This is a genomic window from Acidobacteriota bacterium (genome assembly GCA_003225175.1).
GTDB lineage: Bacteria > Acidobacteriota > Terriglobia > Terriglobales > Acidobacteriaceae > Gp1-AA112.
Map to the genome: position 1 here is coordinate 115,343 of QIBA01000028.1, position 46,601 is coordinate 161,943.

Sequence of the window (46,601 nt, forward strand, 5' to 3'; positions counted from 1 at the left end):
TAAGCGGGACGATGAGCGGGGCGATTGGGTGAATTAATGTCAGCAATTAGCGATTAGCAAAACCACAAGACGACGCCATCAATGAATGAGAGTTACAGCGATGGCGCGTATCGATTTCGTGCCGCGTTTCGCGGCACGAGCTAGTTATCAGCAGCTTGGGCAACGATTACACTTCGGATTGATGATACGTGCAACCGGGGCTCCGTCGCGAGCGCCCTCCTATCTTCCCGGATAGACGTACCTATACTCGCTTACTCCATTCCCAGATTGGTATCGAGTGTTGTATTCGAGCAGATATTCGAGTGAGCGTGCGTCCACCGGATACTTCGAGCTCGGGGGATTCGGGTAAATTCCCATTTTGTGAAACGGCAATGGATCGACTGTGAAGGCGTCTGCTGCGTAGAAATCCATGTCCTTCACGAAGCCATTCGCGTAAAACAGGTAATCGCGCTTCCATCCTTCCGGCACCTTCGGCAGCTTCGACGGATCGAAATCGAGCATGACCTCCTCGCCTGAACCGAAGACGACGAACTTGTCATCCGCGGCTTTGAGCAGAGGCAGCACCTCGCCGTAGCGGGTGTAGGAGCCGATATGACGCGCATACGGACCAGTTAGACTCACGTTCTCGTATGTGTAATTCAGGTCGCCGGGAAAGCGGCTCTCGTCGGCTCTCGGATAGCCATGAAAGTGCAATCGCGCTGCTGCGAGCGGAACCTCGATGGTTCGTACGCGCTGTTGCGGAGCGCTGTTTTCGACGAGGGCCTGGTCCCAGTAGATCTGAAGGTTCGTCACGATGCGAAGCTTTCGCGTGCCAGGCTTGACCTTGCCGGTGAGATCGACTGTGATCGTTCGCGGCAGTCCTGCGGGGAAGCCCATGTCCTCGATCACCCGCTTCCAGCTTCCATCCGCCTCTTGAGCTTCGACATATGGAGCGGTGACAGCGATGTTCGCCTGATAGGCGGCGTACATCGAGTTGGCAGTGAAGTACTCGGTAAAGCCATCGAGCAGCAGGTGAAGGGGCCGCGACGCGTCCCACTTGCCAAGATCGAGCACAAGGGAATGCGGCTCGGCGAAACCCGCGAAGTGCAGCAGCTTGAATCCGGTCACGTAACGATGATCGTGCGTGAGCAAGGCTGGGAGCACGTCATGGCCTGCATCATCCCACGCGCCAGCCGGCGCATGGGGATGCTGCGCAGTGATGATCTTGAACTCGGGAAATGGCGGATTGGCAACGAAGCGTTCGTTGGGATAGATATCGGCACTCGCCGGATGATCGACGGCCACGAGCCGCGCTTGATCGAGATAGTTTACTTCTTCCATGGGCTCGGCGAACGTAAATCTCAAGCGGCCATTGTGCGTTTGCACGCGCGAGCCATCGATCTTGATGTACTCGTCCGGATCGGGAAGATCGCGTTGGTTTGGACCCACCCAGTGGCCGATCACAGCCGCGCCTATCACATCGGTGATGAATTCGTAGCGGCTGCCATTCCAGGCAAAGAGCACTGGACAGGAACTTCCGCGACGATCGATCTCGAGGATCTCGTGCCGCTCGTTTGCGGCAAGCTCGATCTCGTCCTGGTACACGCCGGTAGGCCAGAGCATACGAACTACATCGGCATGCGTCTCCTGGCCGAGCCCGGCAATGATTTCTGCGGGACCTTGCGCCAGGTATCCACTGCTACCCGCGAGCTCCCACTTCTGTTGCGACTCGCCGGCGAAGACCTGCACTTTGGTCCCGAAGGCGCTTCGGTTGTCGTTGAGCCCTTTGAGTGCAAGTCTCAGCGAATGATTCTTATTGCCGCCGTCATTGCGCAGAGCTACGAGCGACCCATCCGCCTGCGTGATAAGCAGGTCAGAATCGCCGTCGCCATCGATATCAGGGGCAACCAGCGCGCGCGGTGACTGCAGCTTGAGTTTATCGAGTCCCACTGCGGCGGTAACATCCTCAAAACCCTTTGGTCCTAAGTTACGCAACAGCCGAATCTCGAATCCGCGATCGCTCTCGCCGACAACTGCCAGATCGATCCATCCATCATTGTCGTAATCGACGGCGGCGACTCCCCAGGCGCGCTGGAGGTTCAAATTGGGAAGCTGCGCAGCTTCGAACGACTTCCCATTCACGCTGCGCCACAGCGTTAACCCGGGGGCTGTGGGATGTGTGAAGGCGAAGTCCGTCCAGCCATCTTTATTGAAATCGAGCGCTACAACCCCGAGGCTCGATGAGGGCATAGGCTGAGTCCATGGCCGCTCTGCCTTGAAAGCTCCTTCTCGCGGGTTCAAGTAAACACTCGGCGAGGCTCTTGTCGAGGTCAGCACGAGATCAATCGCACGATCGCTGTTGACGTCGCTCGCCAGCATTACTCCCGCACCATCTCCTTGAAGTTGCGTCTGGGTGGTCACGTCTGTGAAGGTGTTGTCCCCATTGTTGCGCAGCAGGAGGTTTCCGCCGTCGGAGCGAGTTACGTATAGGTCGAGATCGCCGTCGTGGTCGTAGTCCACAAACGTAGCGCTCAGGGGATGCCCGCTCACCTCAACATGAGTCGCGTTTGTATGATCGCTGAACTTTGCTCCGCCCTCATTATGAAAGAGCAAGACACGATCGCCGGTGGTGATCGCAACATCGGCTTTAGTGTCATTGTCATAGTCGCCGACAGCACAGCCGATTGCATTCCTCACGTCTTGCAGTCCAGACCCTTTCGTGGCGTTCTCAAAGCCTTTCTTTCGACGATTCAGATATAGGGCAAGTTGCCCTGCACTATTGGGAAGCAGCACGTCAAGCAGCCCATCGCCATCGAGATCGAAGACACAAATTCCCGGGCCGGGCGATTCCACATTTGTTGGTTTTCCTTCAGCAGAGGCGGTCGGCAGTCCCGATTCAGGACCAAGAACTGCAAACTTAACGGGAATTGCCGCTGGCACCGGAGGCTCGCCGGGAATTATGCGCGCCAGGGAGAGAGGCCCTTGCTCTCCATAAATCTGGCTGATTGGCGAACCGAGCTTCTCGCGTGTGAGCTTCTGGAAGCGCTCGAAGTGCGGCTTGGCTTCATCTGCTTTGCCTTGTCTGCGCAACGAACCTGCCAGTCCAAACTCGGCCGAGACGTTCACTGGATTGAGTTCCACCGCGCGGCGAAATTCCTTCTCTGCTTCCGGGTATTTCTGCTGCTGCGAGTAAACGTCGCCCAGGAAGTAGTGAGCGTAGGTGTCGTCCGGAGCGAGTTGCGCAGCCCTAGTGAAGTCTGCGATCGCCTGCTCGGCCTGGCCATTATTGCGATGCAGCAGGCCAAGATTGTATGGAACCGCGGGATTCTTCGCATCGAGCTGGGCTGCGCGCTGTAGCGCCGCTTCTGCCTGTGGAACTCGGCCCAGATTGAGCAAAGCGATGCCGAGGTTGAGCTGCCCGCTGGTGTTGTCCTTGTCGGCTGCGACGACCTCCTGGAATTCCTTTAGCGCCTGATCAAGCTTCTGCTGATTCAGATAAGCGACGCCAAGGTTGTTGGCGCGCATGAGCTGCTGCCTGGCTGAGGGCTTCTGCGGTACTTCCGCAAACCATCCGCTCGAAGCGACGGCGCACAGGGCAAGGGCAGGAAGAAAACCGCGCAAGAGGATGTCCCCGAAGTGGAGTTAATAATGCAAGGGAAGTATAGAAGAGGTGGGAATCGAGTGACCTCCACGACAGCAAGCGCAACAGCGGCGTTGCTGTGCACCTGAGTCACCGGATCACCCGATTATCCGATTTTTCACATCTCTCTCAGCGCGTCCCTCAACTTCTGCCGCAGAATCTTTCCTGAAGGATTTCTGGGAATCAACGGCACAAAACGCACTTCGCGGGGCTGCTTATAGCGCGTGAGGCGTTCGCCGACGAAGCCGCAGAGTTCGTCTGCGATCTTGTTGCTTCCGGAATTGCCGTCACGAAGAACGACAAACGCGCATGGCACTTCGCCGGCGACAAGATCCTGGCGGCCAACGATGCCGCAATCGCGCACCATGGGATGCTCCAGCAGCACGGACTCCACTTCCGCCGGAGCGATAGCGAAGCCCTTGTACTTGATCATCTCCTTCACGCGATCGACGATGCGGTAGAAGCCGTCGGTATCGACGGTGGCCATGTCACCGGACCAGTACCAGCCATCACGAAGCACCACACTGGTCGCTTCAGGAGCGTTCCAGTAACCCATCATGAACTGCGGACCGCGCATTACGAGTTCGCCATGAAACGACTCGTGACTCATGTGCAGCCGGCATTCGGTTTGCGCAACGGCGTCTCCGATTGAGTCGGGACGATAAAGATCCTGCTCGATGTAGCCGAGGTGCGTAACCGGCGAAGCTTCGGTCATCCCGTATCCCTGCCGTAGACGTATGCCCGTCTGTCGCGTGAACTTCCATGAGAGATCGGCCGCCAGCGGCGCGGCCCCTGACTTCGCGTAGCGCACACGATGGTCGTGCGGAAATGTTCCTCGGTCGGCCGCGTGGCAAAGCGTATTGATAATCGGCGGAACTAGAGGCAAAAACGTTGCGCGCTCCTCGCGTAGCAGCTGCAGGAACTTCGCCTCCTCAAAGCGAGGTATCAGCACCAGGGTGCCGCCTACTACGAGCAAAGGGTTCAGGACCACGTTTAATCCGTAGATGTGATACAGCGGCAGGCAGTTCAGCGCGATGTCGTCTTTGCTGTAGGTAGCTTCCTCTCCGGGCGCAAGCAACTGAAAAACATTTGTCACCAGATTCGAGTGCGAGAGCATTACACCCTTAGGGAAACCGGTGGTGCCGCTTGAAAATGGGAGGCCGGCGATCGTCGTGCTGGCATCGCTAGCGGGCCTTGCCGGCCTGACTGTCGTGGGCTGTAAGAGCGTTCCGAAATCCTCAGCTCCAGCCGCCTCCCCGCGGACGGTATAAATCTGCCTCACGCTTCCAATGTGGCGGAGACTGAGCTCTTTCACGTGAGCTGCGTCCGTAATCAGCGCAACGGCTCCGGAGGTTTCGAGTTGATAAGCCACCTCACGTTCGCGAAAGCTCGGATTTAGGAGTGTTGGGATACAGCCCGCCATCGTGGCAGCGTGGTAGGAGACGCAAAACTCCCAGGAGTTGAAGAGGAAGATGGCAATCACTTCTCCCGGCTTGAATCGGGCACTTAGCTGGGCGGCCAGCCGTTCCACCAAGCTTCCGTACTCCGCATAGCTAAGCGACCGCTGCGGAGTGGTCGAGTGGTCTATGATCGCAGTCTTCTCCCCGAACCTGTGGCAGGCCTCCAGGATGAGGTCGTGAACGAATAGCCCGCGGGGATCGCGATAGAGCTGTGTTCGCCGTGTAGGTTTGGGTTCAAATGCCATTCCGACCCGGCATTCTAGCCCGAAGCTCCCGGGCTTTCGCAACTAAAGCATTACGTTCGAGTACCGTGGGCAGGCATTTGGCGATAGAAGAAGTCCACCAGATGCTGGAGCAGGGTTTGACCATTGACCTGCAGGTTCAAAGGCAGGCCGTGTCCCATGCCGTCAATGAGGAAGGTTTCGTGAGGCAGGCCGATCTGGCGTGCCCTTGCATCGATTTGCTCGGCGGCGCTTACGGTGATGGTTTCGTCCTCCTTGCCATGCATGATCACCAGCGCTGGCCCGCCCTTCTTGATCCAGCCTACCCTGCCCCCCATCGTCCCCCACATATCGGCTACCGCCCGGAAGCGCGGGCTCTTTATCTCGGGATTGTAGGCAAGGAGCATCGAGGTCACAGCTCCCGCGGAGGAGCCCCCGATGAAGAGCCTTGAGGGATCGATGTCGTATCTGCCGGCGTTCGCGAGGATCCACTGCGTTGCACGATGGGCGTCTTCGACGGCGGCAAAGACGGTGCGGGCATACTGGTCTTGCGCCGAACCCGGTGGATCGTCCGGTACTAGCCGGTAATTGATTGAAAAGCAAGCATATCCGCGTGCCGCGAACTCACGGCACAGGTTAGTCATCTCGGCCTTATCCCCAAACAGGAACCCACCACCGTGAATGGCAATCATCGCCGGACGCCTCCAAGCGGCTTCGGCGGTCTCCGGCAGGTAAACATCCAAGAGCAGGGGTTTCTTGGCCGGACCCGGCTCGCGAACGTCTCCCGCCCCGAACTGGACGTTCCGCACAACTTTCACCTTGAACTGGGGGTCCTTGAAGAGCGTGGCGGCATGAGCTGGCAAAACAGTCAGTACCAGCAATCCGCAAAAGACCTTAATTTTCTTAGTTACAAACATGATTTCCACAATTATTATTCAACGCATCCTCCCTTTCGGCTACTCACAACATCTGAAGTAACGGGATTGCAATGTTCGGCTTATCTGGTATCAGTGCCTCCAGGGTGGAAGAAGCAAGCCCTTCCTTAAGATTCATTTACCTGCTTGAGATATTCACCGCCTGGGCGCTTATAGAAGCGACGATCTGGCATTACGGAAAGACTCAGTTCCGGCTCTTCTGGATTTCATTTGCGTTCATCGTTGCGAGCACGATCGCACATCGCCCCAAACTCAGCGAGATCGGCCTGAGTGTGCGCGGATTGCGTACCTCACTGTGGGTGATTCCCTCTGCAATCGCAGTATCGAGCGCGGCAATGCTGCTGGCGTGGGCGGCAGGAACTCTGCATCCCTTGTTTGGAGCGGTAGCCCAGGCGAAGCACTCGAGCGGGTACGCGATCTGGGCTGTGCTGCAACAATTCATTCTGCAATCGTATTTCTACCTGCGTTTCGAGAAGCTGGTCTCTCCGCGCAGCGCGATTCTGCTGAGTGCGGGACTTTTCTGCCTCGCGCACATTCCCAATCCGGTACTGCTCGTGACCTGCCTGATCGCCGGCTGCATCGCCTGCGAGATATTTCGTCGCAATCGCAACATCTACGCACTCGGCGTAGCCCACGCGATCCTGGGACTCACCATTGCCATCACAGTGCCGGACGACATTCAGCGGCATATGCGCGTGGGAATTGGCTATTACCACTATCATAAAAGTTGAAACAGCTTTCTCTCCCTTCCTGTGATGAAATAGCTGCGTGGATTCCTCCCGCATTATCTTCCACGTCGACATGGACGCCTTCTTTGTCTCCGTGGAGGAGCTGCTCGATCCGTCGCTCAAGGGCAAGCCCGTCATCGTGGGTGGTGCCAAGGATCAGCGCGGAGTAGTCGCTGCTGCGTCCTATGCTGCGCGGAAATTCGGCGTGCACTCTGCAATGCCATTGCGCACCGCGGCCAAACTGTGTCCTGATGGCATTTACCTCGATGGGCACATGGAGCTCTATCGCGAGTACTCAGACAAGGTTCGCAAAATCCTCTGCCGCTTTTCACCGAAAATAGAGATGGCGTCGGTCGATGAGGCCTATCTCGACATGACCGGCACTGCGCGTTTGCTCGGTCCGCCGCTTAAGGCAGCTCACGGCTTGCACAACGCGATTGGCACTGAGCTGAATCTGAATTGCTCCATCGGAATCGGCAGTGCTCGGGTTGTGGCCAAGATCGCCTCGGATCTGGCAAAGCCCAACGGCGTTCTCTTCGTTCATCCAGGTCACGAAATCCGGATGTTTGCCGGGCTTCCAGTGCGGAAGATGCCCGGCATCGGCAAAGTCACCGAAGCGCGCCTGCATGAGATGGGCATTCGCACTTTTGCGGAGCTCAACGCGCGTCAAGATCTCGAGCATGAGTTCGGGGTTGTCGGATCAGCGATGGCCGGCAAAGCTCGAGGCGAAGACGCCGGCGGCTGGTTCGACGAGGAGATCGGCGAAAACGCGCCGAAATCCATTAGCCATGAGCATACCTTCGGCGACGATACCTCGGACGTCCAGGTGCTGGAGACCACGCTAGCACGATTAACGGAGATGGTTGCACGACGTCTGCGCGAGCAGAAATTTGAAGCGAGAACCATTCAGCTGAAACTGCGCTATTCGGACTTCCACACCATCACGCGAGCGCATTCCCTGCCGGAGCCAACCAGCAGCGATCACGCGATCCTCTCGAATATCCGTGTCCTCTTTCACAACAATTGGAGAAAGGGCGCTCGCGTGCGCTTGCTTGGAGTGCATGTATCCGGATTCGACTCCCCCGGCTCAACCGCCTCATTCGACTTCGACGGCGACGAGCGCTGGCGACAGGCGCTCTCTGCAGCCGATCGCCTGCGCGACAAGTACGGAGAGTCGGCGGTGCATATTGGCACCGCGTTAAAGGCCAATATTCGCGAAAGGACCCACGAGAATCCAGCTGGGCTGAGGGGCAAACCCAGCGATAAGCAATAAGCAATTAGCGATAAGCTAAGACGATGTGCGATTTGGCTTCTGCTTATTGCCCTATCGCTTGTTGCCTTTTATGATTCAGCTCTCGGGCGCTGGAAAGCGCTTCGGCCACAAACTGCTGTTCGAAGATCTTGATTGGCTGATCACACCCAACGACCGCGTTGGCGTGGTCGGTGCTAATGGGACGGGAAAATCCACGCTGCTGAAAGTGCTTGCCGGAATCGAATCGCTCGATTACGGCAGCATCGTGCGCACGAAGGGAATTACCGCGGGTTATCTTCCGCAGGATGGTCTCTCGCTTAGCGGACGGACGGTCTTCGTCGAATGCATCTCTGTCTTCGACGAGATTCGCGCGATGGAGCAGGAACTCGAACAACTCACTGTCCGCATGTCCGAGCTGGATCACGTTAGTGCTGAATACGCGCAGGTTGCCGATCGATTCCACATCCTGGAGACGCAGTTCCATGCACACGATGGCTACGCGCTGGAAGCTCAGGTCGGCGCGGTATTAACCGGCCTGGGCTTCCGCAAAGAAGATTGGCAGCGGGCGACCGAGGAGTTCTCGGGCGGATGGCAGATGCGAATTGCGCTCGCCAAGCTCCTGCTGCAGAAACCGAATTTGTTGCTTCTCGATGAACCCACGAACCATTTGGATCTCGAGACACGCAACTGGCTTGAAGACTATCTCAGCAACTACCCATATGCCTTTGTGCTCATCTCCCATGACCGCTATTTCCTCGACGTCACGGTAAAGAAAACGGTCGAGATCTGGAACAAGCGTGTGCAGTTCTATAGCGGGAATTACGAGAAGTACCTGGCGCAACGGGAAGAGCGTAAGACGCAACTTGAGTCCGCGTATCGAAATCAGCGCGAGAAGATCGAGCAGCTCGAAGCCTTCATTAATCGCTTTCGCTATCAGGCGACCAAGGCAAAACAGGTCCAGAGCCGCATCAAGGAACTTGAACGCATGGAGCGCATCAAGATTCCGCCGGAAGAGAAAACCATCCATTTTCATTTTCCGAAACCCAAACCAAGCGGACGAATGGTCGCGGACTTCAAGGGAGTGGCCAAGAATTACGACACCAAGGAAGTCTTTCGTAATGTGAACTTCGTGATCGAGCGCGGTGATCGCATTGCTCTTGTAGGCGCAAATGGCGCGGGCAAGTCGACGCTGATCCGCATGTTGAGCGGCAGTGAACCGCTTACGGCCGGTGAGTACGTTCTTGGACACCACGCGGAGCCAGACTACTTCGCGCAAGACCAGTACAAAGTGCTCAGTCCTGAACGCCGCATGCTGGATGATCTGGAAGAGGTCGCTCCACGTTCCACGATGACCGAACTCCGCAACTTGCTCGGCTGCTTTTTGTTTTCGGACGATGACGTATTCAAAACGCTGGGCGTGCTCTCGGGAGGCGAACGCAATCGTTATGCATTAGCGCGCATGCTGCTGCATCCCTCAAATTTTCTGTTGCTGGATGAGCCTACGAATCACCTGGATCTGAGGGCCAAGGACGTGCTGCTGAACGCACTGCAGGAGTTCAGCGGAACCGTCGTCTTCGTTTCGCATGATCGTTATTTCATCGACAAGCTGGCCACGCGAGTCTTCGAAGTAGGCGGCGGCAACGTCGAGGTATTTCCGGGTAACTACGAAGATTATCTCTGGCGCAAGCAAGGTGGCGCGACTCAGCTGAGCAGCAGCGCGCCTCAGAGTCAATCTGCCATGCGTTCAATGGCTGAGACTGCAGAAGCCCACTCCGACTTACGCGCAGCGAAGAACGGTATTCCCGCGGCAAAAGACTCTGCCGAGCCGAAGCAGAGGCGAGTGAATCCCATCAAACTTCGGCAAATGAAAGAAAGGGTGCATGAGATCGAGGAAGAAATCACCAAAGTCGAGGCCGGCATCGCAGAATGCGAGCAGGCGCTTCAGAACTTTGTGACCGCACAGGAGACGGCGAGAGTGACGAGCTTATTGGAGACCCGGCGATCCGATCTGGAGTCTCTGATGAAGGAGTGGGAAGAAATCTCGGCGGTCATTGAGAGTGCGTGAAGAGTAGCACCGGCGGCGGCAGGCGCTGAGTGAGTGTCCTCAATCAGGCGATTCTCTCCTTGTGTCCACTACCCGGTAGCTATCGCCGCCAGTATTGCCTTCACTTGCCCGGCAATTTAACCCCACCATCCACTCCCCAAGTTTTTCCCGCGTTGAACACAAGGAAGATCAGGAAAAGCATTGCTAAGGGAATGTTATCGAGATGGGCGCCTAAATACCTCCAAGCTGGCGCGCCATGACCGGGCTCATACCAGCTCGAGAAGGTCATTGCCAGCATGAACACTATGCCTCCTAATGAACTCAAACGCACAAGCCATCCGAGCACCAGTGAGATGCCGATAAGCAGTTCGCTCCAGGCCACGATCCGAGCCCACAGGAATGGATGAGGGAGAACCCAGGCAGTCAGCATCGGTCGTATCCAGCTGACTGCCTGGTGTTGGTCGACATACGTGCCGATGTACTTCTGAAAACCTCCGTGGACGAACTCCGAGCCCACGATTTTGTATTCGGCGAAGAAGAGAAACATGACGCCCACGGCAACGCGCACCAGGGCAAGCACGCGGCGGGCATTTGCGTCGCTCATAAGAATCAGAAACTACAGCGACGCGGGCAGATGGCAAAGTGACAAGAGGAGTTCTGGCCTGCAATGTGCGGAAACGGCGAAGCTGCTAGATCACATGCGGACGGAAGATTTCATCTTCGCAACAACGCCCTTTACAGCGCGTAGCGAGAAACGCGCAGGCGAGGAAGACACTAACAGTCACCACCGTGCCGGCTTGCGAGATGCCTGCGAGCAGACTGCTGATCCAGGTCTCAGCTGATGGAAGCGAGGAAAGCATAACGGGTACTTGTCTGTGTTAGAAGCGGAGCCCCCCAAAAAGGCTGGCCTGCAAAAAATATATTGCATCCTGTGGAAGCTGTTGAACTGTCAAGGCTAACAGCCGGCTGCCAGCACCCTTCACCCCGCGATCCTCATTCGCAGCTCTGCCGCGAGATCGGTTCCAGAGAACGGTAAGGGGCAATGCGGCGACTGCGACAGCAGGCGCATAGCGCCTTGCCTGCGTGGTTCCGGCCGCCCCCGGCCGGTACAAGGTTGAGATATGCATCCCGTTTGCACAGCACAGGAAGTGGCTGAGTCACAAAATCAATTCAAAGACGGCATGCGTTGCTTATTCAGGCCCTTCTCGGCTCGCCAGCCACGTACCGGCCGAGATCGGCCGGGTACCACGCGGGCTAAGGCAACAGCTGCGGCTCAGAAGGCCATGAACGGCAGTTTCTTTGGCCGGCGTTCCTGCACAAAAGGCTGATTGAGGAATTCGAGCATCGGCGCCGCCGCGAGAAAGCGCTTCATGATCTCGGGCAGCATTCTTCCTGAAGTAATCACTTCGCCATCGAGAGTGTGCTCCAGGAACCACTGCTTCCTGCGAATCAGATCTTCTGCAGGATGATCTTTCGCGAATCCCTTGGGCACACGCGAGAGTTGTTCGCCTTGAAGTTCTCCCATCGCATTTCGCAGCGGCTTGCCGCGCAGGATCTCGCGAAACTCCCCATGACGTTCGGCCAGAAGACTTCGGATGGCAAGGAGTTCGTCGCGCTCCGGCATCCAGACCCCCGCGAAGACCAGCAGCTCTTTTGCGGTGAAATGAAAGTAGAAGCACGGGCCGGCAGCCTTGCAAAGGTTCTGAAGATAGAAGGTGGCCGCGACGTGAGTCTTATAAGGCCGTTTGTCCTTGGAGAAGCGAGTATCGCGATATATGCGAAAGACAGCCTTCTTCACCGGTGTCACGTATCGCGGAGCAAACTCCGCAAGCTCGCCATTAATCGCGTTGACTAACGATTCAAGTGGACTGCGAACTTGTTCCTCATAAATGTGCTTGCGTGGTTGGAACCATTCGCGTTTGTTGTTGCGCTCAAGTCCTCGAAGGAACGTGATTGCTTCGGCGGGAAAACCGGGAAAGCGGGTTTCGGCGATCGGCTGCCGGCGTACGGCGAGGGAAGTTGCTCGGCTGGACATGTGAATGGAAATTCTAGTTCATCAAGATGTGGAATTCGTTCTCACCGTTGGAGAAGTTGGATTCGCCAGTCCAAGGGTTGCAAGATCGGCCTACGCAACCAGACATAACTTCCTGGGACGACAAGAGCGCGCAGCGCGGAATTCTCGCAGCCCAGCGGCGGGAGCCCTGCGTAGACGTCTCAACGATAGGCGCTCTCAATACTTTGGCATTCTCGTATCCACCTTATCTGCCCACGCCAGGATTCCGCCTGCCAGGTTCTTCACCTTGCGGAACCCCGCCTGGCGCAGGAAGTCAACGGCTTTGCCGCTGCGCACTCCTGAGCGGCAGTGGGCGACGATCTCGCGGCTGGAATCGAGTTCGTTCATGCGCTTCGGCAGATCGCCGAGTGGAATCAGGTGCCCGTTGAGATTGCAAATCTGATACTCGTGTGGCTCGCGGACATCGAGGATGTAGATGTCCTCACCGGCATCGAGGCGTCGCTTGAGTTCTTCCGGCTGAATCTCGGGGGCCGTCGTGCTTACTGGAGCTTCTTCGCCGCGAATGCCGCAGAACTCCTGGTAATCGATCAGTTCCGTAATGGTACGGTTGGGGCCACAGACTGGGCAGTCAGGATTTTTGCGCAGCTTGAGTTCGCGGAATTTCATGCCCAGCGCATCAACGAGCAGCAGACGTCCAATGAGCGGGTCACCAGCGCCGAGGATCAGCTTGATCGTCTCTGTCGCCTGGATCAGGCCTACAAGGCCGGGGAGAATGCCGAGAACTCCGCCTTCCGCGCACGAGGGCACCAATCCCGGCGGTGGTGGCTCGGGATATAAGCAGCGGTAGCACGGGCCATCTTTGGCGCCGAAGACGCTGGCCTGGCCTTCAAAGCGGAAGATTGATCCATAGACATTCAACTTGCCGCTGAGCACGCAAGCATCGTTCACGAGATACCGCGTGGGGAAGTTGTCCGTCCCATCGACGATGATGTCGAAGTCGCGGAAGATTCGCATGGCGTTGTCGCTGCTGAGGCGAGTATCAAATCGGCGAACCTCGACGAATGGGTTCATCGCTTCGATTTTGTCGGTGGCGGAGTCAAGCTTCGAGCGTCCTACATCTGCGGTGGAGTGAATGATCTGCCGCTGCAGATTCGTGAAGTCCACCACATCGAAGTCGACAAGACCGAGCGTGCCCACGCCCGCGGCGGCGAGATACAACGCGAGCGGCGAGCCGAGCCCTCCGGTGCCTATGCAGAGCACACTGGCTGCCTTCAGCTTCTGCTGACCTTCCATGCCGACCTCGGGCATGATCAAGTGCCGCGAGTAGCGGAGGATTTCGTCTTTACTGAGTGCGTTGGATACGAGAGTGGAGGTGGCCATTGGGTCCTAGTTTCTGGAGTCCCGAGCAGCCTGGCGAATCGGGTGATCGGGCCATCGGGTGATCGGGTGAAGTAAGTCCTGTTCCACGCCCCCTGCAATCGAGGGGATGATTGAGAGGTGGTCTCCTTCCTTCACTCGAGTATTTTCTTTCTCTGATAAATAACGGACATCTTCATCGTTCAGATACAGGTTCACGAAGGCGCGCAGCTTGCCGTCCTCGGTGTAGAGATGCCGTTTCAAATCGGGATGCGTGCTAGTGAGCTTGAACAGCGCATCGTTTATCGTGGACGCGTAAACCTCCACAGCGTCCTGCTTGCCTGCGTATTGCCGTAATGGAGTTGGGATGAAAATTTTCATGGTTTCAGCCGATGTTGTTCAATTTGAGACTTCACAAAAATCCCGAGAAATAGATGGATGATTTGGTCTATCCAGTCGATTCATTTGCAATCGCAGCAACTTCGGCCATTACGCCTACTGCTTCGTCTGCGAAGTGCTTGTTTTCTTCCGTCTCCCCCGCCAGCTCGAACGAATTTGTGATCTTCGCCTGACCGTGCTCGACGCTGGTAATCACGTACGAGCAGCCGATCCAATGCGCTTCTGCCAAGTCAGTTTGGGACCAGCGCGCGGGATGATCAGGATGTGAGTGGTAAAAGCCCACGATCTCGAAGCCTGCCTCGCGTCCCTGACGCTGAATGCGTACCAGCTCCTGCGGCGCGATGTGATAGCGGTTGTGCGGCGAGTCAGAACGCGTGTTTCCACAACGCACTGTTTTGGTTACGCTGCGTGTCTCGCCATCTGAACTCCCGAGCAGCACCCCGCAGCATTCGTGCGGGTACGTTTCTTCGCCGTGCCGGCGGATCGAGCTATATTCGATTTGGGAAATCCTAAGCATTGCCGACTTCACCCGATGACGCCATCACCTGGTTCCTTCATTCCTCCCATAGTCGCTCACTCACATATCTGTCAGCCGAATCGCACAGGATCGTCACAATCACCGCCTCGCCGTTCTCCGCAATCCATCCTGAATTTTCCAGCCGCTGGGCAAGCTCCAAAGCCCCGACCACTGCCGTGCCCGACGAAATCCCAACCAGCAGTCCCTCTTCTCGCGCAAGCCGCTTCAGCATCGCGTATGAAGCTTCAGTGGAAATGCCATGATCTTCATCCGCCAGCGACGGATCGTAGATCTTCGGCACAATGGCCGTCGCCATGTGCTTCAAACCTTCGAGTCCGTGGAAGGGCGAGTCCGGCTGGAGCGAGATGCACTTGATCTTCGGATTCAGTTCACGCAAGCGTCGCGTGCATCCGACGAACGTGCCGCTGGTTCCCATGGTCGCCACGAAGTGCGTGACGCGTCCTTCAGTCTGGCTCCAGATTTCGTTGGCTGTCGTGTGATAGTGGGCACGCCAATTGGCATCGTTCGAATACTGGTCGGCGTAAAAGTACTTGTCCGGCTCGCTGGCCGCCAGCTCGCGGGCTTGACGAATCGCTCCGTCGGAGCCGTCATTGGGATCCGTCCAGACGATCTCCGCGCCATACGCTTTCAGGATGCGTTTGCGCTCGAGCGACACATTGGACGGCATGCAAAGCTTGACCGGGAATCCACGTGCCGCGCCGATCATGGCATAGGCGATGCCGGTATTCCCGCTGGTGGCATCGAGCAGGGTACGGCCAGTGCCAAGCTGTCCATTGCGCTCGGCTTCACGAACGATATTCAGGGCTGGACGGTCCTTTACCGAGCCGCCGGGATTCGCCCATTCCCCCTTGCCCAGAATCTGGACTCTGGGCAGGCTCCCGGTGATCCTCGTCAGGCGCACCAAGGGCGTACTGCCAACGCGCTCAAGTTGTGTCTTTCCAAGCACTTGGCGTATCGCTTTCGGCGCTAATTGGGACGTAATCGCACTCACGTAATTTGCTCAGTCCCTCAGTCGTATGCGAAAGTAGCCGCTTACCGTTCCTAAAAGTCTAATGATGGCGTACGGGGCGGGGCAACAAACCGGCAGGCTTGGCTATCTACAGCACAACAGCCGGAAACCTGAGCTTCCGTAGCTCGCAGGACAGAGGCGAACGGGGGCTGGAAGACATAGCGAGATCGATGGCAAACAAAGTTGAAGCTGTGACATACGACCAGGCACTCGGCTGGTTACGAGATCATCAATTCGATGTTCTTGAGGCGCCCGGCGTTTCAAATCGTGTCTTCCTGAAGAAATACAACGTCTCTGCAGCGATCCAGCGCGACGAAGACGGCGGCGTCCGCCTCTTTGCCAAACCGGGATACCTGATAGGCAGCGAGATCGCGCGTCTGGTGGACAAAGGCTACCAGAAGTTCCTGAAGACCACAAAGAAGGAAATCCCCGCCACAGCCGATCACCTGAAGGCTATCCACAACTTTTCCGAGGAGCTGAAGGAGGCTACCGGCTCCATCAGCCTCTACAATGAAGGCCTCGGCACCGTCAGCGACCGCTACATGTACGACCGCGTGGAGGACCGCGACGATCCTACGTCGGTTCGGCCTGTCCGCCCCTGGGAAAAGAAAAGCGGCAATAAGCAATAGGCAATAGGGAATACGCAAAGCTAAAAAACGTGGATCCGGCCGCCTGCGGCCGGACTTTCGTTTTTAAGTCTTACGATCTCCAGTTCGCTGGACACTGTGGACTCCCATCGACGTGTGTATCGCTTACAACGCCGCACGCTGAGGATTGAAGCCTCGTCCGCCAGCCAGACGCTCCATCTCACTCTGGCTTACCTCGGCCACCCGCACATCGCAATCGCGCACGCCTCTGGTCTTTCTCAGTCTGCCGCGAATCTTGTCCGCTTCGCCGCGAAGTGCTTGGCCGGCGACGATTACGCATCCGTCCTCCACGGTGAAGTCGAGCATGCGCATGTGGCGAACGTCTCGGCCGAGCTGAGCGCGAACGCGGTCAAGGAGTATGTCATCGGAGATTTCGGAAGACCGGTCACGAATGGATGACTTGACTTCCCGCATTATTCCCACGAGGTGATTGCCCGCGTTTCGTAATTGCTTATTCGCCTCTCGCTGGGTCATGTGCACTGCGCGAATTGCTTTCTCGCGCAGCTTAGCGCGACGCGCATTGCCACGATTGGGATCCAGGATGTACATCAAACCAGCTCCGAGCGCGGTTCCGCCAACAAATGATCCGACGCAGCTTCCAATTCCAGCTCGCATAAGCCCTCCTTAAATTTTGCGGTAGCTTGATTAGAATTGGCGAGCGAGTAGGCGGTTGCGCGGACGATTATGGTTGGACCGCAGAGACACTGCTTTCAGTCATCATAGGTGACTGCTTTGCTGGCGCGAGCGCCTGTTCTACCACCCCCGCGACCTTCAGGATCAGTTCCTCCGAATTCGGCTGCCCCACAATTTGAACTCCGATTGGCAACCCTTCTGGTGACGAACCTGCGGGCAGAACCACGGCTGGATTTCCAAGTAGGTTGAACCATTGGGTGTAGCTCATCGCATCCATGTAGGAGATGCGTTTACCGGAGATAATCCATTCGCGCTCTGCGTGGCGAAAAGCCGGAATCGAGCACACCGGGCAGATCAGGACTGGTGCTCGATTCATCTGTTGCATCAGCCGAAGGCGAAGCTGGTCGCGTCCGAACCAGGCGGCCAGAAGCTCCTCTTTCGTGGGCGGATGATCGGAGTAGGTGAGAATCGCGCTGGTCTCGTGCTGACGGCCTTTGAACTCGGGTGCGAGCATCTCGGCAGCAAGTCGCACGAAGAGTGTCCACCAGTGCTCGCGAGCTTGGTTGAGAACGTCGGGCTCGAAATGCTCCACCCGCAGCCCGGCATCCCTCAATGCCGCTACTGCGGCTTTGACAGCTGCTCGCGTCTCAGAAGTCACAGGAGCTGTAGCATGCTCTTCGAGATATCCAACTGTGAGCTTCGGCAATTGTTCATCAGATGTTTCTCGTAACGGAATCGGCGTTGCCATCGGATCACCCGCATCGAATCCTGCAATCACGCGAAAGAGAAGACTGAGGTCCTCCACAGATCGAGCCATCGGGCCGACGACGCCAAGCAGAGCAAACGGCCCGCCACTCTCAGGCCAGTGTCCCGTAATAGGAATGCGTCCGGGGGTAGGTTTCAGCCCACAGATGCCGCTGAAATGCGCAGGTACACGGATCGAACCGCCTCCATCGCTGCCGATTCCTGCCGCACACAAGCCCGCAGCGATGGCCGCCGCATCGCCACCGCTGGAGCCGCCTGGCGTGCGCTCAGGATCCCAGGGACTATTGGTGCGTCCGTAGAGTGGATTGTCAGTGTGATATGCCATAAGCAACTCGGGAACGTTGGTGTTGCCGAGGACAATAGCTCCGGCTTTCTTGAGTCGTTGAACGAGAACCGCGTCTTGCTGCGCGACGAGTCCGGCGCGAGTAGGACTCCCACACTCGAATTTGAGTCCAGCAACTCCAATCGCACTCTTGATGCTGATAGGAACGCCATGAAGGGGACCCAGCGGATCGCTTTTCTCTACCATCTTCTCCGCTGCCTTAGCTTCGGCGAGTGCCTCGTCCATTCGCAATTCGATGAACGCATTCAGCTTCGGATTGAGCCGCTCGATTCTTGCAAGATGCGCTTCCACGAGTTCTGTAGGCGAAATTTGACGGCGCCGGACCTGTTCTGCCATTTCAGTTGCGGGCAGTTGGTGCAAGTTCATTGAAGTCGGACTACTGCAGGAAGTTTTGAATCAGTTTGGCGCCGTCTGGCGTGAGCACGCTTTCAGGATGGAACTGCACCCCTTCCACAGGAAGACTGCGATGGCGAAGCCCCATGATCACAGTTTTACCATTCTCTTCGCTGCGGGCAGAAATCTCGAGCTCTTTCGGCAAACTCTTCTCTTCGACTATCAGTGAATGATAGCGATTTGCGACCATGGGTGAATTCACGCCGCGGAAGATGGTGCGGCCATCATGCTCCACCATGCTGGTCTTGCCATGCATGATGCGATCAGAACGAATGACAGTTCCGCCAAATGCAGCGCCGATGGCCTGATGTCCAAGGCACACACCGAGGATCGGAATTTTGCCGGCGAAATGCCGAATCAGTTCCAGTGAGATACCGGCTTCGTTGGGAGTGCACGGCCCTGGTGACAACACGATTTTGCGCGGAGCCATCTCTTCGATCTCTTCCACCGTGACTTGATCATTGCGCCGAACCTGCACCTCTTCTCCGGTCTCGCCAATGTACTGAACAAGATTGAAGGTGAACGAGTCGTAGTTGTCGAGAACGAAGATCATGACCAGCTTCTAAGCTCCTGGGCTTCTGAGCCGTTGGTCCCAGCTATCACCCATGCTTTTTCAGAGCTTAGCAGCTCGGGAGCTTAGGAGCTTGGAAAGTTCATTCGTAATTCCTGGCCATCCCAACCGCGCGCAGCAGGGCCTTAGCCTTGTTCAAGCATTCCTGATATTCCGTTTCGGGAACGGAGTCCGCTACGATGCCGGCGCCAGCCTGCACATAGGCGCGGCGTCCCTGCATGAACATCGTGCGGATCGCAATGCATGAATCCAGATTGCCGGCGAAATCGGCATAGAGAATCGCTCCACCGTAAATGCCGCGCCGGACGGGCTCGAGCTCTTCGATGATTTCCATTGCTCGCACTTTGGGAGCGCCGCTGAGTGTGCCCGCTGGGAATGCAGCAGCGAAGGCGTCGATGGCATGAAGTTCCGGGCGGAGCTTGCTTTCAATCGCCGAGACTAAATGCATGACGTGGGAATAGCGCTCGACGAACATGAAGTCTTTTACCTGGACCGAGCCGTACTCGCTGACCCGCCCAAGATCGTTCCGTCCAAGATCCACAAGCATCACGTGCTCGGCACGTTCCTTCTCGTCCTCGCGCAGCTCCTGTTCCCAGCGACGATCTTCCTCGAGATCAGGACTGCGCGGCCGCGTTCCCGCGATGGGACGATATTCCAGTTTGTGGCCGCTTACGCGAACGAGCATCTCGGGTGAGGAGCCGAGTACCTGGAAATTGCGCGCCTGCAGGAAATACAGATACGGGGAAGGATTAATCATCCGCAGTGCGCGATAAATCTCGAAGGCTGGCACGCCGGGCTCGAGTTCCATGCGTTGAGAAAGAACGATCTGGAAGGCATCGCCGGCCCGAATATACTCTTTGGCTTTCAGGATGCTCTTGAGGAACGTGCTGCGGCCTGTGGTTTCCTTAAGCTTATAGCTCTCTTTGCGCGGACGTGCTCTTGGCCGCGATACTCCACGCGCCAGTTTCCGCTCCAGGCCGGCGATGTCCTTTACCGCACGTTCATATGCTTGCTTCGGCTGCTCATCCCGAACGTTAGCAACTGCGATGATGTGGATCTGCTTTCGCAGATGATCAAACGCCAGTACGCGATCAAAGAACATGAGAAAGGCGTCGGGGGCCTGGAGATCGTCTCGCGCCTCTTCCGGCAGTTTCTCCAGCTGACGCACGGCATCATAGGCAATGAAGCCGACAGCGCCGCAATTGAATGGCGGTAAGTCGGGCAAGGCAGCAGGCTGGTGTTCACGGAGCAATTTGGATAGAACGTCGAATAGTTTTCCTTTATTGCGCTCAACACTCCGCCCGCGCCGAATGCTGACCTGCTCCCCGCGACTTTCGAGAACCATGTAGGGACGAACACCGAGAAATGTGTAGCGTGCGATGCGTTCACCGCCTTCTACCGACTCCAGCAGAAAGGCCTCTTGCTCACCGGCAGAAATGCCGAGAAAGGCAGAGACCGGCGTGAGCAGATCGGCCATTACTGTCTTGACGACAGGGACGAGAGTCGCTGTCCGGGCGAGGTCCTGGAACTCTTTGAGTTGCGGTCGGAGCATCAATAGAGAAAAGAGCAAATTATACGTGGCGCCGAAATAACTGGGGTACTATGAGCGCAACGACACCCGCGATTTTTGGAATGGCCTGCGTTTATGACTCCCAGGCTGGAAGCAAATTTCGGATCAATCCTCGCCTCCGTCGGCGTAGGTTGGGCCATCTACCACGGCACCTATGTCGCTCACGACATCGTGCAGGGATTTACGGCCGTATATCTGAAGTCTGGTCCCTTGGAAATTTGCGCGATTGGGATTCTCATTTGGCTGCACGCAAAGTGGCGCAGCGCGACTCGCGTGGATAAGTAACGAGGGACTGACGTCGCGGAGAGAACCTTGCGAACTATTGCTCGCCTGCAGCAACCTTGAGTTCTCTTACCTCCGGTTCGCTCGGAGGTTCTGCAGGCTGCTCAGGCGCGGCCAACTGCGTAAGGATCTTTTCTGAATTCAGCAGCGTCCGACCCAATGAACTGTTGTATCCGCTCCACTCCGCTTCTGGATCGCGTTCGAAATGAGCGCGCATGCTTTCCATCTTTGAATCAAGATCATCGAGATAGTGCAGCATGAGCGCCTCAGGGAACATTGGAAGTTTGGGCGAGCCGAATTCGTATTTGCCGTGATGGCTGATGATCAGGTGCTCGATCAGAACCTTGAGTTCCGCGGGAAATCCCGGGACCAAAACGATCTTCTCGTGCAACATCTCAAGCTCGATGATCATGTGGCCGAGTAGCTGGCCTTTCGTCGTGTACGAGAATGAGCGCTGATAATTCAGCTCATAGATCTTACCGATGTCGTGCAGGAATGCGCCGGCGAGTAGAAGGTCGCGATTGATGTGCGGATACAGCGGGGCGACCGTGTCACACAATTTCATGAGCGAAACAACATGTTCGAGCAATCCCCCGATAAACGCATGATGCAATGACTTCGCAGCCGGCGCCTGGCGATATGCCTCCGCGATTTGCGGATCGCCCATGAAAGCCTCAAGCAACAATCGCAAGTAGTCATTCCTGAAGCTCGCCACATAAGCGCCCAGGGTTCGCCATAGCTCGTCAACGTCCTTATTAGTCTTGGGCAAGTAATCGGAGTACTCGATCTCAGCGTCTTCCATCCTCCGCAGTTTGTGGATGGTTAGCTGGTAGCGGCTCGAATACTTGTTGATCAGGCCCCGGATCTTGACGAAATCGTCCTGCTCGAATTTGTCGACCGCATCATTGACGTTGTCCCACATCTTGGCGTCGATCTGACCGGAGCGGTCGCACAGTGTAAGCGCCAGATAGATTTCTCCACTTTTCTTGGGCTTGATCTGTTTGGAGGAGACGAGGAAGGATGACGTGATGACTTGATTTTCCTGGCTGGCGGCGTCTTTGACGAAGAACTGCTTCATGAGCTGGTCCGGACGAAGCGATTCTACTTCAAGAGCAGCGATTAGCAATTAGCGATTAGCAATTAGCTATACCGAAATTGCCCTTATAGGGACTCGCGTCCCTGCCAGGTTTGGTTTGGCTAATCGCTAATTGCTAATCGCTGCCTGTTACAGAATCCCCAGCTTCTTTTTCTTCTTCCCTTTCTTCGCGGGGCTTGTGTCGGCAGCGGATGCTGTGGTGTAGATCGGCTTGGTTTGATTTGGACTGGCGCCGGTGTCGGCGAATCCTGGCTTGATGTCTATGTAGGCATCCTCACGAAGCTTTGTGAGATATGTTCGCAGCGCAGGCTGAAGTTTTTCGTAGTAGATGGCTTCTTGAATGCGATTCTCGACCTGCTTCAGGGGTGCGATTCCAGCCTGTACGTGTTCATTGGCCTTGAGGATTACGAAACCCTGTTTTGTGGGGATTACGTCTGAGACGTCGCCCGGCTTCATCTTGAAGGTGAGATCTTCCAATTCTTTGGCGAGGGTTCCGCGCTTGAATTGACCGAGTTCTCCGCCTTGATCAGCCGTCGGGCCGTCGGAGGATTTCTTCGCTACGTCTTCGAACTTTGTACCGCTCTTGATGCTTGCGAGGAGCTGTTTGGCCTTTTCTTCGGCGGCGCTAACCTTGGCGGGATCTTCCGGCGGCGGCGCTGCGTTGGGATCCACGTTTAGGTTCGCACTGCCGGTCGAGACGAGAATCTCTGACAGATCGACTGCCTCAGGCTGCTCCAGCTCTGCCTTGTGCCCGTTGTAATAGTCTTCAACTTCTTTTTGCGTGATCTGAATGTGCGGAGCAACCTCGTGACTGATCACCTGCTGCGTCACGATCTGATTGCGAATGCCAGCTTTGAAGTCTTCGAAGGAAACGCCCTGCTTCTGCGCCTCTTTCTCCAGGTCGTCCATGCTTTCCAGCTTGAGCTGCTTGCGCAGATCGTCGAGCCGCTTCACCAGCTCGGTGTCGCCGGTGATTCCCAGGTCCTTGCCCTTGCCCAGCAGCAATTGCTGATCGATCAAGTCACGCAGGACATCTTTTTCTTTTTCTTTAGCTCGCGTATCCGTGCCGGGAACGTTCTGTTGCTTCAGCTCCTGTTGAAGCTCTTCCCGGCTCCTGGCCAGGTCAGAACGGGTAATGATCGAGCTGTTGACGCGGGCGATGATCTCTTCGATTACCGTGTCGGCGGTGAGAGAACTGGCGAACAGCAGAATCGTCAAAAGATTGAGCAGGGACTTGTGTTTCATAGGAAGGCTGACTCCATTTTACCCCTCCAGCGCTGCGGACCGGTGCTTCTGAACGGCACTTTTCACGTGATACCCTCAACATCTATGTCGGCCCCCGATTCACGTTTTGTTCGCGCCTGTCGCCGGCAGCCGGTGGAGGTTACGCCGGTCTGGCTCATGCGTCAGGCGGGGCGCTACATGCCTGAGTATCGAAAGGTACGTAAGCAGCACACGATCCTCGAGATATGCAAGGACTCACAGCTCGCAGCCGAAGTAACGATAACTGCGGCTGAGCGCCTGGGAGTGGATGCTGCCATTATATTTGCCGACCTGCTACTGCCTTTGGCAGTGATGGGCCTGGACTTTGAGTTTGCTGAGCGCGATGGACCCAAGATTCATTCTCCCTTGCGCGATGCCAACGGCATCGCCCAGCTCAAGACCGATCGAGCCGCCGAATTGAGTTACGTGGCGGAGTCCGTGCGCCTGGTAGCTCGACACTTCGGCACACGTCTTCCGGTGATTGGCTTCTGCGGCGCTCCATTCACCCTGGCGAGCTACATGATTGAAGGCGGAGGATCGCGTACTTATGTCGAGACCAAACGCCTCATGTATAGCGATCCGGAAGCTTGGGATGAGCTTATGCGGCGCATCTCGCGCGTGCTGGTGCAATACGCGACCGAGCAGGTAAATGCAGGCGCTGACGCGTTGCAAGTCTTCGATAGTTGGGTAGGATGTCTTTCGCCGGCGGACTTCACTCGCTTCGTCCTGCCGCATACCAAGGCATTAGTTGCGGAGTTGAAGGCGACTGGCGCGCCCATCATCTACTTTGGAACCGACACGGCCACACTTCTGCCCTCGATAAAGCAAACTCGGGCGGAGGTAATTGGAATCGACTGGCGGATCCCGATCGACGATGCCTTTGAGATGTTGGGCGATAACTTCGCAGTTCAGGGGAACCTTGATCCCGTGGTGCTGTTCGCCTCGGAGGCCGAAGTCCGACGGCAGGCGCGTGATGTACTCGACCGGGCTTCCGGGCGTGCTGGTCATGTCTTTAATCTTGGGCATGGGATTCTGCCTGAAACGCCAGTTGAAAATGTGATCGCCCTGGTAGAGGAAGTACACGCCTACAGCGCGAAGCGCAGCCATGCGCGCGCTCCGAGCGTGGCATTCTGACAATGAAGACGGCTGTTCTACTGCTGGCTCACGGGACTCCAGACAATGTGTCGGAGATTCCCGAGTACATGCGCAATGTCACAGGCGGACGTCCAATTCCCGATTTGGTCATTCAGGAAGTCTCGCACCGGTACGGTTTGATCGGACATTCTCCGCTAACCGAGATCACCATGCATCAGGCGAGAATGCTTTCCGACGCACTGTCAATGCCGGTGTACGTGGGCATGCGCAATTGGAAGCCAGATATTCCAGAGGCAGTAAGAGCTATGCGAGCCGATGGCGTTGCCCATGTGGTGACGCTGTGTCTGGCTCCGCAGAATTCGCGTACCAGCGTTGGTCTCTACCGCAATGCGGCTTTCAAAGAGGCAGCCGGAATGGCAATCGACTTCGTGGATTCATGGCATGATCATCCCCGGCTCATTGAAGCGTTCGCAGATCGCTTGCAGGCTGCTCTCGCGAGAGTTGGCAGAGGGACTGTCGTTATCTTTACAGCCCACAGTGTTCCAGCGCGAACAATTTCGGAGGGAGATCCCTATGAGCAGCAAGCTAAAGAGACGGCGGCACTCGTAGCGCGTGAGGCGGGGATACCTGATTCGCAATGGGTATTCGCGTTTCAGAGTCAGGGAATGTCTGGTGGTCCGTGGATTGGGCCGACTGTTGAAGATACCCTGCGGGGCTTGAAGGACGAAGGATATTCGCAGGCGTTGATTCAACCGGTGGGATTTGTTTGCGATCACGTCGAAGTGCTCTACGACATCGATATCGGATTCCGTAAGTACGGTTCCCAAATTGGTATTAAGACCTGGCGCACCGAGTCTCTCAATGACTCGCCAACATTCATCGCAGCCTTAGCCGATCTGGTGCGGAAGCGGCTGGAGCGGCACGCAGGCGCTTCCTACATTTCAGCCTAGCCTCCAGTCCCCGCGTTCTCTCATCGCTGTCATGTTGCCGGCAAAAAATAAGGCCGCCATTCTGGCGGCCTTCCATATTCAGGAGGGAGAGTTGCTCAATCTTGGTCGTTGCTGGCGCGCTTCCAGTTCATGATCTCGCCTAGCGTAGTAGTTGAACTTGAAACCGGCTGCTTATAGGCTTCAACATCCGCACGGCTGGCCTCCTCGCCGACGGCGCGCAGACTCAAACCGACCTTTTTCTCTTCCGGATTCATCTTGATGATCTTGAAGTCATGCTCCTGTCCAGGCTCGAGCTTAATCGGAGTGCCATGTGAATCGGTCGCCTCAGAGTTGTGGCAAAGCCCTTCAACTCCTTCGGAGATTTCGACAAATGCACCAAACTGAGCTGTGCGCAGCACCTTGCCATGAACCACATCGCCGAGACGGTGGGAAGCGAAGAATGTCTCCCATACATCGGGCTGCATCTGCTTGATGCCGAGTGACAAACGGCGATGCTCAGGCTCAATCGCAAGCACCTGCGCCTTCACCTTCTCGCCCTTCTTCAGGACTTCGGAGGGATGCTTCACGCGCTTGGTCCAGCTCAGATTGCTGACATGCACCAATCCATCGATGCCGTCTTCGATCTCGATGAAGGCACCGAAATCGGTAAGGTTGCGAACCTTGCCTTCGACTACGCTGCCGACCGGATATTTCTCGTGCAGCTGCTCCCACGGATTCTGCTCGAGCTGCTTGAGTCCAAGAGAAATGCGGCGCTCCGTGGGGTTCACGTTGAGCACAACGGTCTCAACTTCGTCTCCTGGCTTCACGATCTTCGATGGATGCTTCATCCGCTTCGACCATGTCATTTCGCTTACGTGGACCAGACCTTCAATGCCTTGCTCCAGTTCTACGAAAGCTCCATAGTCGGTGACACTGAGAACACGTCCCTTCACATGAGCGCCGATCGGATATCGTTCTGCAGCATCGAGCCACGGGTCAGGAGTGAGCTGCTTGAAGCCTAGAGAAACGCGCTGCTTCTCCTTATCGAACTTCAGAACCTTCACGTGGATCTCGTCGCCTACATTCACAAGATCACGGGGATGCGTGAGGCGTCCCCATGACATGTCGGTGATGTGCAGCAGGCCATCGAGCCCGCCGAGATCAACGAACGCACCGTAATCGGTGAGGTTCTTGACTGAACCGGTAAGAACAGCTCCTTCTTCCAAGTGCTCAAGTGTTTTGGAGCGTTTATCCGCCTGCTCTTCTTCCAGCAGTTGTTTACGCGAAACCACGATATTGCCGCGCTTTTTGTTCAGCTTGATTACGCGGACGTCAATCTCATGGCCTTTAAAGCCGTCGAGGTTGCGGACCGGCTTCAGATCAACCTGGGAACCCGGCAGGAATGCGCGCACGCCACCCACATCCACGGATAGACCACCCTTGACGCGATCGACCACATAGCCTTTGATCGTGCTCTTGTCGTTGTAAGCCTTCTCGATGTCTTCCCAAACGCGGACACGGGCTGCCTTCTCATGCGACAGCAGGGCGTATCCTTCCTCTGTCTCACCGCGATCGCTGACCACGTCGATGCTGTCGCCCGGCTTGAAGCGCGGCTGGCCATCGCGTCCCATGACCTGGGCGATCGGTACCATGCCTTCGGACTTGGAGCCAACGTCCACGACAACATATTTGTCGGTCAGCTTTACCACGGTCCCTTTTTGGATATGGTCATCGGCGGGAGCGGCAGCTTCTGCGGCCGATTGCTCAGCCTCAAAGCTCTCCAGGGCAGCGGCGAAATCCATCTCCTCGCGTGGAGTCTCAGGCCCATGTTGAGCGCTGGTCTCATGCTCGGGAGCGGACGATTGTGGGTTTTCGGTGGCTAGTGCGGTGGTTTCAACAGTTTCGGTAGTCAGGGCTGTATTCTCGTGATTGGAATTTTGTGAGCTTCCAGGATGCGCGTTTACTGGCTGGGTCTCGTGGGAGGAAGTCTGCGTGCTTGCAGAGCCCTCTTCGACGATAGGGTTCAGGTCGCGGGCTGTGCTCTCTTCGAACAACATGGTCCTTCCCGCTCACGCTACGGGAATCGTCCCGAAAAGACAGAGGGTGGTGCCCCGGCTGCCCGCATGAGCGGAGTGATGGCTGCATAAGCTCTCTTGTGTGTGGGCCCGTTCGGGCTAGAGGAAACTCTGCGGCCGGATCGATAGACAACGCTTCCGCTGCTGATCGATATTCTGACTATAGCAATCGCTCGGAGACAGTGTCAAACCCCGCAAGCCCAAGTTGAACAGCGAGTTAAAGCTATTTTCGCGAACCCCAATGTAGCTCGTTTCAAGAGCACGTCAGAGAGACGCAGCAGCTGCGTCTTTAGCATGCTTTGGCGGTCCTCAAGAGACCCTCATCTATACTTGCCGCTCTTATGGACTATCTCTGGACGCCCTGGCGATATGCCTACATCACAGGGGCAAACGAGGGCCAGGGCTGCGTCTTCTGCGACAAGCGTCATGATGGGGACGACCGCAAGGCCTGGATCGTACACCGAGGGAGCCATTGCTACATCTGCCTCAATGCCTTTCCCTACACGTCAGGCCATGTAATGCTAATCCCCTACGATCACCTCGACGAACTCCAAAAGCTTCCCCAAGGGGCAGCCCAAGAAATGATGGAATTGTGCCAGCGCACCGAGAAGGTCTTGCGGAACCTCTACCGCCCAGATGGTATCAATCTGGGAATGAACATCGGGGCAGCCGCTGGAGCCGGGGTGGCTGGGCACATTCATATGCATGTCCTTCCCCGCTGGATCGCTGACGCGAACTTCATGACGGTAGTCGCCGAAACACGAGTGCTGCCAGAGGCGCTCGATATAACCTGGGAACGGATGAAGAAGGAGTTTGAAAAGCAGCCATAGGCAGCGATTAGCGATAAGCAATTAGCTATAGGAGTTGCGATTTAGCTAATCGCTTATCGCCGCTTTCAGGCAAACACTTCTTTCAATCGGCCCGTGTCCACGTCGTACACAAATCCACGTACAGTGATCTCTTTTTTCACCCAAGGATGCGATTTCAGCTTCTCGAGCTGTTTGCGGACATTTTCTTCCGGCTTCTTGAACGCGTAGAACCGCTCGGGGGAAAGGCTTGCCGTGCCGGCGTGGCGTTCGATCATTCCGCGCAGCTCATCCTCCGTAGAGCGCATGAGACCGCAGTCTGTGTGATTGATCACCATGAACTCCTCTGTCCCCAGCAGGTAATGCGAGATTAGAAGCGAGCGTAGGGCATCCTCTGTGACGATTCCACCGGCGTTGCGAATGATGTGCGCATCGCCGTCGTCGAGGCCGAGCGTTGTCTTGGTTAGGCGAGTGTCCATGCATGTAACGACGGCGAGCCGCCTCGTCGGACGTGGTGAGAGGTGGCGCGCCGTGTGCTTCTGCGCGTACTTCTCATTAGCGAGCAGGACTTCGTCGATCGTAGACATGAGCTCCTGATCTTTGTCATTCCGAGCGGATGCTCAGGCGTGCAGTTCGCGTGAGCAGGAGAGAGGAATCCCTATTGTGACCAAGATGAAGGCATCAACGAGAAGCATCGCAACTATAGGGATTCCTCACGCCAACAGCAGGCGTTTCGGAATGACCAATAAAAAAAGTCACTTCTTCTCTTTCCCGCGAGCCTTGATCCAAATCGGCGTTCCTTCAAACCCAAACGCGCGCCGAATTTGATTTTCGAGGAAGCGCTGATAAGAGAAATGCAGCTTTCCGGGACGATTCGTGAATGCCACGAACGTCGGAGGAGATACTGACACCTGAGTCAGGTACTGGATTCTCATCTTGTATCCCGGTGATGACGCGCGGTCGAAGTCAACTGACTTGAGAAAACGGTTCATTTCTCCCGTAGTGATTCGCTTGCGGCGTTCTTGCGCGACGCGTTCTATCGCAGTGAAGACTCGATCAACATTCTTGCCGCTGGTTGCCGAAATAAACAGCACCGGAGCGTAGCTCAGATACTTCAGCACAGTACGCAGCTGTTTCTCGAACAACTCCTGATCGGCGGCAGGCTTGCCATCCTGACGCTGTGAGCCGACCAAATCCCACTTGTTCACGACAATCACCACCGAGCGCCCGCTCTCATGCGCGTATCCACCGATCGTCGCATCGAGTGCGGTGACTCCTTCAATGGCATCGATCACCAGCAGAGCAACATCTGCAGCTTCGAGATGCTTGCGCGCCATCACCACGGAGAGCTTCTCCGCCATCAGTCTGGTTTTGCCTTTGCGGCGGATACCGGCAGTGTCGATGAAGCGATAACTCTGTTCGTCCCGCTCTACGACTTCATCCACAGCGTCGCGCGTGGTGCCGGCAATTGGAGACACGATAGCTCGCGACGTACCGGTGAGCTGATTCAGCAATGTCGACTTGCCGACGTTGGGTCTGCCGATAATTGCAATTTTCGTCTCTGCCGGCTCTTGTCGCCGAGGCTGTTCCACTTCTGTTTCGGCCGGGATAGACACAGCCGAGGGCGGCTGTGCCACACTCGTTTCCGCCAGCTGGGCCGAGGCCGGCATCAACTCAAGTGCGGCGTCCAGAAACTCGCCCAGGCCATTTCCATGCTCTGCTGAGACAGGAAAAACATTCTTGATGCCGAGCCGGCGGAATTCTTCCGCTCCTGCTTCCAGCTTGGGAGAATCGATTTTGTTGACCGCAAGCATTACGGGCTTGCCGCTGCGGATGAGCAATCGCGCCAGCTCTATATCGGGAGAGGCCAGTTCAGTACGACCATCCACCACCATCGCGATCACGTCCGCTTGTTCAAACGCCACCCGTGCCTGCCGATAAATCTCAGAGGGAATCAGTTGCTTGTCATCAGGAATGATTCCGCCGGTATCGACGACTTCGATTTCGCGGCCATTCCATTGGGCTTTGCCGTACAGGCGATCGCGTGTGATTCCCGGCTCATCTCCGACGATGGATCGTCTCCTGCCGATCAGACGGTTGAAAAGAGTGCTCTTGCCGACGTTAGGACGTCCGACAATCGCCAGCATGGGCGTGTGCTTCTCGGCTGTGGCACGCCGGTGATTAAGCAAGTTGGGGGAAGACTTAGGCAATGACTTTGATTTCGCGGAGAGTTGCAACAACCAAGTTATTATAGAGACTCGCTCCGCGATGCTCGTGCGCGGCCCGGGCTCCCTTGTCTTCTGTTCCTCAAAATGCGATTGCGCCGCAGCCGGCTCGAGTTACAGGCTCGCTGCATTCATTCTTCGCTCCCGGAGGAGCACTTTCCCGCTGCCATCCTGCATACGAGTTCCGGCGGGGACAGCTCCAGATGGCCGAAGCGGTCGAGCAGGCGATTAACGACAAACGACACCTGCTCGTCGAAGCCGGCACCGGAACGGGCAAGACGCTCGCCTATCTGCTGCCAGCGATTCGTTCCGGCAAACGTGTAATCGTCTCGACGGGCACGAAGAATTTGCAGGAGCAGCTCTTCTATAAAGATGTTCCTTTTCTGGAACAAGTTTTGTTCCCCGGAGCGGCCGTTGAAGGTAAGCTGCGCGTCTGTTACATGAAAGGACGCAATAATTATCTCTGTCGGCAAAAGCTCTATGACCTCAAAAATCAGCCGATCCTCCGGGAACTCGCCGAGGTCGAGCAGTACCAGGCCATTGCGGAATGGGAACAGCATACCGAGACGGGTGACCGCGCGGAGATCGCGGGCCTGCCTGAATCGAGCGCTCTCTGGCACAAAATTGACGCTCGCTCAGATGCGTGCACGGGGCAGAAGTGCCCGCAATTCAATCGCTGCTTCATTACCGAGATGCGCCGTCGCGCGCTCGAAAGCGATATCGTTATCGTTAACCATCATCTTTTCTTCGCAGATCTGGCCATCAAGCGGGCCACCGATGAAGCGCCGGATGTCGGAGTACTTCCCGAAGCCGGAATCGTGATCTTCGACGAAGCCCACGAGCTGGAAGAAGTGGCCGGCAGCTACTTCGGAGTCTCGGTAAGCAATTTGCGTCTCGACGAACTCGCGCGCGACGTCGAGACAATGCTACGCCAGCGCCAGACGCTACCGGCGGCGGTTGCCACGGCCTGCAACAACCTGCGTGAGCGTTCTCAATTCTTTTTTGGACTAATCCCTTGCGGTGAAGGCCGCTTTGCTTTTAACAATCGCGAGGGATTTCTCGAAGAGAACGGCGACGAATATATCTCCGTCTTAAATGCGTTTACGCGCCTCGCGGCCGAGCTCGAACGCATCGAGCAAAAGCCGGAAGAATTGTTCCAATTCATGCGGCGCGCAGAGGAGCTTAAGGTCCAGCTCTCGTTCATTCTGGAATCCAAAGATCGCAACACCGTCTTCTGGATCGAACGCCGCGGTGGACGCGGGCGATCCGGCGCCAAAATCGTCTCGTTGCAAGCAACTCCCATCGACGTTTCTCAGCTGCTGCGTCAAACGCTATTTGAGAATCTGGATACTGCTGTTCTCACCTCGGCGACGCTGGCTGTGAGCAATGGCTTCGAATATATCCAGCGACGACTGGGACTCGACCACGCGCGCGCGCTGATCGTGCCCTCCCATTTCGACTATTCGCGTCAGGCGGTGCTCTACGTGCCTCCGGATCTTCCCGATCCTCGCAGCGATCAGTTTGCTCCACGAGCAGCGCAGGTGATGCGTCGCGTGCTCGAAGTCACACAAGGCCGCGCCTTCTGTCTATTCACCAGCTACTCGCAAATGCACGACATCTACGAACGTCTGCTAGGCGAGCTCGAATATCCCATGCTCATCCAGGGCTCAGCGCCCCGCAGCGCGTTGCTCGAAGAGTTCCGCACCACTCCGAATGCGACCCTCTTCGCAACTTCATCGTTCTGGCAGGGAGTGGACGTACAGGGCGAGCAGCTTAGCTGCGTGATTATCGACCGACTTCCTTTTGCTGTGCCCAATGATCCAGTAGTCGCAGCTCGCGTCGCAGCGATTGCTGCTGATGGTGGCAATCCGTTTATGGAGTACCAGGTTCCCGGAGCAGTGATCACGTTAAAGCAGGGATTTGGCCGTTTGATTCGTTCCCTTCATGATCGCGGCGTTCTGGTACTGCTGGACAATCGCATCCACCGCCAGCGCTATGGGCGGGTGTTCCTCGAAAGCCTGCCGAAGTACGGAATGGCGAATGGACTCGAAGACGTCGAACAGTTCTTTCATGATGAATCCGTCTCATCATGAGTGCGATTCATTATCGTAATGGGGAGCATCGCTACAATCCTTGCAGTGAGCTTCCTCACCAAAGTTCGCCTCCTCTGGACCGCCTGCATCGCCCTCTTCATCTCTGCTGTCGTCGGTATGCGTTGGGGAGCGCAGATTAGCATCGCGATGCTGCCCAAGCCGCAGCGAGCCTTTGCCGATGCGGAATTACTGCGCAGCCTATGGGTTACACGCAGCATCTTTCTTCTTATCCTGGCTGCCGCCTGCGGCCTGCTCGGGATCTACTACAGCCTTCGCGCCAGCGAGCGCTAAGCGCCTGCAAAATCCTCGCGATACAATAGACACAAGTCCTCTGATTGGCTGTAAAAGCCTTTTGGCGCCGGAAACCTAATTCCTGCATTTATCTCTCTGCGAGGACAATTCTGAGGAAGCATGTACGAAGTTACTGTTGAAGACAGCTTTGCCGCGGGACACTACCTGCGCAATTACCGTGGGAAATGCGAGAACCCGCACGGCCATAATTACAAGGTGCGTATCACGCTGCAAGGCCGCGAACTCGATCAGGCCGGGCTGCTGCTCGATTTCAAGGAGCTGAAAATGGTGATGAAGCCAGTGATCGAGCGGCTCGATCATCGCATGATCAACGACGTGGCTCCGTTCACTACGCTGAATCCTTCGGCCGAGAATCTGGCAAAATTTTTCTTCGACGAGACTAACGTTACTCTTAAGAGCTCAACCTCAGGCCGCGTCAGCGTAAAGCAAGTGACCATCTGGGAGACGGATACGACGACAGCGAAGTATTCGGAGTAAATAGCAACAAGCAATAAGCGATTGGCATAAGGAGAGAAAACCGAGCCCCGCTGTTGCTTATCGCTTATTGCCGCTTTCATGTACATCATCGAAATTTACAAATCTGTTCAGGGTGAGTCTTCCTTCGCAGGCCTCCCATGCATCTTCGTGCGCCTCGCCGGATGCAATCTTCGGTGCACCTGGTGCGACAGCGAGTACACATTTACCGGCGGCCGCAAGATGTCTGTCGATGAAGTCCTCGCGGAAGTGAAGAAGCTGGCTCCGGTGACTCTGCTCGAGATCACGGGCGGGGAACCGATGCTTCAGGAACGGGAGCTCATGCCGTTGATAGAGAGACTGCTTGCGGACGGTTGCGAGGTGCTGATCGAGACCAGCGGCGAACGTCCGTTAAGGAATGTTCCCAAATCGGTTCATAAGATCGTAGATGTGAAGTGTCCGGCTTCGGGAGAAGGCGGCAGCTTCCGCATAGAGAATCTAGACGCGCTTACCAGGAACGATGAGGTGAAGTTCGTTATCGCCGATCGCACCGACTACGAATTCGCTCGCGATTTCGTTCGCGAACATGGGTTGGAATCGCGCGTCCGAGATGTTCTGTTTTCCCCTGCGTTTCGCAAGGATGCGGGTCCGGAACGCGACGCCTCGAACTGCCTGCTCGATCCGAGGGAACTCGTCGAATGGATCTTGGCCGATGGGCTCAATGTGCGTCTCGGTCTGCAGATACACAAGTTCATTTGGGAACCGATGACGAAGGGAGTCTGAAGAATCGGGTGATCGGGCCATCCGGTGAAGTGAGAACTGGCTGTCAGCTATCGGCTGTCGGCTTTCGGCCAGAAATGGTTCTTGAGTAATTCACAAGAGGCATATTGGCGGAACGCCGAGTGCCGACCGCCGAAAGCCTGTTTTCATTTCACCCGATTCTTCTTGCTGCCGCTTGAAGCGGGCACCATGTTGGATTTACCTTTTTCTGTTGGGATCAGCGCTACGGAAGCGTAAGCGCTGATTAGAGATGCTGTTATCGATGGGTGCGGAGGAACTTATGAGACTCAAAACAGGCGCTATTGCTTTCCTTTTCGTGCTGCTTAGCGCAATTAGTGCGTTGGCGCAGACCGCCACTATAAAAGGAACGGTCAAAGACGCGAATGGCGGAATGCCCGGTCTGGCTGTGCAGCTGAAGGATTCCGAGACCGGCCGCAAGTACAACCTTAAGACCGACAAGAAAGGGGAATTCTTCAGTATCGGTGTTTCTCCCGGCAAGTATGACGTCGCCGTCAGCAAAGACGGCAAGGTTGTCTACACGACCAAGTTCCAGGTCTCGCTCAACCTCGACGTAAATCAGCTCGATATCGATCTCACTCCAGCTCCGGCAGCTCCGGCAGGACAAGAAGCTCCTCAGCAGCCGCCTCCACAAGCACAGCAGCCAACGCAACAACGCAAGCTGACCGAGGAAGAGAAGAAGCAGATAGAAGAGATCAACAAGAAAAACGCCGAGGTCACCAAGGAGAACGCCAAGATCGGGAATCTCAACACCCAAATCAAGGAAGCCCAGGCGGACATGACCGCCAAGAACTACGATGCCGCCGTCCAGGTGATGCAACAGGCAGCAGAGGCTGACAACGGGCAGCACGATCAGGTGTATGGGATTTACGGTGACGCCTTGCTGGGGGCCAAGAAATATCCGGAGGCGATCGACGCTTACAGCAAAGCGATCCAACTCGGAGCTGCATCCACGCGCCCCAACTCCAAGCAGATGCTGGCTTCCTATTACAACAATGTTGGCCAGGCGTATGCTCGCACCAACAAGATCCCTGAGTCGGTGGGCGCCTACAACAAAGCCGCCGAGCAGGATCCCACGCGCGCTGCGCAGTTTTATTACAACGAAGGCGCCGTGCTGACCAATACGGGGAAGGTGGACGAAGCTAACGCCGCTTTCACCAAGGCGATCCAGGCAGACCCCACCCACGCGGACGCTTACTATCAACGCGCGATCAATTCCCTACAAAAGGCGACTGTGGATAAGCAAGGCAAGATGATCCCGCCGCCAGGCACTGTAGATGACTTCAATAAGTATCTGGAGCTACAGCCGACCGGGCCTTACGCCGATGGCGCCAAACAAATGCTAGATACCCTCGGGGCGAAGGTGACGACTGGTTTCAAGACCAAGAAGTAATAGGCTCAAGAAATTGCCTGAGAGTGCGGAAGCCTCTCAGGCAATCTTGCCTGGATGGCTAATCGAAGTGATTCACAGGCTGCAAACTGCCGTCACCAATAATTCAGCGACATGTTATGGACCCAAACCGAATATGGATCCGACGTCGCATTCCCGTTCAATTGAAAGTGCACTCCGAAGTCTCCACTGGTGCCTGTGATCGGTTGAGGATCGAACGACAAGTCAACCGAGTAAACCTTCCCATCCATGGAAATTGAGATGAAGTGAGCTCGCCCATTGACGCGCTCATACTGCATCTGAAGCTGGACGTGCTTCGACGGCGCCGGCCGCGTGCAAGGCGCCGATGTACGCGTCCACTGCTTATTGGCGGAATCCCAGACCTGCCAGATGCCGTCTCCGAACGAGCATTGCGTCGAAAACTTGTACCACTGTCCGTTCAGAAGCTGGTTCACGTTGTACTCGATTCCCCAAGACGCCGCCGGGTTCTCAATGTACTGATCGAGACTCAGCACGAAATGTGAGAGCGCGGGATTGTTGCCAAGACGCTTCCACCATAATGCATGACTCCACGGATCACCCTGCCCGATGGAGAACTGCGTACTGCCGGATTGCGGGTAGGAGAGTCCCTGCGTCATGGAATAGGTGACCACTCCTCCGCCAGAGCAGGTGTCACACGAGTTCCATCCTGACATCTGTTCAATGTTGGAGATCGTCGTACCGCCAGGAGCAGGAGTCGGATCTGGAACCGGTGTAGGTGTCGGAGTAGGCACTGGTGTGGGAGTCGGAGACGGCCCGGGATTGACGATTGAAGCAGGCTCGGCGCCTGTGAATGCAGAAGAAACTGAGCCGGCACATCCGGAAATGCAGAGTACGACAGCGAATAACCAACCACCGCAGAGTGCGTGCATGAAACGACGCATAGCTGGCTTCTCTCACGGCTGGGGGAGGGCCGCACTTCACGATAATTGTGCAGTTCTCTCGAGTGGATAAGGTGAGCCTTGTAACTCCACCAGTGATTTGCCCTAACCGGGGATTAGGGTGGGTATCAATTTCAGAAATGCTACATTGCGCGAGCACCAGCGCATGGGCGCTTCATTCGGGACTGCCGTACTTGCGAATACTGAGCGCGATCGGCAATCCGACGCAGAACATGTGAATCACGATTCCAACCATCATCATTCTCAGCGAGAAAGCCGATCTCCTCGCCGCCGACAGAGGGATAACCACTCGCTGCATGAAGAAGTAGACGGCAATGCCGTATAGAAATCCCGTTGCCACCGCGTGCTTTGTCAGAAAGGACATGAAGCGGCTAGCAACGAAATACACCGTTGCTGCACCAAATGCGATCACGAAATGCAGGAACAATCCCAGGGCAGCTGTTGGCAGACCGCCCTGGCGCGCACTGGGGCCCATCACTCCAGTAGCAATACCCTGCAGAAGGGGAATTGGTTTGGCGCCAAGGAAGCCGTAGACGATGAACGCTGCCGTAATGTCGAGGATCCCACAGGAAAACCCTGCCCACAGAATCGCGCGCAGAGCGCTCGGTTTGCGAATAGGAAATGCGGCGGCGGCGGTTGTGCTCATTGTCGCTCCGATTCGAAGGGCTCTACTCTGACGGGTCGAATGGGGAACATCAACAGCAAATTGCTTTGGCGGCAACTTTGTGGGGACTAGCCGTTGTAGTCAGAAAACCTGGTGGGCCCGGAGGGATTCGAACCCCCAACCAAGGGATTATGAGTCCCCTGCTCTAACCGTTGAGCTACAGGCCCTGAAAGTAGCTTCGACAAAAACCGCTATAAGCAAGTCTCGCATAACGGTCAGGTGCACACCATCCTGTGTCAGAAGCTCGAAGCGTTTTCACGATCTAAGACTCATTTGGGTGTATGCTTGGGCCGCCAAAAACGGGATACGCACAATGACCCAAACCTTCGCCATCGCTATCGGAGGCGCTGCCGGTCAGGGTGTGGCGACACCCGGCGACATCTTCGCGAAAGTCTTCAGTCGTCGCGGTCTCCACCTGAACGCCTACAACGCTTATCAATCCATCATTCGTGGCGGACATACGTTCCTGACCATCCGAACAGGTCCAGATAAGGTCACTAACATGGGCGATCGGATCGATCTCCTGATTCCCTTGAACCAGGACACGATGGATCGTCACTTCGGCCTTCTTTCCGCAGGAGCCGCCTGCATTTACAACAGCGATACGATCAAACCGGGGCGGTCAACAGATGGCGTCCAACTCTGCCCCCTTCCCGTTTCGAAACTAGCTGACATTAGCCGCAATAAGGTGGCGCAGAACACGCTCGCGGTAGGCGCAGGGCTGAACATGATGGGCATCGGCTTTCAGGCTCTGGAAACGATGCTCATTGAGCAGTTCAAAAAAAAAGGTGACGCCGTGGTTGCCGAGAATATCGCGATAGCGCGAACCGGCTACGACTATGCCTCGCAGAATTTCAAGCCATTCGATCCGCCACTACCGATGACCGAGAACCGCTATGCCGTGCCCAGCGGAAACATGGCCCTGGCGATGGGTGGTGTGGCTGCTGGTGTGAAGTTCTACTGCGCCTATCCGATGAGTCCATCCACCGGAGTTCTGCACTGGATGGCTTCGCACGCGCGCAAGGCCGGGGTGATGGTTCGCCAGGTCGAAGACGAAATCGGCGTGGTGAATATGGCCATCGGCGCTGCCCATGCGGGCGTTCGCGCTATGTGCGCAACTTCCGGCGGCGGATTTGCGCTGATGAGTGAAGGTCTCGGTATGTCGGCGATGATGGAGACTCCAGTCGTAGTGATCGACTGCCAGCGCGCTGGTCCGTCCACAGGAGTGCCAACCAAGACCGAACAAGGCGATCTATGGCAGATGCTCGGCGCAGCCTTCGGCGATTATCCGCGAGTCATCGCGGCTCCCCTGGATATCGGAGACTGCTTCAAGATCATTCCAGAGATATTCAACGTTGCCGACCGCTTCCAGTGTCCGGGGATTGTGCTCTGCGATCTCCTTCTGTCGGAAGGAAGGCTCAGTGTCGATCCGAAGGATTTGGACTTTAATCCTCCCATCGATCGCGGCGAGCTGATTACCAATGGCAACGGAGCCACTGGATCGAACGGCACAAACGGAAACTACAAGCGTTATCAAATCACCGAGAGCGGTATTTCGCCGCGTGCCGTTCCGGGAGTGCCCGGTTACATCCATACCGCCGCAACCGACGAGCACGACGAAGACGGCGTGCTGATCAGCGACGAGTTCACCAATCCCATCAAGCGTCGCGCCATGATGGAAAAGCGCATGCGCAAGCAGACCGGCATTGAGGCCGCGGTTCCGCCGCCGCAGCTACTCGGTCTTCGCGATGCCGAGGTCACGCTGATCGGCTGGGGATCGACCTATGGCGTGATTGGAGAAGCCTGCGAATTGCTGAAGGAGCAGGGAATCTCGGCGAATCAACTCCAGATCCGCTGGCTCGTGCCACTGCACGGTGCAGCCATCATCGACATCCTCAAGGATTCGCGGCACACCATCATCGTGGAAAACAACTACAGCGGGCAATTCGCTCGTTACCTGCGCAGCGAGACCAGCTTTGTGCCCGATGGACACATCCGTAAATACGATGGCGAACCTTTCATGCCGCACCACATCGTGGAAGCGGTGAAAGAACAGCTCGCGGGCAAGAGCAAGCTTTCGGTGCCCGCGCACGAAATCATGGTTTAGGAGAAGAGAAGATGGCGACTGCCATATTGACGAGTAAGCCGCTAACCATGGCCGACATGAAGGGAAAGGTGGATCCGGATTGGTGTCCGGGATGCGGCGATTTCGGCGTGCTCGCCGCGCTGCAAAAAGCCTTAGTCGAACTGCAGATCCCAAGCCACAACGTGGTTGCGATCAGCGGCATCGGCTGTTCGTCGAATCTTCCCGGTTACATCAACACTTATGGGATGCACACGCTACATGGACGCGCTTTGGCCGTTGCGACGGGCGTGAAGCAAGCGAATCACGAACTGACAGTGATCGTGACCGGTGGTGACGGAGACGGCTTTGGTATTGGCGGCAATCACTTCGTCCACACCATGCGACGCAACGTGGATCTCCTCTACATCGTGATGGACAATCAGATTTATGGGCTTACCACCGGCCAGACTTCTCCTACCAGCCGCCTGGGCATGAAAACAAAGAGCATGCCCTTCGGCAATATCGAGGCTCCGGTGAACCCGATCACGATGGCTCTCGCCGCCGGCGCGACGTTCATCGCCCGTGGCTTCAGCGCGGAACAGAAGCACCTCACCGAGTTGATCAAGCACGGCATCGAGCACAAGGGCTTCTCGTTTATCGATGTCTTCAGCCCATGCGTTACTTACAACCACGACAACACCTATCAGTGGTTCCGTCCACGGGTGAAGAAGCTCGAAGACGACACAACCTACGATGCGACGGATTGGACGGCCGCGATGGAACGATCAATCCTGTGGGGAGAAGAGATCCCAATTGGGAAGTTCTTTGAACGCACTGACCTGCCGGCGCTGCATGCTGCCGAGCCGGTTCTTAACGATGGTCCGTTGCTTCATCAGGATCTGCGATTGCCTGCTGAGGTGACGCGAGGATTTATCGAGGAGCTGATGTAGCCGGAGTGAGGCGGGGAAGAGCGAACACGAATCCGACCGTGTTTTCAGAACTAATGTAGCCCTATCAGGTGGAAGCCCCCGACTTCTAGTCAGGCGAGCGAGGCTTTTCAAGCCTCGCGACGAGTATCTCGCGTTTCATGAAATGCGCGCTGGCCTCAAAGCCCAGCGCTAACGCGCAATTCTCTTTGCTTCGCGTTCCTCCGCACTGCTTAGAAAGCCGTGCTTCCCCCGACTAGAAGTCGGGGGCTTCCACCTGAATAACGGGGCTACATTGATTCTGAAAGTGCTTTAAACATTGGAAGCGCACGAAGCGGTCTTCGCTTATTGCCGATCGCTAATTGCTTATCGCTGCTTTTTCAACGCTCTCTTCTGCAGATGTGCGCGCATTTCGCGGCCGAATTGGGTTCGGTTAAAGACAACTTGCTGCACGATACCAATGACGTTTCCCGCTGCCCAGTAGAGGCTTAGACCCGCAGATAACTTCCAGGTGAACACGCCGAGGAGGAGAGGCATGGTGAACTGCATCATCTTCTGCTGTGCCGGATCCATTCCCGCTTGTGGCGTGATCTGTTGCATCAAGAACATAGATACAACGAATAGGATCGTGAGCACATGCGAGGGGCTGGCGAGATCGTGGATCCACAGCCATCCTGCTTGCCGGAGCTCAATGGCGCTGGCCAGCATGGTATAGAACGCCCAGAGGAAAGGCAGTTGCAACAGGTTGGGCAGACATCCGCCGAGTGGGTTTACGCCCTCACGCTTGTAAAGCTCCTGCAGCTCGCGATTCTTATCTGCCTGGCGGGGATCGGTGAGCTTGTAGCGTTTGTACTTGTCGTTGATGGCCGTGACTTGCGGCTGCAGCTTCTGCATCCGCATGGCCGACTTGATGGTCGAGATGCGCAGCGGCAATAGAGCCACGTTGATGACCACGGTCAGAACCAGAATTGCCCAGCCGTAATTTCCAGTCCAGTGTTCGAAGGTCCAGCGCAGCCAGAGGAACAGCGGCTTGGCGAAGAACGAGAACGTGCCAAAGTCGACCAGCTTCTCGAGCGTTGGCCCATTGGGCTGCGGCGAAAGACTGGCTGGCGTGGCATAGGAGCGAATGTCGGAAATTACATCGAGCGCCTTCGGCCCCACAAAAATGCGCTCGCTTGTCGGGCTGCCCGGAGTGCCGGCCGCAATTCCCAGAAGAGGAACCGCTTCCACATCATTCGAGTCGCGCTTCTCAGGATTCTTGGGAATCCGAATTTCTTTGTTGAGTGTGACCGCGGCGACGTGGTCTGGATCGTCCGGAAGGAAAGTTGCGGCGAAGTACTGATCGACCACGGCTGCCCAGTTGAACGGTCCATTGATCGTCCCGCCACCGCTTACCTTCTTCAATGCGATCCGGTCCACCTTATCGTCGCGATCGATATCAATGCGGGCTGCAGCGTAGGAGGGCGCTTCTGTTTGGTCGCCAAATCCCGCCGGCCACGCGGGATAGGCCGTCAGGTACGAACCCTTCTGAATGACCGATGTTTCAATCCGGACCTCGTAGCTGTGGCTGAAGGTGAACTTCTTTTTGACGGAAACATCGCCGTCGGAGTACTCGAAGCTAAGAGTCCGGTTCTCGCCCGAATGATCTTCTGTCGCGACGTACAGAATGTCCTTATTTAGTTTTTTGTTGAGAGATTCGTCGTAAGTAAACAGCGAGAGCGGATAACCGTGCTGTGGAGCTGCAATGCTGTTTACCAGCTCCAGCGGCTGGCCATGCTCATCTTTGTACTTCTTCAAGACCCATGATTTCGCCAGTCCCCCGCGATTGTTGAAGGTAATGCGATAGAGATCATTCTCAATGACGGTTGGACTTTCAAGTTCGGCTCGTCTGGCTGCCTCCGTGCTTACGGGCTTTACGGCTGAGCCTGCTGGTGTGGTTGGCAGGATCGTAGGCGCGGCACTCTGCTCCGAAGTTCTCTGAGTTTGTTCCTGCCGCTGCGCAGGCGCCGGTGGCTTGTAGTACTTCGAGATGACTTGTTGGGTAATGAAGATGACGACGAAGGTAAGAGCAAAAGTCAGTAGCAGCCGTCGCTCTGAGCCTGGCTCCTGATTGGGTGCTTGGAAATCGTTCAACGTAACCTGCCAATAGTTTGCTAAGTTCTAAGGTCGAAGCTGCTCGTGATATGGAGCGTGGGGCACCGGATCGTATCCGCTGGCGCCGAATGGATGGCAACGTAGCACTCTGCGAATCGCGAGCACTCCACCGCGCCACCAGCCACGTTCGATTACGGCCTGGGCTGCATATTCCGAACAACTCGGACTGAAACGGCACGAATCGCCAAACACAGGCGAGATCCATAGCTTGTAGAAGCGAAGCAGGACCTCCATCGTGCTCTTGCGATTCGCGATCTCTGTGAAGAGAGTAATCACTTGCTTAAGACTTTCTCGCCGCCAAACGATCCGATTTGGTCGATCGATGCAACGCCCGGTCAATTTTGTTACTGCCAACCGTTGCTTTTTGTTCCACAACATCGAAGGCGCGAGCAACTTCGGCCGAGAGCTGCGTGAATTCCATCTCCAGTGCAGCTTTTTTTGGATTAATCACGACGTCCACAGGACGCGTGAGTCGTGCAAGATTCTGCGTGACTGCCGCTCGCACTCTACGCTTAATACGATTACGGACGACGGCTTTTCCCATTACCCGACCAACCGTGATCCCGACTCGACTGCTGCGTGGATTTCGCTCCGCTTCTCCCGACGTTTTAGGCTGTACAGTCTCTGGCTCCGTGCGCAGCAGATAAAACGCCGTAAGTGCCTGCGAAAAGTGGCGTTGTCCGCAGCGATACACGACTTCGAACTCGGCATGCTTGCGTAATCGATGCTCACTGGGAATCGACATCGGGCTTACATCCTCCACCGGGCCTCGCCCGGTTCACCTTCACAATCGTTTGGAGGATGATGTTGAGAGGGAAACGCGGTCAGAACTCGCGATTACTCGCGGAATCCGGGTTTTACGGAAACCCGCTTGCGTCCTTTTGCGCGGCGACGGGACAGCACCGCCTGGCCCGACTTGGTCTTCATACGAGTCCGGAACCCGTGGGTCTTACTCCGCCTCCGGCGGTTGGGTTGAAATGTGCGCTTCGGCATCGAGCAATGCACTCCTGGCTAAAAATGTTTGCGCTGAGCAAACCTCAAGTATATCGGAGCAGTGCAGTCGCGGCAATTTGCGCGGAGCACTCGCTGGGAGCAGCGCATCTGTAGACTGGCGCTTTATAACTGTGACGAAATGGCGATCTGACTGATCAGGCTCGTGATTTCGAATAACATCTGAGCGCAAGGATGGACGTATGGCTGCTCAAACGCAATTCCCTTATGACACTCGACTGAATGTCCTATACAAGCCCCTGGAACTAATCGACGAGAAGGCGCTTTCCGACGCAGCTCCGCATAAGTGGTATAACCAGACGCTCTGCCAGGTAAACGCGTCCGTAGTGAGAGTTGGAGTGGTCGAGGGCGAGTACCACTGGCACAAACATGACGACGATGACGAGTTCTTCTACGTCGTCGAAGGCAAGTTGCTTATCGATTTGGAAGAGCGCGTCGTGGAGCTCGCGCCACGTCAAGGATTCGTTGTACCAAAAGGCGTACTTCACCGAACGCGAGCACCGCAGCGCACCGTTATCCTGATGTTCGAGAACGCAGGGATTATTCCGACCGGGGACTGACGCACTCGAGATTTGGCGAGTCATGTCTTGACAATCCACGGCTGTGTGGTAGCAGGGATTGTAGGCAGTCGAGGAAAAGATGTGAAATCGAGAGGTCCAATTCAGCTTCGAGTGTCGAATGTGAATGCGGGGTGCCCTGCAAGCGCCGATATAGTGGTTGATCGGGCAGACGGCGGCCAGCTCCACGGACGAGATGGCGTAACCCTGAGGAAAATTCGGGGTAACCCCGTGGAAAAGTCGGCGTTACCCCGTGGAAAACTTGGGGTTACCCCGTGGAATTCTCGGGGTATGAGAGACCCCATCCAGGCGCTTTCGCGATGAAATAATCGTTAGTAAGCACGTCATTTGAAGGAATTTATGGCAGCACTGAAACAACCGATTGCGATTTATCACGAGCATCCGCACTGGTTTGAGCGGCTATTCGCCGAACTTGACAGGCGAGGAACACCCTACGAGCGCATTGACGCGACACGTCATCACTTCGACATTGAGCCGAACGGTAATCGGAAATATTCGCTGGTCTTTAACCGGATGAGCCCATCCGCCTACACGCGCGGTCACGGACACGGGATTTATTACACGGTCAGCTATCTCGAGCACCTGGAGCGTCTGGGGACACGCGTCATTAACGGCGCGCGCGGCTTTCGATATGAGATCTCAAAAGCCTCCCAGCTATCGTTATTGCACTCGCTTGGATTGCCTTACCCGCGAGCACGCGTGATCAATCATCCGCAGGAAGCTTCAGCCGCAGCTCAGGGGTTTCGTTTTCCCATCATCGTGAAGCCGAACGTTGGCGGCAGCGGCAAAGGCATCGTGCGCTTTGATACTCCGCAGGCGCTCGAACAGGCTTCCCGTAATGGGCAGTTCTCGTTGGGACTCGACAACACAGCTCTAGTGCAGGAGTTCATTCCGGCGCGCGACGGACACATCACGCGCGTCGAAGTTGTCGGCGGCAAGTATCTTTATGGAATCAACGTATATATCACCGGAGAGACCTTCGATCTCTGTCCTGCCGACATCTGCAAGACCACGGGCGGCGTGGAGCTGAATCTCGCAACTTGCGCCGTCGAAGCTCCCAAAGCGGGACTGCGCGTCGAGGGCTACACGCCACCGCCGCAGGTAATCCAGGACGTCGAGCGCATCATGCAGACTGCAGGCATCGACGTAGGCGGCATCGAGTATGTGACCGACGACCGCGATGGCCAGCTCTATTACTACGACATCAACGCGCTGTCGAACTTCGTCTCTGACGGACCGCGAGTGATCGGCTTCGATCCCTTTGTGAAACTGGTCGATTATCTCGAAGCCGAAGCCCAGAAATCCGCGCAGAAGGAGGCGGTAGCGTAATGCGACACGGATATTGGCTTCCCGTTTTTGGCGGATGGCTGCGCAACGTAGACGACGAGAGCATGCAGCCGACGTGGGAATACGTCAGCAAACTGGCGCGACGTAGCGAGCAGATTGGCTACAGTCTGACGCTGATCGCTGAGCTCAATCTCAACGACATCAAAGGCGTGGACGCGCCGGCGCTCGATGCCTGGTCCACAGCCGCCGCGCTCGCTGCGGTCACGAAAGAACTGGAGTTGATGGTCGCGGTCCGGCCAACATTTCATCTGCCGGCGCTGCTGGCGAAGCAAGCAGCCAACATCGATCACATTAGTAACGGCCGGGTCTCGTTGAATGTCGTGTCGTCCTGGTGGGCAGAAGAGGCGCGCAAGTTCGGGGTTCATTTCGAGCAGCACGACGACCGCTACGCGCGTACCTCGGAGTGGCTCGACATCGTCGACACCGCCTGGAAGCAGGATCACTTTTCCTATTCCGGGAAATACTACTCGGTCGCTGACACCGTCGTGCAGATCCGCCAGACCGGATTCGGGAAAAGATCAACGATCTCGCCGCACGTCGAGAGAAATTCGGGCTCGGTCCCATGAAGTATGGTGTTGCGGCTTATGCCATCGTGCGCGACAGCGAAGCTGAAGCGCAGCGCGAGCTGGCCCGCATCACAGATGTGAAACAGAGCGCCGCCGGATACGGAAACTATCAGCAGTGGCTGGCCAACACCCAGCTTGAGCAGCGCGTCTCGCTCGAGGACTATTCAGTCTCAAATCGGGGACTACGCTCAGGACTCGTGGGCACGCCTGAACAAGTGCGCGAGCGCGTCGCAGAGTTCGAAGATGCGGGAGCCGACCTGCTGCTCCTGCAATTCAGTCCACAGCTGGAAGAGATGGAGCGGTTCGCCGCGCAGGTGATTGGGAATTCAGCTGCCAGCTTCCAGCTGCCAGCGTCCAGCGAGACTGTGGCTCGGGCGGTGAGTTAGGCAGCCCAAGAGCATGGACCACAACTTGTTCAGGAATTCACGTAACCTATTGAATTCGCAGCATCTAACCTCTAGGCGGGCAAGCCTTCAGGCCGTATAATCGCGGCTTACCTTTCCTCCTCTCGCTCGTCTATCGGAATGCAAGCACGGGATTTAGCCCAATCGCGCAGGCCGATAAACCAGGAGAAGAAATGCCAAGTCTAGCCGCAGTGGCGGGCGGCCAAATCGCCCTCGGCTGTGATACACGCATGGCGACCGCAGGTCAGGCGCGGGGAGTGAAGGCTAGAGAGGACAGCTCTGTCTCGACCGCGATTGCGGCGAGCGGTCCCATGGTGAGCCACACCCTCAACCGCGTCAACGATGCCGACCTCATACGCGAAGCGCAGCGCGGCTCGCGCACTGCGTTCGAAGAGCTCGTGCGTCAGTACGACCAGGCGGTGTTGCGGCTCGCGTTGCATCTGACCGGCTCTGAGGCTGAGGCCCAGGACATCTACCAGGAAGCATTTCTTAAGGCCTATCGTCATCTCGGCAATTTCCGCTTCGAGTGCTCCTTCTACACCTGGATGTACCGCATCGTGACAAATCTCTGTCTCGATCATTTGCGCAAGAAAAAAACGCGGCGCGAAGATTCGCCTGTCATGGTCGATGC

The 46,601-nt window shown here is 56.3% G+C and carries 42 protein-coding genes, 1 tRNA gene and 2 pseudogenes (1 of these 45 cut by a window edge); 20 read left to right on the top strand and 25 right to left on the bottom strand.

What is annotated here, in order from left to right; all coding sequences use genetic code 11:
* Positions 1 to 37, top strand: the end of a protein-coding gene (locus DMG62_01550; protein ID PYY24850.1) for a hypothetical protein. It extends 884 nt beyond the left edge of the window; 37 of the gene's 921 nt are visible here — the last part of the coding sequence; the start codon falls outside the window, past its left edge; the stop codon is at positions 35 to 37.
* 182 nt (positions 38 to 219) lie between these two features.
* Here DMG62_01550 and DMG62_01555 read toward each other — a convergent pair whose 3' ends face one another.
* From DMG62_01555 to DMG62_01565, 3 genes are all read right to left on the bottom strand, one after another.
* Positions 220 to 3,600: a hypothetical protein gene (locus tag DMG62_01555; protein ID PYY24801.1), complete on the bottom strand. Its 3,381-nt coding sequence runs from the start codon at positions 3,598 to 3,600 to the stop codon at positions 220 to 222.
* 137 nt (positions 3,601 to 3,737) lie between these two features.
* Entirely contained in the window at positions 3,738 to 5,324 is a 1,587-nt protein-coding gene (locus DMG62_01560) for a hypothetical protein (protein PYY24802.1), read from the bottom strand.
* 50 nt (positions 5,325 to 5,374) lie between these two features.
* Positions 5,375 to 6,217 (bottom strand): hypothetical protein, encoded by an 843-nt coding sequence (locus DMG62_01565; protein ID PYY24803.1) that lies wholly within the window; start codon positions 6,215 to 6,217, stop codon positions 5,375 to 5,377.
* A gap of 71 nt (positions 6,218 to 6,288) precedes the next feature.
* On the opposite strand from DMG62_01565, the gene DMG62_01570 reads away from it, so the two are divergent.
* From DMG62_01570 to DMG62_01580, 3 genes are all read left to right on the top strand, one after another.
* Positions 6,289 to 6,966 carry a CAAX protease family protein gene (locus DMG62_01570; protein PYY24804.1) on the top strand — a complete coding sequence of 226 codons (678 nt, stop codon included), beginning with the start codon at positions 6,289 to 6,291 and terminating at the stop codon, positions 6,964 to 6,966.
* 70 nt (positions 6,967 to 7,036) lie between these two features.
* Positions 7,037 to 8,236, top strand: a complete 1,200-nt coding sequence (locus DMG62_01575) for a DNA polymerase IV (protein PYY24851.1) — start codon at positions 7,037 to 7,039, stop codon at positions 8,234 to 8,236.
* A 70-nt stretch (positions 8,237 to 8,306) separates the two neighbouring features.
* A complete protein-coding gene (locus DMG62_01580) occupies positions 8,307 to 10,280 on the top strand; it encodes an ABC transporter ATP-binding protein (protein PYY24805.1) in 1,974 nt (657 codons plus the stop codon).
* Positions 10,281 to 10,380: 100 nt separating this feature from the next.
* Here the strand turns inward: DMG62_01580 and DMG62_01585 are convergent, their stop codons facing one another.
* From DMG62_01585 to DMG62_01610, 6 genes and pseudogenes are all read right to left on the bottom strand, one after another.
* Complete coding sequence (locus DMG62_01585) at positions 10,381 to 10,863, bottom strand: hypothetical protein (protein PYY24806.1); 483 nt, start codon at positions 10,861 to 10,863, stop codon at positions 10,381 to 10,383.
* 274 nt (positions 10,864 to 11,137) lie between these two features.
* A complete protein-coding gene (locus tag DMG62_01590) occupies positions 11,138 to 11,386 on the bottom strand; it encodes a hypothetical protein (protein ID PYY24807.1) in 249 nt (82 codons plus the stop codon).
* A gap of 146 nt (positions 11,387 to 11,532) precedes the next feature.
* Positions 11,533 to 12,294, bottom strand: a complete 762-nt coding sequence (locus tag DMG62_01595; GenBank protein ID PYY24808.1) for a TIGR02453 family protein — start codon at positions 12,292 to 12,294, stop codon at positions 11,533 to 11,535.
* 195 nt (positions 12,295 to 12,489) lie between these two features.
* Positions 12,490 to 14,010 (bottom strand): annotated as a pseudogene (locus DMG62_01600) (molybdenum cofactor biosynthesis protein MoeB).
* A 67-nt stretch (positions 14,011 to 14,077) separates the two neighbouring features.
* Positions 14,078 to 14,545: a hypothetical protein gene (locus tag DMG62_01605; GenBank protein ID PYY24809.1), complete on the bottom strand. Its 468-nt coding sequence runs from the start codon at positions 14,543 to 14,545 to the stop codon at positions 14,078 to 14,080.
* Between the two features lie 37 nt (positions 14,546 to 14,582).
* Positions 14,583 to 15,521, bottom strand: coding sequence for a cysteine synthase (locus tag DMG62_01610; protein PYY24852.1), 939 nt, complete (start codon positions 15,519 to 15,521; stop codon positions 14,583 to 14,585).
* Between the two features lie 224 nt (positions 15,522 to 15,745).
* Between DMG62_01610 and DMG62_01615 the strand changes: the two genes are divergently transcribed.
* On the top strand, positions 15,746 to 16,204 hold the full coding sequence (locus DMG62_01615; protein ID PYY24810.1) for a hypothetical protein: 459 nt from the start codon (positions 15,746 to 15,748) through the stop codon (positions 16,202 to 16,204).
* A 123-nt stretch (positions 16,205 to 16,327) separates the two neighbouring features.
* On the opposite strand, the gene DMG62_01620 is transcribed toward DMG62_01615, so the two are convergent.
* The 4 genes from DMG62_01620 to trpE all read right to left on the bottom strand — a co-directional run bounded on the left by DMG62_01620 (position 16,328) and on the right by trpE (position 20,479).
* Positions 16,328 to 16,837, bottom strand: coding sequence for a transporter (locus DMG62_01620; protein ID PYY24811.1), 510 nt, complete (start codon positions 16,835 to 16,837; stop codon positions 16,328 to 16,330).
* Positions 16,838 to 16,904: 67 nt separating this feature from the next.
* Positions 16,905 to 18,329 carry an amidase gene (locus DMG62_01625; GenBank protein PYY24812.1) on the bottom strand — a complete coding sequence of 475 codons (1,425 nt, stop codon included), beginning with the start codon at positions 18,327 to 18,329 and terminating at the stop codon, positions 16,905 to 16,907.
* A gap of 10 nt (positions 18,330 to 18,339) precedes the next feature.
* Entirely contained in the window at positions 18,340 to 18,909 is a 570-nt protein-coding gene (locus tag DMG62_01630) for an aminodeoxychorismate/anthranilate synthase component II (GenBank protein PYY24813.1), read from the bottom strand.
* Positions 18,910 to 19,009: 100 nt separating this feature from the next.
* Entirely contained in the window at positions 19,010 to 20,479 is a 1,470-nt protein-coding gene (gene trpE / locus DMG62_01635; GenBank protein PYY24814.1) for an anthranilate synthase component I, read from the bottom strand.
* Positions 20,480 to 20,572: 93 nt separating this feature from the next.
* On the opposite strand from trpE, the gene DMG62_01640 reads away from it, so the two are divergent.
* Complete coding sequence (locus DMG62_01640; protein ID PYY24815.1) at positions 20,573 to 20,782, top strand: hypothetical protein; 210 nt, start codon at positions 20,573 to 20,575, stop codon at positions 20,780 to 20,782.
* Between the two features lie 34 nt (positions 20,783 to 20,816).
* On the opposite strand, the gene DMG62_01645 is transcribed toward DMG62_01640, so the two are convergent.
* Positions 20,817 to 21,857, bottom strand: coding sequence for a phosphohydrolase (locus DMG62_01645; protein ID PYY24816.1), 1,041 nt, complete (start codon positions 21,855 to 21,857; stop codon positions 20,817 to 20,819).
* Between the two features lie 147 nt (positions 21,858 to 22,004).
* Entirely contained in the window at positions 22,005 to 23,120 is a 1,116-nt protein-coding gene (locus DMG62_01650; GenBank protein PYY24817.1) for a hypothetical protein, read from the bottom strand.
* Between the two features lie 84 nt (positions 23,121 to 23,204).
* Between DMG62_01650 and hemE the strand changes: the two genes are divergently transcribed.
* Both hemE and hemH read left to right on the top strand, forming a co-directional pair.
* Positions 23,205 to 24,272 (top strand): uroporphyrinogen decarboxylase, encoded by a 1,068-nt coding sequence (gene hemE / locus DMG62_01655; protein PYY24818.1) that lies wholly within the window; start codon positions 23,205 to 23,207, stop codon positions 24,270 to 24,272.
* 2 nt (positions 24,273 to 24,274) lie between these two features.
* Entirely contained in the window at positions 24,275 to 25,183 is a 909-nt protein-coding gene (gene hemH / locus DMG62_01660; protein PYY24819.1) for a ferrochelatase, read from the top strand.
* Between the two features lie 95 nt (positions 25,184 to 25,278).
* Here the strand turns inward: hemH and DMG62_01665 are convergent, their stop codons facing one another.
* Positions 25,279 to 27,219: a 30S ribosomal protein S1 gene (locus tag DMG62_01665; GenBank protein PYY24820.1), complete on the bottom strand. Its 1,941-nt coding sequence runs from the start codon at positions 27,217 to 27,219 to the stop codon at positions 25,279 to 25,281.
* 359 nt (positions 27,220 to 27,578) lie between these two features.
* Here DMG62_01665 and DMG62_01670 point away from each other — a divergent pair, with 359 nt between their 5' ends.
* Entirely contained in the window at positions 27,579 to 28,067 is a 489-nt protein-coding gene (locus tag DMG62_01670) for an HIT family hydrolase (protein PYY24821.1), read from the top strand.
* A 65-nt stretch (positions 28,068 to 28,132) separates the two neighbouring features.
* Here DMG62_01670 and DMG62_01675 read toward each other — a convergent pair whose 3' ends face one another.
* Positions 28,133 to 28,630: a hypothetical protein gene (locus tag DMG62_01675; protein ID PYY24822.1), complete on the bottom strand. Its 498-nt coding sequence runs from the start codon at positions 28,628 to 28,630 to the stop codon at positions 28,133 to 28,135.
* Positions 28,631 to 28,798: 168 nt separating this feature from the next.
* Complete coding sequence (gene der / locus DMG62_01680) at positions 28,799 to 30,190, bottom strand: ribosome biogenesis GTPase Der (protein PYY24823.1); 1,392 nt, start codon at positions 30,188 to 30,190, stop codon at positions 28,799 to 28,801.
* 146 nt (positions 30,191 to 30,336) lie between these two features.
* Here der and DMG62_01685 point away from each other — a divergent pair, with 146 nt between their 5' ends.
* The 5 genes from DMG62_01685 (at position 30,337) to DMG62_01705 (ending at position 35,317) form a co-directional block, all read left to right on the top strand.
* The gene (locus DMG62_01685) at positions 30,337 to 32,361 is read left to right on the top strand and encodes a helicase (protein ID PYY24824.1); all 2,025 of its coding nucleotides are present in this window, start codon (positions 30,337 to 30,339) and stop codon (positions 32,359 to 32,361) included.
* An 18-nt stretch (positions 32,362 to 32,379) separates the two neighbouring features.
* Positions 32,380 to 32,652, top strand: a complete 273-nt coding sequence (locus DMG62_01690) for a hypothetical protein (GenBank protein PYY24825.1) — start codon at positions 32,380 to 32,382, stop codon at positions 32,650 to 32,652.
* A 120-nt stretch (positions 32,653 to 32,772) separates the two neighbouring features.
* Positions 32,773 to 33,150 (top strand): 6-carboxytetrahydropterin synthase QueD, encoded by a 378-nt coding sequence (queD, locus tag DMG62_01695; protein PYY24826.1) that lies wholly within the window; start codon positions 32,773 to 32,775, stop codon positions 33,148 to 33,150.
* A gap of 78 nt (positions 33,151 to 33,228) precedes the next feature.
* Positions 33,229 to 33,909 carry a 7-carboxy-7-deazaguanine synthase gene (locus DMG62_01700; protein ID PYY24827.1) on the top strand — a complete coding sequence of 227 codons (681 nt, stop codon included), beginning with the start codon at positions 33,229 to 33,231 and terminating at the stop codon, positions 33,907 to 33,909.
* A 247-nt stretch (positions 33,910 to 34,156) separates the two neighbouring features.
* Positions 34,157 to 35,317 (top strand): hypothetical protein, encoded by a 1,161-nt coding sequence (locus DMG62_01705; GenBank protein ID PYY24828.1) that lies wholly within the window; start codon positions 34,157 to 34,159, stop codon positions 35,315 to 35,317.
* A 92-nt stretch (positions 35,318 to 35,409) separates the two neighbouring features.
* Here DMG62_01705 and DMG62_01710 read toward each other — a convergent pair whose 3' ends face one another.
* From DMG62_01710 to DMG62_01720, 3 genes are all read right to left on the bottom strand, one after another.
* The gene (locus DMG62_01710; GenBank protein PYY24829.1) at positions 35,410 to 36,237 is read right to left on the bottom strand and encodes a hypothetical protein; all 828 of its coding nucleotides are present in this window, start codon (positions 36,235 to 36,237) and stop codon (positions 35,410 to 35,412) included.
* A gap of 172 nt (positions 36,238 to 36,409) precedes the next feature.
* Entirely contained in the window at positions 36,410 to 36,901 is a 492-nt protein-coding gene (locus DMG62_01715) for a hypothetical protein (protein PYY24830.1), read from the bottom strand.
* A gap of 109 nt (positions 36,902 to 37,010) precedes the next feature.
* Positions 37,011 to 37,086, bottom strand: a tRNA-Met gene (locus DMG62_01720).
* A 146-nt stretch (positions 37,087 to 37,232) separates the two neighbouring features.
* On the opposite strand from DMG62_01720, the gene DMG62_01725 reads away from it, so the two are divergent.
* Together DMG62_01725 and DMG62_01730 are read left to right on the top strand one after the other, a co-directional pair.
* A complete protein-coding gene (locus DMG62_01725) occupies positions 37,233 to 39,026 on the top strand; it encodes a 2-oxoacid:acceptor oxidoreductase subunit alpha (protein ID PYY24831.1) in 1,794 nt (597 codons plus the stop codon).
* 11 nt (positions 39,027 to 39,037) lie between these two features.
* Positions 39,038 to 39,934 carry a 2-oxoacid ferredoxin oxidoreductase gene (locus tag DMG62_01730; GenBank protein PYY24832.1) on the top strand — a complete coding sequence of 299 codons (897 nt, stop codon included), beginning with the start codon at positions 39,038 to 39,040 and terminating at the stop codon, positions 39,932 to 39,934.
* Between the two features lie 342 nt (positions 39,935 to 40,276).
* Here DMG62_01730 and DMG62_01735 read toward each other — a convergent pair whose 3' ends face one another.
* The 4 genes from DMG62_01735 to DMG62_01750 form a co-directional block, all read right to left on the bottom strand.
* The gene (locus DMG62_01735) at positions 40,277 to 42,043 is read right to left on the bottom strand and encodes a hypothetical protein (GenBank protein PYY24833.1); all 1,767 of its coding nucleotides are present in this window, start codon (positions 42,041 to 42,043) and stop codon (positions 40,277 to 40,279) included.
* 27 nt (positions 42,044 to 42,070) lie between these two features.
* On the bottom strand, positions 42,071 to 42,298 hold the full coding sequence (locus DMG62_01740; protein PYY24853.1) for a membrane protein insertion efficiency factor YidD: 228 nt from the start codon (positions 42,296 to 42,298) through the stop codon (positions 42,071 to 42,073).
* A gap of 46 nt (positions 42,299 to 42,344) precedes the next feature.
* Positions 42,345 to 42,809: a ribonuclease P protein component gene (gene rnpA, locus DMG62_01745; GenBank protein PYY24834.1), complete on the bottom strand. Its 465-nt coding sequence runs from the start codon at positions 42,807 to 42,809 to the stop codon at positions 42,345 to 42,347.
* Between the two features lie 92 nt (positions 42,810 to 42,901).
* Positions 42,902 to 43,057, bottom strand: coding sequence for a 50S ribosomal protein L34 (locus DMG62_01750; protein PYY24835.1), 156 nt, complete (start codon positions 43,055 to 43,057; stop codon positions 42,902 to 42,904).
* Between the two features lie 200 nt (positions 43,058 to 43,257).
* Here DMG62_01750 and DMG62_01755 point away from each other — a divergent pair, with 200 nt between their 5' ends.
* The 4 genes and pseudogenes from DMG62_01755 to DMG62_01770 form a co-directional block, all read left to right on the top strand.
* Positions 43,258 to 43,635, top strand: a complete 378-nt coding sequence (locus tag DMG62_01755) for a cupin domain-containing protein (GenBank protein ID PYY24836.1) — start codon at positions 43,258 to 43,260, stop codon at positions 43,633 to 43,635.
* 357 nt (positions 43,636 to 43,992) lie between these two features.
* On the top strand, positions 43,993 to 44,982 hold the full coding sequence (locus tag DMG62_01760; GenBank protein PYY24837.1) for a hypothetical protein: 990 nt from the start codon (positions 43,993 to 43,995) through the stop codon (positions 44,980 to 44,982).
* Positions 44,982 to 45,952 (top strand): annotated as a pseudogene (locus DMG62_01765) (alkanesulfonate monooxygenase). The gene DMG62_01760 and the pseudogene DMG62_01765 overlap by 1 nt, the downstream one beginning before the upstream one ends.
* A 248-nt stretch (positions 45,953 to 46,200) precedes the next feature.
* The coding region (locus DMG62_01770) for an RNA polymerase subunit sigma-24 (protein ID PYY24854.1) at positions 46,201 to 46,601 on the top strand (401 nt) is incomplete at its 3' end.

Excerpts from the sequence above, each read along its gene's own strand:
- DMG62_01560 (PYY24802.1), bottom strand. The coding sequence starts at position 5,324 with ATGGCATTTGAACCCAAACCTACACGGCGAACACAGCTCTATCGCGAT.
- DMG62_01565 (PYY24803.1), bottom strand. The coding sequence starts at position 6,217 with ATGTTTGTAACTAAGAAAATTAAGGTCTTTTGCGGATTGCTGGTACTG.
- DMG62_01570 (PYY24804.1), top strand. The coding sequence starts at position 6,289 with ATGTTCGGCTTATCTGGTATCAGTGCCTCCAGGGTGGAAGAAGCAAGC.
- DMG62_01575 (PYY24851.1), top strand. The coding sequence starts at position 7,037 with ATGGACGCCTTCTTTGTCTCCGTGGAGGAGCTGCTCGATCCGTCGCTC.
- DMG62_01580 (PYY24805.1), top strand. The coding sequence starts at position 8,307 with ATGATTCAGCTCTCGGGCGCTGGAAAGCGCTTCGGCCACAAACTGCTG.
- DMG62_01585 (PYY24806.1), bottom strand. The coding sequence starts at position 10,863 with ATGAGCGACGCAAATGCCCGCCGCGTGCTTGCCCTGGTGCGCGTTGCC.
- DMG62_01590 (PYY24807.1), bottom strand. The coding sequence starts at position 11,386 with ATGCATATCTCAACCTTGTACCGGCCGGGGGCGGCCGGAACCACGCAG.
- DMG62_01595 (PYY24808.1), bottom strand. The coding sequence starts at position 12,294 with ATGTCCAGCCGAGCAACTTCCCTCGCCGTACGCCGGCAGCCGATCGCC.
- DMG62_01605 (PYY24809.1), bottom strand. The coding sequence starts at position 14,545 with ATGCTTAGGATTTCCCAAATCGAATATAGCTCGATCCGCCGGCACGGC.
- DMG62_01615 (PYY24810.1), top strand. The coding sequence starts at position 15,746 with ATGGCAAACAAAGTTGAAGCTGTGACATACGACCAGGCACTCGGCTGG.
- DMG62_01620 (PYY24811.1), bottom strand. The coding sequence starts at position 16,837 with ATGCGAGCTGGAATTGGAAGCTGCGTCGGATCATTTGTTGGCGGAACC.
- DMG62_01625 (PYY24812.1), bottom strand. The coding sequence starts at position 18,329 with ATGAACTTGCACCAACTGCCCGCAACTGAAATGGCAGAACAGGTCCGG.
- DMG62_01630 (PYY24813.1), bottom strand. The coding sequence starts at position 18,909 with ATGATCTTCGTTCTCGACAACTACGACTCGTTCACCTTCAATCTTGTT.
- trpE (PYY24814.1), bottom strand. The coding sequence starts at position 20,479 with ATGCTCCGACCGCAACTCAAAGAGTTCCAGGACCTCGCCCGGACAGCG.
- DMG62_01640 (PYY24815.1), top strand. The coding sequence starts at position 20,573 with ATGACTCCCAGGCTGGAAGCAAATTTCGGATCAATCCTCGCCTCCGTC.
- DMG62_01645 (PYY24816.1), bottom strand. The coding sequence starts at position 21,857 with ATGAAGCAGTTCTTCGTCAAAGACGCCGCCAGCCAGGAAAATCAAGTC.
- DMG62_01650 (PYY24817.1), bottom strand. The coding sequence starts at position 23,120 with ATGAAACACAAGTCCCTGCTCAATCTTTTGACGATTCTGCTGTTCGCC.
- hemE (PYY24818.1), top strand. The coding sequence starts at position 23,205 with ATGTCGGCCCCCGATTCACGTTTTGTTCGCGCCTGTCGCCGGCAGCCG.
- hemH (PYY24819.1), top strand. The coding sequence starts at position 24,275 with ATGAAGACGGCTGTTCTACTGCTGGCTCACGGGACTCCAGACAATGTG.
- DMG62_01665 (PYY24820.1), bottom strand. The coding sequence starts at position 27,219 with ATGTTGTTCGAAGAGAGCACAGCCCGCGACCTGAACCCTATCGTCGAA.
- DMG62_01670 (PYY24821.1), top strand. The coding sequence starts at position 27,579 with ATGGACTATCTCTGGACGCCCTGGCGATATGCCTACATCACAGGGGCA.
- DMG62_01675 (PYY24822.1), bottom strand. The coding sequence starts at position 28,630 with ATGTCTACGATCGACGAAGTCCTGCTCGCTAATGAGAAGTACGCGCAG.
- der (PYY24823.1), bottom strand. The coding sequence starts at position 30,190 with ATGCTGGCGATTGTCGGACGTCCTAACGTCGGCAAGAGCACTCTTTTC.
- DMG62_01690 (PYY24825.1), top strand. The coding sequence starts at position 32,380 with ATGGGGAGCATCGCTACAATCCTTGCAGTGAGCTTCCTCACCAAAGTT.
- queD (PYY24826.1), top strand. The coding sequence starts at position 32,773 with ATGTACGAAGTTACTGTTGAAGACAGCTTTGCCGCGGGACACTACCTG.
- DMG62_01700 (PYY24827.1), top strand. The coding sequence starts at position 33,229 with ATGTACATCATCGAAATTTACAAATCTGTTCAGGGTGAGTCTTCCTTC.
- DMG62_01705 (PYY24828.1), top strand. The coding sequence starts at position 34,157 with ATGCTGTTATCGATGGGTGCGGAGGAACTTATGAGACTCAAAACAGGC.
- DMG62_01710 (PYY24829.1), bottom strand. The coding sequence starts at position 36,237 with ATGCGTCGTTTCATGCACGCACTCTGCGGTGGTTGGTTATTCGCTGTC.
- DMG62_01715 (PYY24830.1), bottom strand. The coding sequence starts at position 36,901 with ATGAGCACAACCGCCGCCGCCGCATTTCCTATTCGCAAACCGAGCGCT.
- DMG62_01725 (PYY24831.1), top strand. The coding sequence starts at position 37,233 with ATGACCCAAACCTTCGCCATCGCTATCGGAGGCGCTGCCGGTCAGGGT.
- DMG62_01730 (PYY24832.1), top strand. The coding sequence starts at position 39,038 with ATGGCGACTGCCATATTGACGAGTAAGCCGCTAACCATGGCCGACATG.
- DMG62_01740 (PYY24853.1), bottom strand. The coding sequence starts at position 42,298 with ATGGAGGTCCTGCTTCGCTTCTACAAGCTATGGATCTCGCCTGTGTTT.
- rnpA (PYY24834.1), bottom strand. The coding sequence starts at position 42,809 with ATGTCGATTCCCAGTGAGCATCGATTACGCAAGCATGCCGAGTTCGAA.
- DMG62_01750 (PYY24835.1), bottom strand. The coding sequence starts at position 43,057 with ATGCCGAAGCGCACATTTCAACCCAACCGCCGGAGGCGGAGTAAGACC.
- DMG62_01755 (PYY24836.1), top strand. The coding sequence starts at position 43,258 with ATGGCTGCTCAAACGCAATTCCCTTATGACACTCGACTGAATGTCCTA.
- DMG62_01760 (PYY24837.1), top strand. The coding sequence starts at position 43,993 with ATGGCAGCACTGAAACAACCGATTGCGATTTATCACGAGCATCCGCAC.